This is a genomic window from Streptomyces sp. NPDC045678 (genome assembly GCF_056432085.1).
In genome coordinates, this window is record NZ_JBWKJS010000004.1 from 229035 (window position 1) to 286705 (window position 57671).

A 57671-nucleotide genomic window follows, 5' to 3' on the forward strand; every position below is an offset into this window, starting at 1 on the left:
GCGGCCGCCACGGCTGCGACCAGAGTCCAGCGGGACATCTTCTGCACCCAATTGCCGTTCACTGCGGCCTCCTTGGAGCGTGTGCGTGACGAGCCGTCGGTCGCGGCCCGCTCACCGGATGTAACCCGGACGCGCTCGGGAAGTCACCGATCGTCACCGACGATCATACGAACGGGTTGTCGCCTCCCGTCGCCCGAATGACCCAACCCTCCTAGCCCGTGAGGCTGTTGCATGTTCCGTCACGCCCTGGCTCTCGCCCTCGTCGCCCTCGCCGCTGCCGCGGGACCAGCTCCGGCGGCCACCGCCCCGGCGAATCCCGGCCCGCTGCCCCTGCCGCTTCCCGTCGCCGACACCCTCATCAACGAAGGGGTCTCGGTCGAGGGGCCGCTGATCAACAACGTCGGCCTGCCGACCGTGTTGTGACAGGGGCTCAAGGACAGGACCTCAGTCGCGGAGCTCCGGCGGGAAGCCGGTCCAGCGCAGGTCCTCGGGCAGGTGCCGCATGTCGTTGTAGAGCACCAGCGCGGCGGGGCGGCCCGGGGTGTAACGGATGACCGTCAGGGCCGCGTTGCCGTGGTTCAGACCGAGCCAGCGTGCGGGCGGGGCGTCGAGTGCGGCGCGGACCAGCCAGGCGGTCAGGAAGTTGTGCGTGACGACGAGTTCGTGGCGCGGTGTGTCGCCGGGGACGGGGCCGGTGAAGCGGGCCAGCGCCTCGGCGGCGAGTGCGGGGCCGTTCTCGCGTTCCGCCGCGGGGAACCCGGCCAGGCGCTCCAGTGTCGCGTCGGCCGTCTCGGGAGGCAGTTCCTCCTTGCGCGGGACGTAGGGGATGTAGTCGCCCGCCGGGGCCGAGCGGACCAGCGGGGCGTCGCCGTCGAGGCCGTCGGATATCAGGACCGCGGTCTGTTCGGCCCGGGGGAGCGGCCCGTGGTGGATCGCCGCGAACGGGATGCCGCGGAGTCGCTCGCCGAGCAGGGCGGCCTGTCTGCGGCCTTTCGGCGTCAGCCCGCTCTCGTCGGGCGTGGCCTCGCCGTGCCGGGTGAGGTAGAGGTGGCGGGCGGACGTCACGTCGGCCGCACCGGGCGTGGGAGTGATCATGGGGGCAGGGACGCCCCCGTGTCCCGCGCCGGTTCCGCCCACCCCGTACAGACCCCAGGAAAGCCGTACGTAAGGTGGCGGGACACCACAGAAGAGGAGCGTGACATGTCCGCCGCCGAACGGAATTCCTCCGCCCTGCTGGGCCTCGACGCCATCAAGGGTGACCTCGCCGCTCTCTACCGCGATCTGCACGCCCACCCCGAACTGTCCTTCGCCGAGCACCGCACCGCCGCCGAAGTCGCCCGCCACGCGTCGTCGTACGGGTACGAGGTCACGACCGGTGTCGGCCGCACCGGCGTGGTCGCCGTCCTGGAGAACGGTGCGGGCCCGACCGTCCTGCTGCGTGCCGACTTCGACGGGCTGCCCGTGACCGAGCGCACCGGACTGCCGTACGCGTCCGTGAACGACGGTGTGATGCACGCGTGCGGGCACGACATGCACGTCACCTGCCTGCTGGGCGCGCTGAAGCTGCTCGCGGACGCCCGCGCCGGCTGGTCGGGCCGGATCGTCGGTGTCTTCCAGCCCGCGGAGGAGGTCGCGAAGGGCGCGCAGGCGATGGTCCGGGACGATTTCTACGCGCGGTTCGGCGTGCCGGACGTCGTGCTCGGGCAGCATGTCGGGCCGCTGCCCGCCGGGATGGTCGGCGCGCACCCCGGGCCCGCCTTCGCCGCGACCGACTCCCTGCGCGTGCGGATGTTCGGCAAGGGCGCGCACGGTTCGCGGCCCGAGGCGTCGATCGACCCCGTGGTGATGGCCGCCGCGACCGTGATGCGGCTGCAGACGGTCGTGTCCCGGGAGATCTCCGGCGCCGAGACGGCCGTGGTGACCGTCGGCTCGCTCCAGGCGGGCACGAAGGACAACATCATTCCCGACGAGGCCGAGCTGAAGATCAACATCCGGTCGTACACGCCCGAGGTCCGCGCGAAGGTGCTCGCCGCCGTCGAGCGCATCGTCAAGGGCGAGGCGGCCACGGCGGGCGCGGAGCGGGAGCCCGAGATCACGGAGATCGACACGTTCCCCGTGCTCGACAACGACGCCGACGCCGTGGCGAAGACGATGGCCGCCGTCGGCGCGGTGCTCGGGGAGGACCGTGTCTTCGATCCCGGGCCGGTCACCGGCAGCGAGGACGTCGGATACTTCGCGACCTCCGCCGACCGCGAAGTGCCGCTCTGCTACTGGCTGTTCGGCGGCGTCGACCCGGCGGAGGTCGCCGCGGCCCAGAAGGCGGGCACCTTCGAGCGGGACATCCCCTCCAACCACTCACCGTTCTTCGCGCCGCTGATCGAGCCGACCCTCACCACCGGGGTCACCGCGCTGACCGTGGGCGCGCTGGCATGGCTGGGCGGCCGGCCGTCGCAGTGACGGCCGGCCGCGACAGGCCGACGGGGGGCCGGTGGTGACGGGGCCTCAGCCCTCGTCGCCGCCGTCCTCCAGGTTGCCCTCGGTCTCCAGGTACGCCTGCCGCAGCGCCTCGAGCACCGCGGGGTCGGGCTTCGCCCACATGCCGCGCGACTCCGCCTCCAGGAGACGCTCCGCGATGCCGTGCAGGGCCCAGGGGTTGTTCTCCTGGAGGAACTGACGGTTCGTCGGATCCAGGACGTACGTCTCGGTGAGCTTGTCGTACATCCAGTCGGCGACGACGCCCGTCGTGGCGTCGTACCCGAACAAGTAGTCCACCGTGGCGGCGAGTTCGAAGGCGCCCTTGTACCCGTGGCGGCGCATCGCCTCGATCCACTTCGGGTTGACCACGCGGGCGCGGAAGACGCGGCTTGTCTCCTCGACCAGCGTGCGCGTGCGGACCGTCTCCGGGCGGGTCGAGTCGCCGATGTACGCCTCCGGGGCGGTGCCCCGCAGCGCACGCACGGTCGCCACCATGCCGCCGTGGTACTGGAAGTAGTCGTCCGAGTCCGCGATGTCGTGCTCGCGGGTGTCCGTGTTCTTCGCGGCCACCGCGATGCGCTTGTACGCGGTCTCCATCTCGGCGCGGGCCGGGCGTCCTTCGAGCCCGCGGCCGTAGGCGTAACCGCCCCACACCGTGTAGACCTCGGCGAGGTCCGCGTCGGTGCGCCAGTCGCGGGAGTCGATGAGCTGGAGGAGACCCGCGCCGTACGTGCCCGGACGCGACCCGAAGATGCGGGTGGTCGCCCGGCGCTCGTCGCCGTGCTCGGCGAGGTCCGCCTGGGCGTGGGCGCGGACGTAGTTGCGGTCGGCGGGCTCGTCCAGGGAGGCGGCGAGCCGCACCGCGTCGTCGAGCAGACCGATCGTGTGCGGGAACGCGTCGCGGAAGAAGCCCGAGATGCGCAGCGTCACGTCGATGCGTGGGCGGCCCAACTCCTCGTACGGGACGGCTTCCAGGCCCGTCACGCGGCGCGACGCGTCGTCCCAGACCGGGCGGACGCCGAGCAGCGCCATCGCCTCGGCGACGTCGTCGCCCGCGGTGCGCATCGCGCTCGTGCCCCACAGGGACAGGCCCACGGAGGTGGGGTACGCGCCGTCGTTGTCCTGCTTGTACCGCTCCACCAGCGAGTCGCCCAGCGCCTGGCCCGTCTCCCACGCGAGGCGGGAGGGGACGGCCTTCGGGTCGACCGAGTAGAAGTTGCGGCCGGTCGGCAGGACGTTGACCAGACCGCGCAGCGGCGATCCTGACGGGCCCGCCGGGACGAAACCGCCGTTCAGGGCGTGCACGGCGTGGTCGAGCTCGGCGGTGGTCGCCGCGAGGCGCGGTACGACCTCGCGGGCCGCGAACTCCAGGATGGCGGCGACCTGTTCGCCGTGGTCCGCGGCCACGGAGGCCGCGGCAGCCGGGTCCCAGTCCGCGTCGTCCATCGCCTGGACCAGCGCGCGCGCCTTGTCCTCGGCCTCGTCGGCCGTCACGCGCGTCGCCGCCGACTCGTCGAGGCCCAGCGCCTCGCGCAGACCCGGCAGCGCGGTCGTGCCGCCCCAGATCTGGCGGGCGCGCAGCACCGCGAGGACGAGGTTGACGCGGTCGGCGCCGGCCGGCGGATTGCCGAGGACGTGCAGACCGTCACGGATCTGCATGTCCTTGATCTCGCAGAGCCAGCCGTCGACGTGGAGCAGGAAGTCGTCGAAGCCGTCGTCGTCCGGGCGCTGCTCCAGGCCCAGGTCGTGGTCGAGCTTCGCGGCCTGGATGAGGGTCCAGATCTGCGCGCGGATCGCCGGAAGCTTCGCCGGGTCCATGGAGCTGATCTGCGCGTACTCGTCGAGGAGCTGCTCCAGGCGTGCGATGTCGCCGTAGGAGTCGGCGCGCGCCATCGGCGGCACCAGGTGGTCGATGAGCGTGGCGTGCACGCGGCGCTTGGCCTGCGTGCCCTCGCCCGGGTCGTTGACCAGGAAGGGGTAGATCAGCGGCAGGTCGCCGAGCGCGGCGTCGGGGCCGCAGGCCGCGGAGAGGCCCGCGTTCTTGCCGGGCAGCCACTCCAGGTTGCCGTGCTTGCCGAGGTGGATCATCGCGTCCGCGCCGAAGCCGTTGTCGGCGGCGGGCGCCGCGATCCACCGGTACGCCGCCAAGTAGTGGTGGGACGGCGGCAGATCGGGGTCGTGGTAGATCGCGATGGGGTTCTCGCCGAAGCCGCGCGGCGGCTGGATGAGGATGAGCAGGTTCTCGCGGCGCAGCGCGGCGAGCACGATGTCGCCCTCCGGGTCGCCGCCCTGACCCACCCTGGAGCGGTCGAGGAACATCTCGCCGGGCGGCGGGCCCCAGTGCTCCTCGACGGAGTCGCGCAGCTCCCGCGGCAGCGTCGCGTACCACCGCTTGTAGTCGGCGGCCGGGATGCGCACCGGGTTGGCGGCGAGCTGCTCCTCGGTGAGCCAGTCCTGGTCGTGGCCGCCCGCGTCGATGAGCGCGCGGATCAGCTCGTCGCCGTCACCGGAGACCAGGCCGGGAATGTCGGCCTCGGGGCCGAAGTCGTACCCCTCGGCGCGCAGCCTGCGCAGCAGCTCCACGGCGGACGCCGGGGTGTCGAGGCCGACCGCGTTGCCGATGCGGGAGTGCTTCGTCGGGTACGCGGAAAGCACCAGGGCGAGGCGCTTGTCGGCGGCCGGGATGTGCTTGAGGCGCGCGTGGCGTACGGCGATTCCGGCGACGCGGGCCGCGCGCTCGGCGTCGGCGACGTACGCGGGAAGGCCGTCCTCGTCGATCTCCTTGAAGGAGAAGGGGACGGTGATGAGGCGGCCGTCGAACTCCGGCACCGCGATCTGGCTCGCGGCGTCCAGCGGAGAGACGCCCTCGTCGTTCTCCTCCCAGGCCGAGCGCGACCCGGTCAGGCAGAGCGCCTGGAGGATCGGCACGTCGAGGCCGGTCAGGGCGCCCGCGTCCCACGACTCGTCGTCGCCGCCCGCGGAGGCCTCGGCGGGCTTGGTGCCACCGGCGGCGAGGACGGTGGTCACGATGGTGTCGGCGGCGCGCAGCGCGTCGATCAGCTCCGGCTCGGGGGCGCGCAGTGAGGCCACGTACAGCGGCAGCGCCCGGGCGCCCGCGTCCTCGATCGCGCCGCACAGCGCGTCCACGAACGCGGTGTTGCCGCTCATGTGGTGGGCGCGGTAGTAGAGCACCGCGACGGTCGGGCCCTCGACGCCGGCGCGGGCGGTGCGCTCCAGCGGGCCCCACGACGGGGCGGGCGCGGGCGGCTCGAAACCGTGGCCGGTGAGCAGCACGGTGTCGGAGAGGAAGCGGGCCAGCTGCTCCAGGTTCGCGGGGCCGCCGTGCGCCAGGTAGGCGTGCGCCTCGGCGGCGATGCCGACGGGCACGGTCGAGGAGGCCATGAGCTGGGCGTCGGGTGCCTGTTCACCGGTGAGCACGACCACGGGGAGGCCGGTGGCGAGGAGCTGGTCCAGGCCGTCCTGCCAGGCGCGGACGCCGCCGAGGAGACGTACGACGACGAGGTCGACGCCGTCGAGGAGCGGGGGCAGCTCCGCGAGGTCGAGGCGGGACGGGTTGGCGAACCGGTAGTCGACCGGGCCTCCCGCCGCGCGGGCGCTGAGCAGGTCGGTGTCGGAGGTCGACAACAGCAGAAGCATGCGGGCGCAGGCCTTCCTCGGGGTGTCCGCGCCCCGGGTGGTCGTATGGACGGCAGGAGTTCCTGGCTCGCCCCACGCGGGTGGGGCTCACAGTGGCGGGACCGCGCCGGATTCGCACCGGGCTTCCTCCTTCGGGTCCTGGTGGACCCACGCCGTCGCTGGCGTCGACGGACTTGGTAGCCCGCCGCCTGCATAGTAAGTCCTGCCCGGGGTGCGCGGTGCGGCCACCTGCCCCGGCGGTCCGGCTCGGGAGGCGACCGGCCTGATCCGCGTGGGTATGCTCGCCGCCATGCCGCCCACCTCAGCATCCTCCCCAGACCAGGGCGAATCCCCCATACGTGACCGGGGCGACGCCTGCCCCGGAGCCCTGCGCCTGCACCGCGCCGACGACGGCCTTCTGGCCCGACTCCGGCTGCCCGGCGGGCTTTTGACGGGACGTCAGGCCGAGGTTCTCGCCCTCGCCGCGGAGCGGCTGGCCGACGGCAACCTCAGCATCACCTCGCGCGGCAACGTCGAGCTGCGCGGGCTCGGCGAGGCGTGCGGCGGCGAACTCTCCGCGCTGCTCGCGGACGCGGGTCTGCTCCCCTCGGAGCGGCACGAACGCGTCCGGAACGTGGTGGCGTCCCCGCTCGCGGGAACCGACGGAGTCGGCCACGCCGACGTCCAGTTGTGGGCCCGTGAGCTGGACGGACTCCTCTGTGCCGAGGAGTGGACGACGGAGCTTTCCGGCCGCTTCCTCTTCGTCCTCGACGACGGGCGGGGGGACGTGGCCGGGCTCGGCGGCGATGTGACCTTGATCGCAGAATCGGGCGGGACGGCGGTGGTCGCGCTGGGAGGCCTCGCCTTCCGGGTCCCCGGAACCGACGCCCCACGCGCCGCGCTCGCCGCCGCGGAGGCTTTCCACGCGGCCGCGGATGCCGCGGGCAACGGGGCCTGGCGGGTGACCGAACTGCCCGCGGGCCACTTTGTCGACCTGGCCGGGGCGCTGGAGCGGGCGGGCGTGGAGGGTGAGCGGATTTGGCCGGGGGGCGAGGCCGGGGGCGGTCTGCCGTGGTCCGGTGCCGAGGGCGAGCGGGCTGGGTCGGGTGCCGTGGGCCGGGGCGGGTCGGATGCCGTGGGCCGGGGTGGCCTGGCGTCCGGTGTCGAGGGCGAGTGGAGCGGGTCGGAGGGCGTGGGCCGGGGTGGTGTGCTGCTGCCGCCCGGGGGTGAGGGTGTGCGGACTCGGTCGGGGGGCGTGGGGCGAGAGGGGGCGCCGGTGACTGGTGTCATGGGTCGTGCCGTGTGCGTTCGCGCTCCGCTCGGGCGCGTCAGCGTCGGGCAGTGGCGGGCCCTCCTGCCGCTTCCCGCGGACGAGCTCCGGGTCACCCCGTGGCGCGGCTTCGTGATTCCCGGCTTCGCCGACGAGGCGGCGGCACGGGATCGGCTGGCCGTGCTGGACGGCGCCGGGCTCCTCACCGACCCCCACTCGCCCTGGCTGGGCGTCAGCGCCTGTACCGGCCGCCCCGGATGCGCCAAGTCCCTCGCCGACGTCCGCGCGGACGCGGTGCCGGGCCACGGCACGCTGCCCGTCCACTGGTCCGGCTGCGAACGGCGGTGCGGGCACCCGCACGGCGACTGGGTCGACGCCCTCGCCACCGGGGACGGCGGCTACGAAGTGACGCTGCACACCGGAGGCTCCACCGTCCCCGTCACGGGCGGCACCCTGACCGAGACGGTCACCACGGCACGTACCACCACGAAACCAACGGCCACGAGATGAGCGAGAGCACAGTGTTCGACTACGAGAAGGATGGCGCGGCGATCTACCGCGAGTCCTTTGCCACCATCCGCGCGGAGGCGGACCTCCAAGGCCTGCCCGCCGACGTCAGCCAGGTCGCGGTCCGGATGATCCACGCCTGCGGGATGGTCGACCTCGTGCGCGACCTCTCGTACAGCCCGCGCGTGATCGCCGACGCCCGCAAGGCGCTGCGCGACGGCGCACCGATCCTCTGCGACGCAAACATGGTCGCGAGCGGCGTCACGCGCAAGCGGCTGCCCGCCGACAACGACGTGGTCTGCACCCTCGCCGACCCGTCCGTCCCGGACCTCGCCGCGCGGCTCGGCACCACCCGCAGCGCCGCCGCCCTCGAACTCTGGCGCGACCGCCTCGAAGGCTCCGTCGTCGCCATCGGCAACGCGCCCACCGCCCTCTTCCGCCTCCTGGAGATGATCGAGGAGGGCGCGCCCCGCCCGGCCGCCGTCCTCGGCATCCCGGTCGGCTTCGTCGGCGCGGCCGAGTCCAAGGACGCGCTCGCCGAGCACTCCTCCGGCCTGGAGTACCTGGTCGTACGGGGACGTCGCGGCGGCAGCGCGATGGCCGCGGCGGCGATCAACGCGATTGCGAGCGAAGCGGAATGAGCGGCGTGCCCATGCCCACCGAACAGAGCCCGAAGGGGCAGCTCTACGGCGTCGGACTGGGTCCCGGCGACCCCTCCCTGATGACCGTGCGGGCCGTCGAGGTGATCGCCTCCGCCGACGTGGTCGCGTACCACTCCGCACGGCACGGCCGCTCCATCGCCCGCTCGATCGCGGCCGCGCACCTCCGCGCCGACCACATCGAGGAAGCGCTGGTCTACCCCGTCACCACGGAGAGCACCGATCACCCCGGCGGCTACCGCGGCGCCCTCGACGACTTCTACGAAGAAGCCGCCGCCCGCCTCGCCGCCCACCTCGACGCGGGCCGCACCGTCGCCGTCCTCGCCGAGGGCGACCCGCTCTTCTACGGCTCCTACCAGCACATGCACAAGCGCCTCGCGCACCGCTACCCGACCGAGGTGATCCCCGGCGTCACCTCGGTGAGCGCCGCCGCCGCCCGGCTCGGCGAGCCGCTCGTCGAGGCCGAGGAGGTACTGACGATCCTGCCCGGCACGCTCCCCGAGGAGGAGCTCGCGGCGCGCCTCGCGGCGACGGACTCGGCGGTCGTCATGAAGCTCGGCCGTACGTTCGGGAAGGTGCGCGGCGCCCTGGAGCGCGCCGGCCGGCTCGACGAGGCGCGGTACGTCGAGCGGGCCACCATGAAGGGCGAGCGCACCGGCAGCCTCGCCGAGGTGGACCCGGAATCGGTGCCGTACTTCTCCGTGGCCGTGCTGCCGAGCCGGGTCGCGCCGCTGACCGGAGGTCCCGCGCCCCGGCCCGCCGAGCAGACCCCGGAGCGCGGCGAGGTCGTCGTGGTCGGCACGGGCCCCGCGGGCCCGCTCTGGCTGACCCCCGAGACGCGCGGCGCGCTCGCCGCCGCCGACGACCTGGTCGGCTACACCACGTACGTCGATCGCGTGCCGCACCGCCCCGGGCAGCGGCGGCACGGCTCCGACAACCGCGTGGAGTCCGAGCGCGCCGAGTTCGCCCTCGAGCTCGCACGGCGCGGGCGGCGCGTCGCGGTCGTGTCGGGCGGCGACCCCGGCGTCTTCGCGATGGCCACGGCCGTCCTGGAGGCCGCCTCGCAGGACGACTTCGCCGACGTCCCGGTCCGCGTGCTCCCCGGGGTGACCGCCGCCAACGCCGCGGCCGCCCGCGCGGGCGCGCCGCTCGGCCACGACTACGCCACGATCTCCCTGTCGGACCGCCTCAAGCCGTGGGAGGTCATCGCGGAGCGGCTGGCCGCCGCGGCCTCGGCGGACCTGGTCCTCGCGCTCTACAACCCGGGCTCGCGCAGCCGCACGTGGCAGGTGGGCAAGGCGAGGGAGCTGCTCCTGGAGCATCGGGCCCCCGATACCCCGGTCGTGCTCGGCCGTGATGTCGGCGGCCCCGAGGAAAGCGTCCGGATCGTGCGTCTCGGGGACCTCGACCCCGACGAGGTCGACATGCGGACGTTGTTGATCGTGGGGTCTTCGCAGAGCCGGTGGGTACGGAGGCGCGGCGGCGAGGAGCAGATCGTCTGGACGCCGCGGAGGTACCCCGAGGGGTGACCTTCTTGTGCGTCGCCTGCGGGTGCGTGGTGGCTGAGCGCGCAGTTCCCCGCGCCCCTACAGGCACACCTCACCACGCACCCAGGCAACCGTCTCCTCCGGCGTGGCGACGCCGGTGACCCCCTCCGGACCGGCGGGCCGCCGGACCACCACCACCGGCACCCCCGCCTCGCGCGCGGCGGCCAGTTTCGGCGCGGTCGCCACGCCCCCGCTGTCCTTCGTCACCAGGACGTCGATCCGGTGGGCACGGAGCAGCTCGCGCTCCCCGTCCAGCGTGAACGGGCCCCGGTCGAGGAGCACCTCCATGCGCGCCGGGAACGGCGGCTCGGGCGCGTCGACGGAACGTACGAGGAACCAGTGAGCGCCCAGCTCGGGGCCCGCGAAGGCGGCGAGGCCCATCCGGCCCGTGGTGAGGAACACCCGCTCGCCGAGGGCCGGAAGCACCCGCGCCGCCTGCTCCAGGGAGTCGACCGGATGCCAGTCGTCCCCCTCCGACGCGACCCAACCGGGCCTGCGCAGGGCGAGCAGGGGAACATGGGCGAGCGCGGCGGCCGTCGCCGCGTTGAACGAGATCGTCCCGGCGAAAGGATGGGTGGCGTCGATGAGCGCGTCCACGTGGTGCTGCCGCAGCCACGCAGCAAGGCCCTCGGCCCCGCCGAAGCCGCCGACGCGCACCTCGCCCGGCGGCAGCCGGGGCGCCGCGACCCGCCCCGCCAGGGAACTGGTCACCCGCACCCCCGCCTCGGCCGCGAGGAGCTCCGCCAGACGGCGGCCCTCGGTCGTTCCCCCCAGAATCAGTACGTGCACGGAGTTCGGTTTCCTTCATGAGTGAGGCAGCTAAGGCCAAGGGCGGGCGCAGCGCCCAACTCAAGCACACCGGTCTGCGGCCCGGCTGGACGACCGGCGCCTGTGCGACCGCCGCCACGACGGCCGCGTACACGGCGCTGCTCACCGGCGACTTCCCCGACCCGGTGACCATCACGCTGCCCAAGGGACAGACGCCCGCCTTCGCGCTCGCCGCCGAGGAGCTCGGCGCCTCGCACGCCATGGCGGGCATCGTGAAGGACGCGGGCGACGACCCGGACGTCACCCACGGCGCCCTCGTGCGGTCCACGGTGCGGCGGCTGCCCGCCGGAGCGGGCGTCGTCTTCAAGGCGGGCCCCGGCGTCGGCACGGTCACCCGCCCCGGGCTGCCCCTTGACGTCGGCGAGCCCGCGGTCAACCCCGTACCGCGGCAGATGATGCGGGACCACGTGGCGGACGTCGCGGCCCGCGCCGGAACCACGGCCGACGTGGAGATCACCCTCTCCGTCGACCACGGCGAGGAGATCGCCCGCTCCACCTGGAACCCGCGCCTCGGCATCCTCGGCGGCCTGTCCATCCTCGGGACGACCGGCATCGTCGTCCCCTACTCCTGCTCGGCGTGGATCGACTCGATCCGGCGGGGCGTGGACGTGGCGCGGGCGGCGGGGCGCACGCACCTCGCCGGGTGCACGGGGTCGACGTCGGAGAAGACGGTCGTCGCCGAGTACGGGCTGCCTGAGGACGCGCTGCTCGACATGGGGGACTTCGCGGGCGCGGTCCTCAAGTACGTACGCCGGCACCCCGTCGACCGCCTCACCGTCTGCGGCGGCTTCGCCAAACTCTCCAAGCTGGCCGCGGGCCACCTCGACCTGCACTCGGCCCGCTCCCAGGTCGACAAGGGCTTCCTGGCCCGCCTCGCCCGCCGCGGCGGCGCCTCCGAGGAGCTCGCCGCGCAGGTCGCGGACGCCAACACGGGCCTGGCCGCACTCCAGTTGTGCGCGGCGGCCGGGGTACCGCTCGGCGACCTCGTGGCGGAGACGGCGCGCGACGAGGCGCTCGGGGTGCTGCGGGGCGCCCCGGTCATGGTCGACGTCATCTGCATCGACCGGGCGGGAACGGTGGTGGGCCGCAGCGCCCTCAGGTGAGAGCCTGTGTCATGACCCCGGCGGCACGGAGCCGTCAGCAGACGTGCCGGTCCCGGTCCGCCGAGTACAGGTGACTGTCGCGGAACTGCGAGGCCCCCAGCGTCCGCCCCACCATGATGACGGCGGTCCGCACGATGCCCGCCTCCTTCACCTGCCCGGCGATCGACTCCAGCGTGCCCCGCAGGATCACCTCGTCGGGGCGGCTGGCGAGGGCGACCACGGCGGCGGGGCAGTCGGCGCCGTAGTGCGGCAGCAGTTCCTCCACCACGCGGTCGACGTATCCGGCGGCCAGGTGGAGGACGAGCAGGGCGCCGCTGCGGCCGAGCGTGGCAAGGTCCTCGCCCTCGGGCATGGCCGTCGCGCGCTGGGCGACGCGCGTGAGGATGACGGTCTGGCCGACGGTCGGGACGGTCAGCTCCCGCTTCAGCGCGGCCGCCGCCGCGGCGAACGCGGGGACGCCCGGCACCACTTCGTACGGCACCCCGGCCGCGTCGAGCCGCCGCATCTGCTCGGCGACCGCGCTGAACACTGACGGGTCGCCCGAGTGCAGCCGCGCCACGTCGAGGCCCTGCTCGTGCGCGCGCACCAGTTCGGCGGTGATCTCGTCGAGGTTGAGCTGCGCGGTGTCCACGAGCTGCGCGCCGTCCGGGCATTCCGCCAGCAGTTCGCGCGGCACGAGGCTGCCCGCGTACAGGCAGACCTGGCAGGCGGCGATCCGCCGCGCGCCGCGGACCGTGATCAGGTCGGCGGCGCCGGGTCCCGCGCCGATGAAGTACACGGTCATCTCTCGTCAACTCCTGCTGTTCTGTGCCTGGGCGGGGGCCGTGGTGGGCGCTGCCGCGGTGGGGGCCGCGGAGAGCGGCTTGGTGACGGACCACTGGGTGACCGGCATGGCCTGCCGCCAGCCGGTGAAGCCGCCCACGGGGACGGCCTGCGCGACCGCGAGCCGCACCAGCTCGCCGCCGTGGCGCCGGTACCACTCGGTGAGGAGCGCCTCCGACTCCAGCGTGACGGTGTTGGCGACGAGGCGGCCGCCGGGCGGCAGCGCGTCCCACCCGGCGTCGAGGAGGCCCGGCGCGGTGAGGCCGCCGCCGATGAACACGGCGTCGGGCGTGGGGAGTCCGGCGAGGGCGGCGGGCGCGGCGCCGGTGACGACGTGCAGGCCCGGCACGCCGAGCCGGTCGGCGTTGCGGGTGATCCGCTCCGCGCGCACGGGGTTCTTCTCGATGGTGACGGCACGGCACGACGGGTGCGCCCGCAGCCACTCCACGGCGATGGAGCCGGAGCCGCCGCCGATGTCCCAGAGCAGCTCACCGGGTGCGGGCGCGAGCGCGGCGAGGGTGGCGGCGCGTACGTACCGCTTGGTGAGCTGCCCGTCGCTGTCGTACGCGGCGTCGGGCAGGCCCGGCACGACGCCGAGCCGCAGCGCGTCGGGGGAGCGGCGGCACTCGACCGCGACGACGTTCAGCGCGTCGCCGGGCGCGTGCGACCAGGTGTCGGCGACCCCTTCGTACGAGGACTCGGCCTCGGCGCCGAGCTGTTCGAGGACGCGCAGCCGGCTCGGGCCGAAACCGCGGTCGCGCAGCAGGGCGGCGACCTCGGCGGGCGTGTCCGCGTCCGCGCTGAGCACGAGGACGCGGCGTCCGTCGTGCAGCGCGGCGGCGAGCCGCGCGGCCGGGCGCCCGACGAGCGTGACGACCTCGGTGTCCTCGACGGGCCAGCCGAGGCGCGCACAGGCGAGGGAGACGGAGGAGGGGTGCGGGAGCACGTGCAGCGCGGCGGCGCCGAGCTCCTCGGTGAGGGCGCGTCCGATGCCGTAGAACATGGGGTCGCCGCTGGCGAGGACGGCGACGCGGCGCCCGGCGTGGGCGGCGAGCAGGCCGGGGACGGCGGGCCGGAGCGGGGAGGGCCAGGGCACACGCTCGCCGGGGCACAGCGCGGTGGGCAACAGCTCCAGCTGGCGGGGGCCGCCGATGACGACGTCGGCTTCCGCGAGGGCGGCGCGTGACGCGGCGGGAAGCCCGTCCCAGCCGTCGGCCCCGATCCCGACGACGGCGACGGCCGGTATGCCTGTGGGGGGTGCGGGGGTCACTGCTGGTACCTGACCTCGGGGTTTGGGAAGGGACTGCGCAGCCGCACTCTACTGGGGACCCGGCGCCGCGCCCCTATCGCCGGTTGTTCGCGGCGCTCCGAGCCGACCACCACCCGCGACCCGTTGGTTAGCTTAGGCTAAGCTAACCAACTTATGGATCTTGTCAGAGAACCCGGGGCGAAAGGGGCGGCGGCGGGCACGCGCACCGAACCGGCCGCCGACCTCGGCGCGCACAGCCCCACCCTCCGAGCCCTGGCCCGCCGCGTCTCCGCCACCGGCGAGGACGGGCTCCCCGCTCTCCTCGACGCGTTCTGGCGGGACATCGAGGCGCACGGCGGCACCCCACTGGTCGAGCCCGTCGAGGGCGACCCCCGGCACCGAGCCGTCACGTTCCTGTGGCGCGGGCACCGGGCCACCCGCCAGGTCCTGCTGCTCGCCAACCGGCTCGTCGACCGCGAGCACCTCGCCGACGCCCTGCTGACCCCGCTGCCCGGCACGGACGTCTGGTACCGCACCCTCCGCCTGCGCGCCGACCACCGCGCCTCGTACCGCCTGGCCGCCGACCTCACCCCCGGCGACCTCCCCGCCGACCCCGGGACCCGTCAGTTGCGGCTCCGCGACCTGGTCCCGCACGCGGCCCACGACCCCCTCAACCCGCGCCGCGTCGGCGACCGCTGGGGGCAGCCGGACAGCTCCGTCTTCGCCCTGCCCGACGCCCCCGCGCAGCCGTGGACCGAGCGGCGCGACGGCATCCCGCGAGGCCGCGTGGAACGCCACAGGCTGCCCGCGGGCGCGCTCGGCGCCGAACGCGACGTCTGGACCTACCTGCCGCCGGGCGGCCCGAAGCCCGACAGTCCCGTCGTCGTCCTGTGCGACGGCGACATGTGGTTCGGACGGCTGGCCCTCGAAGACACCCTGGACGCCCTCGCCGCCGACCGCGCCGTACCGCCACCCGTCGTCCTCGCCCCCGACGCCGACGACCGCCTCACCCGCTGGCACGACCTCACCGCACGCGACGACTACGTCACGTTCCTCGCCGACGAGGTACTGACCCGGGCGGCCGGACGCCTGGCCCTGACGCTCCACCCGGCCCGCACCGCCGTCGCGGGACAGAGCCTCGGCGGACTCACCTCCCTGTACGCGGCACTGCGCAGGCCCGACCGGTTCGGCGCCGTCCTCGCCCAGTCCCCCTCGCTGTGGTGGCGGCCCGGCCTGCCGCACGGCGTACCCAAACTGGCGCCCGCCGACGAAACGCCCTGGCTCGCCGAGCGCTTCGCCGCCGACACGCCGCGCCCACTCCTCCGCGTCCACCTCGACGTCGGACTGCACGAGGGCTCGATGGTTGATCACAGCCGGTGCATGTACGAGACGTTGGCCGCCCGAGGACACCTCGTCTCCCTCAGGGAGTACAACGGCGGCCACGACTACGCCTGTTGGCGCGGCGGCATCGCGGAAGGGCTGGTCAACCTGCTCGGCCGCGCGGGCACGGACCGCCCCCTCGCCTAGCCCCGCGGAGCCGGAACAGGGGGAGCCATCCGTGTCGCTGTTGGGCTGAACGGGTGACTTGGCGTAAGAATTGGCCGGTGCAGAGAACAAGTGCGAGCCAGGACGGGGTGGACAAGTGAGCAGCAGTCAGCGCCACGACGTCACCGATGAACAGTGGGAAGGGCTCGCCCAGGTCGTACCGCTGCGCAGCCGCAACGAATGGCCCTCCTGGCCAGGGCACCGCGCGCTGCCCGACGCGGAGACCGAGACGCGCCGCCGCTTCGTGGTGATGCGCGTCAACGTCTTCTCGGACGCCCGCGAGGTCGCCGAGACCGTGATGGCGCAGATCCCGGTCCTGCTGGACCTGACCGGCGCCGAGACGGACGTCGCCAAGCGCGTCCTGGACTTCAGCAGCGGCGTCGTCCTCGGGCTGAACTGCGGGATGCACCGGGTCGACAAGAACGTCTTCCTCCTCGCGCCGCCGGGTACCGAGGTCCAGGGCCTGGTGGAGGCGGTCTCACAGCCGTGAGAGCCGGGTACGGCCGGGCGGAGCAGTAGCCGCTCGGTGGACCACGTGGGGACTCTTCCAGGGGAATCCCCCGATCGTAGGAAGGTCGGTCGGGCGTAACGGTTCGCCGTGCGCACGGCCGCCTACCTTCCGGTCATGACGGTGCATTCCCGAAAGTCGGCCGCGGAGCCATCGACGGTCCAGGACCGGCCACAGGTCACCCAACTGCGGCTGTCCGCCTTCGCGGGACACCGCGCCGCGGTGCTCCCGCTGGGCCCGATGACACTGCTCACGGGCCCGAGCGGCAGCGGAAAGACCAGCGCCCTGGGTGCGTACGAGGCGCTGGCTCGGCTCTGCGCCGGGGCGGAACTGCCCGACGTCTTCACGGACCCCGTGGCGTGCGTGCCCGAACGGGCCCGCGCCGACGGGCAGCGACGGCGCGGGTTCCGCATCGGCTGCACGGTCGACGGGCCCGCCGGATCCGTCCGGCTCGACCTCGCCGTGCAGGCCGAGCCCGAACTGCGCGTCGTGGGCGAGCGGCTGACCTGCGGCGACCTCGTACTCCTGGAGACCGCGCTGCGCGACCCCGGCCGGCGCGTGGTGCAGGCCGCCTGGCACACCGCGGGAGCGACCCCCGTGACGCGCGCCCCCATGCCGGACGACCGACTCGGCACGGCGCTCGTGCCCCTGCGCGTCGCGGGCAAGACCGACGGGCAGCGTCTCGTGCTCGCGGCGGCGGAACAGGTCGTCGTCGCGCTGCGCTCGGCGTACGTGTGCGACCCGCGGCCCAGCCGCATGCGCGCCCCCGTCCCCGCCGGACTCATCGGCTCCGGCCGCCTCCTCGGCGGCTGCGACAACCTCGCGGAAGTCCTGTGGCGCACCCGCGCCGAGTGCGCGGTGCGCCACGCGATGCTGGTCTCGGCCGTGCGGTCCGGGTGCGCGGGGCCGGTCGCGGACGTCGTCGCCGAAGAGGTGGAGGACGGCGCGGTGCACGCCTACATCGACCGGGGCGACGGGGTGCGCACGCCGCTCGGGCGGCTCGGCGACGGCGAGTTGCGGTATCTGGCGCTGGCGCTGGTCCTGCTGACCGGGTCCGGCGTGCTCGCCGTCGACCCGGTGGCGGAGGTGCCGCAGGCGTACCAGAGCCTGACGATCCTCGCCGACGGGCTCGACCGGCGCCTGGACGCACGGCAGGCGCGGACCCTCGGGGAACTGGCGGCGCGCACCTGCGGGCGCGGGCACATCCGGCTGGTGGGGGCGGTGGGGGACGCGTCCTGGGCGGCGGATGCCGGGGCCTCGGTGGTAGACCTGGAGCCGTGACGGAACGACTTGACGTGGTGGTACTGCAGCGCAGGCTGGCCGAGTTCGCGGCGGCGCGCGACTGGGAGCAGTACCACACCCCTAAGAACCTGGCCGCGGCGCTCAGCGTGGAGGCCTCCGAACTGGTGGAGATCTTCCAGTGGTTGACCCCCGAGGAGTCGGCCGGGGTGATGCGGGACCCGGACACGGCGCCCCGCGTGACGGACGAGGTGGCCGACGTCCTCGCGTATCTGCTGCAGTTCTGCGAAGTCCTGGGCATCGACGCGCTGGCGGCGCTCGCGGCGAAGATCGAGCGGAACGAGGAGCGCTTTCCGGTGCCTGAAGGTCCCTGAATCTCACCGGTGGCCGCCCCTGCGCCTCCCCGGTTCGGCATTTTCGTCACTCTCCGGAGTGGATGGCTTGTCCAAACTCGACTGTGTGTCCACAGATTTCCGTCCTGCCCTGGCTTTTCGCCCGGATGGGCCTCACTCTGGGTAGTGGTCAGGGGAGTTCGGGCAAGCGTGCGGTGAGTGCGCGCGGGATGGAGGGGCCGGGATGAACGCGATGCGGCTCATCGAGGCGAACCGCCGCGCTCTGGCGCGCAGTCAGGATCCCGCGGACATCGTCGTGGAGGTCTGGCAGTCGCAGGCGCTCGCGCAGGCGATCGGCAACCACCTCGCGGTGGCGGGTCCTCCCGAGTTACGGGGCGAGGCGCTGGGCCTGAGCGAAGTCGGCGGCAGAGCCTGCGGGGTGCTCGACGCCCCACGCCTCGGCGTCGAGGACATACGGGCGGCCCGGCTGACGGGAACAGGCGACGCGCACGAGGTCCTGCTCGGGCTCGGCAGGCTCCTCGGGGAGGTCGGCATCGCACTCGTCGGTGTCGCCATGGGGGCCGAGGAGGAGGGGGTGTACTGGCAGTGCATGGAGGCGATCGACGCGGCGGACGAGTCCAGGGACCGCGTGCTGGAGATGCTGCGCAGGCTCGCGGTGCGGGAACAGGGTCTGCCGGAGCCCGACTCGGCGGCGGGCCCGGCATGAGAAGGCCCCCGGCCGACCCCGCCGAGGGGCGGGGCCGCGGAGGGCGCGGGGGAGGCTCGGTGTTCTCAGAAGCGTCCGTGCTCGTCGTCGGCCTGCGGACGGGTGCCCGGGGCAGGGACGCCGGAGGGCTCGGAGGAGGGAACAGACCCGGAGGGTGCCGTCGACTGCTGCAGGTCGGCGTCGAGCTGGGTCAGATCCGCGTTGAGTGCGGCCATCAGCTCCTCCATCTGCTCCAGCAGGCCCTTGGGTGGCTCCTGCTGGGCGGGCACGGACGCGTCCTGCGCGGCCTCTTGAGCGGGCGCGGCCTCCTGGTCGGGCACGGCTTCCTGGGACATGACGGCCTCCTCGGCCCTCGCCCTTCCGAAAGGGACGGGCAGTTGACGCAGGCGACGCCCCGGCAGCGGCCGCCGGCGCGGGTGCCGGGCGGTCCGGCTCCGCCCGAGCCAACGATCACCCGTCGGACGTGGTCACTGGACGCGAGCCCGCGCGGCGACCGTGTTGACGGTTTTTCACCCGACCGGGTCGGTGGGGCAACGGCGGAACCGCCGGGGTTGACGGGCGTTCGAGCGTGCAGGATGGATCCATGGATCTTCGAATCTTCACCGAGCCCCAGCAAGGGGCCACCTACGACACCCTGCTCACCGTCGCCAAGGCCGCAGAGGACCTCGGGTTTGACGCCTTCTTCCGCTCGGACCATTACCTCCGCATGGGTTCCTCCGACGGCCTGCCGGGCCCCACGGACGCATGGATCACGCTCGCCGGGCTCGCCAGGGAGACCAAGCGGATCAGGCTGGGCACGCTGATGACGGCCGGCACGTTCCGGCTGCCCGGTGTGCTCGCGATCCAGGTGGCGCAGGTCGACCAGATGTCGGGCGGCCGGGTCGAACTGGGCCTGGGCGCGGGCTGGTTCGAGGACGAGCACAAGGCGTACGGCATTCCGTTCCCCAAGGAGAAGTTCGCCCGCCTCGAGGAGCAGCTGGCGATCGTCACCGGTCTGTGGGGCACGGAGGTCGGCCAGACCTTCAGCCACGACGGCAAGCATTACCAACTCACCGACTCCCCGGCCCTGCCCAAGCCCGCGCAGGCCAAGGTGCCGGTCCTGATCGGCGGCCACGGCGCGACCCGCACCCCGCGCCTCGCCGCGCAGTATGCCGACGAGTTCAACATCCCCTTCGCCTCGATCGAGGACAGCGAGCGGCAGTTCGGCCGGGTCCGCGCGGCCGCCGAGCAGGCCGGGCGCAAGGGCAGCGATCTGGTGTACTCCAGCGCGCTGGTGGTGTGCGTCGGCAAGGACGACGCGGAGGTCGCGCGGCGTGCGGCGGCGATCGGCCGTGACGTGGACGAACTCAAGGCGAACGGCCTCGCGGGTTCGCCCGCCGAGGTCGTCGACAAGATCGGGCGGTACGAGGCGATCGGCGCGAGCCGCATCTACCTCCAGTGCCTGGACCTGGCCGACCTGGACCACCTGGAGATCATCTCCTCGCAGGTGCAGTCGCAGCTGTCGTAGGCGACGGGCCGGCCCTCTGGACGTGGCCGCCGGGCTCACCCCTCCGGTGCCCGGCGGCCACTTCGCGTGGTCAGGACAGGCGGAAGAGCGGATTCGTCCGGGCGTGCGAGGTCTGTGCACCGTCGGGAGACGGAATAAACCTTCAGGGCGGCAAGATCGCTGCATCGGGGTAACTGCGCGGCATATCCCGGCGAGTTGGGCGAACCGGCAGTTAGCGTTCCCAACGGATCCGGGCGCTTCCCGGACTCGCCCACGTTTCTCCGCATGCCCCGGCATGCCTTCGCATGTCTCCGCATGTCTCCTCACGTCGTAAAGGAGAGCTCCCCCCGATGACCGTTGAGACCAGCCCGGAAGAGCGGCTGGAGCCTGCTTCGCGGACCAGCCTGAGCACCGAGGCCGCCCGCAACCTCGCCACCACGACCAAGTCCGCCCCCCAGATGCAGGAGATCACCTCACGGTGGCTGCTGCGGATGCTGCCGTGGGTGGAGACCAAGGGCGGCACCTACCGGGTGAACCGGCGGCTGACCTACACCGTCGGCGACGGGTGCATCGAGTTCCTGCAGGACGGTGCCGACGTCCGGGTGGTGCCACGGGAGCTGGGCGAGCTGGCCCTGCTGCGCGGCTTCGACGACGTCGACGTGCTGTCGGCGATCGCCGACCGGTTCGTGCAGCGCGACTTCCGCGCGGGCGAGGTGCTGGTCGAACGCGGCGCCCCCGCCGAGCACATCCACCTGATCGCCCACGGCCGGATCAACCAGACCTCCGTCGGCAAGTACGGCGACGAGGTGGCCGTCGCCGTACTTGCGGACGGAGGCCGGTTCGGCGAGGACGCGCTGCTGGACAACGGCGCGCGATGGGGCTTCACCGCCACGGCCGCGACCTCCGGCACCCTGCTGACCCTGTCCCGCTCCGACTTCAACGCCCTCACGTCGTCCGCGCCGAGCCTCCGCGCACACCTCGCGGAGTTCGCCTCGCGGTCCGTGCCGCGCCAGACGCGGCACGGCGAGGCCGAGATCGCGATGTCGTCGGGACACGTCGGCGAGGCGAAGCTGCCGGGCGCCTTCGTCGACTACGAAGCGCACCCGAGGGAGTACGAACTCTCCGTCGCGCAGACCGTTCTGCGGGTCCACACGAGGGTCGCCGACCTCTACAACGGCCCGATGAACCAGACCGAGGAACAGCTCAGGCTCACCGTCGAGGCGCTGCGCGAGCGCCAGGAGCACGAGCTGATCAACAACCGTGAGTTCGGTCTGCTCCACAACGCGGCCTTCAAGCAGCGGATCCAGCCCCACTCCGGCGCGCCCACGCCGGACGACCTCGACGATCTGCTCTGCCGCCGGCGCGGCACCAAGTTCTTCCTGGCCCACCCCAGGACCATCGCGGCCATCGGCTGGGGCTTCAACGCCTGCGGGGTCTACCCGGACAACGTCGACCTCGGCGGCCAGCAGGTCCCCGCCTGGCGCGGCGTACCGATTCTGCCCTGCAACAAGATCCCCATCACCGAGGACAACACCAGCTCGATCCTCGCGATGCGTACGGGCGAGGACAACCAGGGTGTGATCGGGCTGCACCAGACCGGGCTGCCGGAGGAGTACGAGCCGGGCCTCTCGGTGCGCTTCATGGGCATGAGCGAGCAGGCGATCATCTCGTACCTGGTCACGGCGTACTACTCGGCGGCCGTCCTGCTGCCCGACGCGCTCGGCGTGCTGGAGAACGTGCAGATCGGCCGCAGGCGCGACTAGAGCCGCCCGCCCGGCGGATCCCGCGAACGACGGATCTCCCGATCTCCCGTCACCCAGTTAAGGAGCTACGGATGCCCGATTCCGGGCTGCCCACCCTGCACCCGAACCCCGCCCTCGAAAGGATTCTGCGCGGCCCGAGCGGCCTGGGTACGGCGGGGCTGTACCCGGGCGAGGAACCGGTCACGGCCACGAGCCCGGTGGAACCGGCGGAACTCGCCGAACGGGCCGCACCGGCCACCCCGGCCGAACCGGTCGAGGGGACGCCGATCCCCGGGCTCTACCACCACGCCGTGCCGGAGCCCGACCCCGCGCGGGTGGCCGAGGTCAGCCGACGGATCAAGGCGTGGGCGGTGGACGAGGTCCAGGCGTTCCCGCCGGAGTGGGAGGACCAGTTCGACGGTTTCTCCGTCGGCCGCTACATGGTCGCCTGCCACCCGGACGCCCCCTCCGTCGACCACCTGATGATCGCCACCCGGCTGATGGTCGCCGAGAACGCGGTCGACGACTGCTACTGCGAGGACCACGGCGGCTCGCCCGTCGGCCTCGGCAGCCGTCTGCTGCTGGCCCACACGGCCCTCGACGACCTGCACACGACGGAGGAGTACGAACCGGCGTGGCGGGAGTCGCTCAAGGCGGACGCGCCGCGCCGCGCCTACCGCTCCGCCATGGCGTACTTCCTCCAGCACGCCTCGCCCTCCCAGGCCGACCGCTACCGGCACGACATGGCCCGCCTGCACCTGGGCTATCTCGCCGAGGCCGCGTGGTCCGAGACGGACCATGTGCCCGAGGTGTGGGAGTACCTGGCGATGCGCCAGTTCAACAACTTCCGCCCCTGTCCCACCATCACCGACACCGTCGGTGGCTACGAACTGCCGGCCGACCTCCACGCCCTGGCGGCCATGCAGCGGGTCATCGCCCTCGCGGGGAACGCCACCACCGTGGTGAACGACCTGTACTCGTACACCAAGGAACTCGACAGCCCCGGCCGTCACCTGAACCTGCCCGTAGTGATCGCCGAACGGGAGGGCGTCTCCGACCGGGACGCCTACCTGAAGGGGGTCGAGGTCCACAACGACCTGATGCACGCCTTCGAGGCGGAAGCGGCCGCCCTGGCGGCGGCCTGCCCCGTCCCGAGCGTGCTGCGCTTCCTGCGGGGAGTGGCCGTGTGGGTCGACGGCAATCACCACTGGCACCAGACCAACACCTACCGATACAGCCTGCCCGACTTCTGGTAAGAGGAGCCGACACCACTGTGACCAGCACCGAACTCGCCAACGGCACGTCCCTGTCCATCCCCGCTCCGGCGTCCCCCTACCAAGGGGACATCGCCCGCTACTGGGACGGGGAGGCCAGGCCGGTGAACCTGCGCCTCGGCGACGTCGACGGGCTCTACCACCACCACTACGGCGTCGGGGACATCGACCAGGACGCGCTGGGGGACGCCGCCGACAGCGGGTACGAGAAGAGGCTGATCGCCGAGCTCCACCGGCTTGAGTCGGCACAGACCGACGTGCTCCTCGACCAGCTCGGGCCCGTCGGCCGTGACGACACGGTCGTGGACGCGGGGTGCGGGCGCGGCGGCTCGTTGGTCATGGCCCACCAGCGGTTCGGCTGCCGGGCCGAGGGGGTCACGCTCTCGGCCAAGCAGGCCGACTTCGCCAACCGGCGCGCCCGTGAACTCGGCGTGGAGGACTACGTCAGGGCCCGCGTGTGCAACATGCTCGACACGCCGTTCGAGACGGGCCAGGCCAAGGCCTCGTGGAACAACGAGTCCAGCATGTACGTCGACCTGGACGACCTCTTCGCCGAGCACTCCCGCATCCTCGCGCCCGGCGGCCGCTATGTGACCATCACCGGCTGCTGGAACCCGCGGTACGGCCAGCCCTCGAAGTGGGTCTCTCAGATCAACGCGCACTTCGAGTGCAACATCCACTCCCGCAGGGAGTACCTGAAGGCCATGGCCGACAACCGCCTCGTACCGCAGGCCATCGTCGACCTGACCGACGCGACGCTGCCCTACTGGGAGCTGCGGGCGACGTCTTCGCTGGTCACCGGCATCGAGGAAGCCTTCATCAACTCGTACAGGGACGGCTCGTTCCAGTACGTGCTGATCGCCGCCGACCGGGTCTGACCCCAGGGAGAGCGAGGTCCGGGGCCGTCAAGGACGACCCCGGGCCTTCTACTGTCCTCCCGTGGAGCGGCCGAAGAACTCCAGCTCGGCGATGGCCACCTGGCGCTTCTTGCCGGTGCCGTACGCGGAACGCAGGATCAGCCGTGCGTTCACCGCGTCCCGTACGCGTACGTCGAGCTTCTGCACGCCGCCGTCGTTGATGCGGCGGTGCATCACGTGCTCCTTGCCCGCGGAGTCGTTGACCACGATGTCGAACTCCATGGGCCGCGCCTGCTCGGCGGCCTGCGCGCTGCGCGACGAAGTGCCGGGCGTGATCAGGAGGTTGAGCAGGTCGGTGGGCTGGCCGAAGTCGGCCTGCAGCCACTGGCCCGCCGAGTCGCCCGAGTAGCCGGTGCCCCACCAGGTGTTGCTGTAGCCGTCGAAGGCGAGCTTTGCGGCCTGCTTGGGGGCGGCGTGCGAGGCGCTGTAGTCGGTGGGGTGGACGGGGACCCGCTTGGCGAAGTGGTCCTGCACGGCCCGCGCCGTCGGCGGCCCGCCGAAGATGCCGCCCACCACCAGGCCGACGACCACCGCGATGCCCACGGCCCGGGCTATCCAGCGGGTGCGGTCACGGTGGAGCCGCGGGCGCTGGCCCGCGTACGGGCCCTCGGCGGCCGGGGCGGCGTGGTCCTTGAGCGGGTTGGCGCAGCTGCGGCAGAAGTGGCGGCGGGGGGCGTTGGGCGTCCCGCAGCTCGGGCACGGCGCGCCCGACTCGGGTGCGGCGGGCACGGCGGGCTGCCGTACGCGCGGCCGCGCCGCCTCGGGCCGGCCCGGCAGCACACTGCCCGGCGTCTCGGGCGCCACCGGCTCGGAGCCCTCGGGCACGGGCACGAGCAGGGACCGGATGGCGGTGTCGGAGGGCCGGGGCGGTCCGGCCTGCGGCTCCGCGGGGCCGGTGGAGGGGAGCGGGACGGTGGTGTCGGTCGACCCGGCACCGGCGCCGGCACCGGCGCCCGCGCCGGCCTCGGTACGGGGAGCGACCCGGGGATCGACGCGGGGGTCGGCCGGGGCCTGCGGCGCGGGGGAGCCGTCCGCGGCCGGAACGGTGCCCGGGCGGGCGGGTCCAGGGGTGCCGGCCGGGGTGTCCCAGCGGAGGAAGGCCCCGCACGAGTCGCAGAAGGACTGGCCGTGCTGGCGGGCCGGGGTGCCGCACTCGGGGCACGGCGTCGTGTTGGCGGGGGAGTTCTGCATGTCGTCCGTCTCGGGCTGGTCGGGCATCTCTAGGTCCCTTCAGGGAAAGGCGTGGCTGTCACCTCGGCCGTGAAGGGGAGGTGGGCGGGGCGGGCCGCCGCGACGACGGCCCGCAGGCGGTGCGTGTCCACGGACGCGGGATCGTGGACGCGCAAGGTGACGTGCAGGGCGGGGCGCGGAGTGCCGGGGAAGGCGCCCAGCGGACGTGCGGACCAGGCCGCTCCGCCGCTCTCGGCGATCTCCGGACGTACCCCGAAGGCGAGTTCGACGGCGGCGGACAGGCCACGGCGGGTGCCGCGGACGCGGTGCAGGTCGACGGCGGAGGCGACGGCGTGGCGACGCGTGGCCAGCGGCTCGGTGCCGTCGAGCTCCGTACCGACCCAGTCCGTCAGCCAGTCGAGGAAGTCCGCGGGCGTCAGGGACGGCGTGAAGTACGCCTCCAGGCTGTCCAGGACGGCGAAGACGGGGGCGAGGACGACGTCCAGGCCGGAGACGAAGCGCAGGATGAAGTCGTCGTCGGCGAAGACGGCGGGCAGCTGGTCCCCGATGGGGTGCGCGGAGCCGAGCCCCGGCAGGGAGCCCCGCCTGGACTCGTAGCCGTCATCGTTCCCGCTCCTGCCGTCACTCCCGTCCCCGCCGTTCCCACCGTCACCGGGTCCGGGGCGGTCACCGCCGTCTCCGGCCCCGTCGGCCGCTCCCGGCGCGTGCCCCGCCTGAGAGGCAGGAGCGCCGGTGACCCCGGACTTCACCCAGGAGGCACGCGCGCCGCCCGAGGTGACGGAGGCCCCCGGAGCGCTCTTCGCCGCGGGCCCGGTACGTCCGGTACCGCGCTTCGCGGGCTTCTCGGCGGCGGGTTCCTCTTCGGGGGCGGGGCTCGGGGTGGCGTACGGGTTTGCCTCGGAGGTGTGGCTCGGAGTGGTGGCGTACGGGTTCGGCTCGGAGGCGTGACTCGGGGCGGCGTACGGGTTCGGGGCGGCAGCGTGGCCCGGATCGGAGTACGGGTTCGCCCCGGAGGGGTGCGGAACGGCGGTCGCCGGGCCGAAGCCTGGCGTGGGGGCGGCTCCGGGATCGCCCTCGGACCCCGGGGCCCGCTCCGCCTCCGCGGGGTGCTCCGGGGTGTCGCTCGCGTGGTTCTCCTCGTTCGTCATCGTGCCTCGATGACGCGGACGCGGTGGTCGAAGGGGAACAGGAGGGCCGAGGGCGCCAGTTCGATGCGGTCCGTGGCGTCGCCCCTGCGGCCCGACAGGGGGTCGGCGGGGTGGAGGAGTACCTCGTCGACGAGTTCCACGCCCGGCACCCGCTGCAGCGCGGCGAAGATCTCGCCGGCACGCAGCGGGCGGCCGAACGGCCAGCCCTCGCGGTGGGCGCCGCCGGTCAGCGGGTCGAGGTAGGCGTAGAGGGCGTCGAGCGCCTCGGCGCGGACGCGTTCGGCGTGGGCCGCACGGAAGGAGTGGAGCGTGGCGACCACGGTGACGCCCTGGTAGTAGGGCGGGCCGACCGAGAGGCGCGTGCCGAGAGGACGGCGGTCGTCGAGGAACGAGGTGACGCGGGAGAGGAGTTCCTCACCGGGCACCAGCTGCTCGAAGCGGAGCCGCCCGCCCCGGTCGGGCACCGCCTGGGGCACGACGAGGACCCGGACCGCGTTCTCCCCGGCCTCGGCGGAGTCCGCCGCCAGGCAGTGGATACGCGCCGTCTCGGGCGCGGCCCGCCGGGCCAGCTCCTCGTAGTCGCGCGCCGTCACCGCCCGCTCCTGCGCGCGCAGCGCGATCGGCGCGCGGACCTTCGCCTCCTCGACCGTCTCGCCGTCCACTCCGCCGCGCGCCGCCTCGCGGTTCTCCACGCGGGCGACGTACGGGATGGAGCTGCGCAGGACCTGGATGGCGCCGCGCGCCACGTTGCCGGTGCGGCCGCCGCCCGTGCGGTAGCGGGTGGCGCGGATCGCCGCGCCCTTCTGCGGGACGGCGCCGAACTGCCGCAGGGAGCCGTCCGGTTCGCGTACCGCGGGACCGAACGCGATCTCGCCGGTCGCCGCGTCCAGCGTGACGTGCGGGTCGTACGGTCCCGAGGAGGCGAAGTCGTCGACGACCTGCCACTCGGCCCAGCCCGCCCCCTCGCCGTCGGAGACCTCGAGGACCAGCGGCGGCCGGTCGGCGACGACGGGCGCCTGGGCGAGCCGGACGCGCTGTCCGGGCACGCCCGTGGAGTCACCGAGGAGTTCGTCGCGTACGACGTCCGCGTGCGCGACACCGGTCGTGCCGCCGATGGTGAACGCGGCGGCGGACCGCACGGTCGGCGACGCGCTGTAGAACGGCTGGCCCTTCGCCGCCTCGGTGACCCGGCAGCGCAGCCAGCCCGCGTCCTGCCGCCCGATGCGCGAGACGATGTGCCCGGCCGGAATGTGCAGCACGACGTCGCCCGGCCGGTTGAGGCCACCGGTGGAGTCCTCGTCCACCTCGCACTCGGTCCAGCCGTCCGCGGTCCACGCCTCCCACACCAGCGGCGGCTGCCGCGGGTCGACGCCCACGCCGTCCACCCGGCTGTCGAGCTGCAGCACCGCCGCGCACCGCGGCACCGCCGCGCTGAGTCCAAAGAGCAGCGTGTCGCCCGGCCGCGGCGATTCCGCGAAGACCGCCACGTCACGGCCGCCGAAGATGTCCTGCCCGCAGTCCTGCGGCGTGCTGCCGTCCTCCTGGCGCAGCACGGCCGACAGCTCGCAGGGCACCACGGTCAGATCCGCCTCGGTGGCGAAGGCCACCGCTTCCTCGGTCTCGGTGCGGCTGGTCGCCACCTCCGTACCGGCGGGCAGGACCACCGGTTCGGCCTGCGGTGCCGACAGCCAGAACGTGACGTCCGCGCGGGCCGCGGAGGGCGGGAAGAGAGTGACGCCGAGCAGGTCGAGGAAGGCCAGGTGGTTCTTCTCCGGCACGCGGTTGAGCCGGTACACGATCTGGTCGGCCATGTGCGCGACGGCCTCGACGAGGGTGACTCCCGGGTCGGAGACGTTGTGATCGGTCCACTCCGGGCAGCGCTGCTGGATGTAGCGCTTGGCGTCGTCGACGAACTGCTGGAAGCGCCGGTCGTCGAGGTGGGGTGCGGGCAGGGCCATCGGACTTCAGACTCCGCTCTCTGATTCCGTGGACGGGATCACATAGAAGGGGAAGACGAGACTGCGCGGATTGTTGGTGCCGCGCACGGTGTAGCTCACGTCGATGAACAGGACGGACGGGTCGTCGGGCGCCGGACTGACCTCGACGTCCAGGACGTCGATGCGCGGCTCCCAGCGGTCGAGCGAGGACCGCACCTCGTACCGGATCCGCCCCGCCGTCGCCTCGTTGACCGGCGCGAACACCATGTCGTGCACGGCGCAGCCGAACTCGGGGCGCATCGGCCGCTCGCCCGGCGCGGTGGCGAGCACGAGACGGATCGACTCCTCGATCTCGCGCTCGCGCCGGGCCAGCGCGATGCCGCCGCCGGCGTTGATGCGCAGTGGAAACGTCCAGCCCGCACCGACGAACTGCTCACTCATGGTCAGTGGCCCCCTCGACCCTAGAACGGAATGCCGTTGCGCAGCACGGCGGGTGCGGTCAGGGCGACGGTCGCCGGAGAGGTGATGGCCGCGGCCGCACCCGCGTTGACGGCCACCGCGCCCGCCGCGGTGACGGAGACCGCGCCGACCGCGTTCACGGCGACCGCGCCCGCCGACTTGAGGCTGACGACGCCCGTCGCGTTGATGTCCGCCATGCCGCCCGCGTTGACGCCGAACTTGGCGCCCGCCTTGATGTCGACCGCGCCGCCCGCGCTCATCGTCAGCGAGCCGCCCGCCGTCAGCGACAGGTTGCCGCCCGCCCTGATGCTGACGTTGCGGGTCCCCGAGATGGACACGGTGCCGTCGCTGCGGATGGTGACGCTGGTCCGCGCCTCGTCCATGTGGACGGTGAGGCGGCCGTTGCCGGTCTGCAACCGGATGCCGCTCTTCATGCGGGACTTGGCGTCCACGAGCTCCATGGTGTGGCCACTGCGCGAGGAGACGGAGCGCCAGTTGACGCGGCCGCTGGTCGGGTCGATCGGCTGCAGCCCGTCCGTGTTGGGCGTCGGCTTGTCCCTGCCGTTGTACAACCCGGCCAGGACATAAGGGTGTTCCAACGACCCCCGGTCGAAGGCGACGAGCACCTCGTCGCCCACCTCGGGCAGCATCAGACCGCCGCCACGGACGCCGCCCAGCTGCGCGATACGGCACCAGTCGCTTTCGTACGTGTCCGAGAGCCACGGAAAACGCAGCTTGACCCGGTTCATCTTCAGCGGGTCCTTCGCATTGCTGACCAGCGCCATCGCGACGCCGGGCATCGGCGGTGCGGCGTCCGCGCCGCCCGACGCGAGGCCGTACAGGGAACGGAACTGGCGCCCCGAGACGGTCAGCCACGTCGTGAACGGCCGCCCGGACTCGAAGAGATGACGCACCCCGGTCGCCGTGTACTTCCCCTCGAAGGGGAACCCCGCCCCCTTCAGCGCCACGGGCCGCCCCGGCCGCAGGTCGGGGTTGCCGGTGACGGCGACCTCCAGCTCGGCGAACGATCCCGCCACGTCGTCCGCGAGCGACCTGGCGGCGTGCGTGACCTGCGCCTGCGTCGTGTACGGCCACCCCGTATCCGTCAGCTCCGCCTTCCCGAACGGCTGCGACAGCTGACCGGGCGTGATGTCGGCGACGATGTCCTTGCTGCGGACCGCGGGGGACTGCGCGGACAGGGCGCGCTTGGCCCGCATGTCCCACCCGCGCACCCCGGCCGTCGCGACCTGACCGGCCGCCGTCACCGCGACCCGGCTGTGCAGCGCGTTGTGCCTGAACTCCAGGACGTACGGGCTCTGCGCGGCCGGTGTCGAGTCGGACGGCGCCCCGGAGGCGGGCGCGAGCTTGGCGAAGCACAGCTTCCCGTCCTCGTCGAAGGACAGGTGGGTGTCGTTCTCCTGCGCGAGCCGGGAGAGGAAGTCCCAGTCGGTGATGTTCGGCTGGGTCGCCAGTTCGTACACCGTCGGCGTCGACTCGATCTTCCCGAGCTTCACCTTGTTGGCGGCGGCGACGCGGCGCACGATGTCGGACGCCGTCATGTTGGGGAAGCCCTCCACGCGGCGGTTGCGGAGCAGCCGGTGCCCCGGGTCGTAGCCGCGCACGACGAGCTGCTTGCCGCCGGCGTCCGAGTCGACCTCCAGGGCGGTGACCTCACCGGTCAGCATCGGCTTGCCGCGCACGCCGTCCGTGAACGGGCACAGGACGGCCTCGGCGCCGACCTTGATCTGCGGGAACTTCTCCAGGATGTCCCCGCCTTCGTCGACGAAGGTCAGCTGGAAGGCGGACGGCACGTTCACACTGGCGTCCACCCAGCCCTCCACGAGCAGCACGGCGAGCTTGTCGGGCAGGACGGACCCGCCGATCTCGGCGTGCAGGACGCTCGTGTACGTCTTCTCACTCATCAGGACTCCACGTGCGAGGGGGCGGTGACGGGGCCGGGCCGGGCCTCGTCGGCGGCGGGCAGCAGCAGCTCGGTGCCGGGCCGCAGCCGCATCGGGTCGTCGATGTCGTTGGCCTCGGCGATCAGCCGCCAGCGGGTGGCGTCCCCGTACTCCCGCCACGCCAGCGACGCCAGCGAGTCACCCGCGACCGTGCGGTGCACACGGCGCGCGGAGAGCGCGCCGGACGTCGGGTTCTGCCCCTTGGTGGGCATCGACACCTCGGTCAGCGCGAGCGAGCACGTGGCGCGGATCGGCTCCCCGGTCGGGTTGAACAGCGTGTACGTGGCGCTGACGTTCGTCACGTACGCCACGAACTGCACAGTGTTGAACGAGCCCCACGAGAACCGCACCCACGGCGGCGAGGGCCGCTTGGAGCTGACGCTCTGCGGAGTCACCTCGCAGCACGACAGGAGCAGCTCGACCTGCTTCTGCACCTTCCCCGAGTTGGGCGTGCCCGACGAGTCGAGGAACACCTCCAGCTGGAGGGTGGCGGGGGCGGCACCGGTGAACTTCGGCGGCGCGCCGCGCGTGTACGCGACCGCGCGCTGCGTACGCCACTCCGCCGACCGCGCCATCTGCAGCTGCGTCGGATTGAACTGGAACTCCACCTCGCCGATCCGCCCGCCCATCGACCCGCCGAGGTCGGTGGGCGGCTGGTGGATGGCGAGGGCGGCGCGCACGAGGCTGGCGCCGGCCTTTCCGCCGGTCGGCGCGGCCATCTCAGGCACCTCCCGCGTCGGTGAACCCGTGGTGCGCGATCTCCAGCGTCTCCGTCGCCACGGCGGGACTGTCCGGACTCAGGCTCGGCCCCTGCCAGCGCACGGGCAGCACCTCGACGAGCCCCCACTGCGCGACGATGGAGCCGTCCGCGCGGAGCGCCGCGATCTGCGCGGTCGGGCGCGAGATCCCGGTCGCGATGGACGAGATCCAGGCGGCCACGCGGGACGTGTCGGCGGTCAGCGGCCGGGTGAGCCGGATGGTGGAGAAGGTCACGCGGGTCGGCAGCTGCCAGACGAACCCGTTGTTGCCGCCCTCCTGCCGCTGCTCCACCTCCACCTCGGAGGAGAGCCCGTCGCACCCGTTGAACAGGCCGAGGTCCTGGCCGTCGATGGTGAGCTTGAAGAAGACGGTGGAACCGGGGTCCTTGGACGAGGGCATGGTTTCTCTTTGCTGTGGAGGTGGCGGAGGGGCGGTCTGAGGGCGGTCGGTCGTCGGCTAGCGGCCGTGGTCGCGGAGCCGGCCCACGCGCTCGCGGTCACTGCGCAACTCCGCACGCAGCAGCCGCGACAGCGGAGCGAGGAGCCGCCGCGCGAGGTCGTCGAGATCGGCGGGGGCGGCGGATTCGGCGGTGGGACCTGCTTCGGGGCCGGAGCCGACGTGCTCGGACGGGGCCGGGGTGGGCGGTTTGGGCTCCGCGGGGGCGGGGCGGGGGGCCGGGGCGGATTGCAGGGGGATGGACACCTGCGGCCGTGGCTGGGGTTGCGGTTCGGGCTGAGAGGGCGCGGCGCGTCGTTGGACGGGAGGCGCCGGGGTCGGCGCGGTACGTACGAGGGGCGGGGTGGTGCTGTGCATGTGACGGGGCGCGGGCGCGCCGGGCTTCGCGAGGGGTACGACGACGGGGGCGGCGCCGTTCCCGGGCGTGTGCGTGGTGCGGGACGCGGGGCTTGCCGACTGTTGCAGGGGCACGGGGGCGGGCGCCGCCTTGGGCTGGGCCCCCGCTGTGGGGGTGTGCGACGTGCTTGTGGTGTGCGGCGTCAGGCCCCGGGCGGGGGAGAGGGGGTACTGCTCGGCGGCGGGCCGGTGACTGCCGGGGGCGACACGGCGGTTGATCGGGACGACGGGGAGCGGCTGGTGTGACTTCGCGGCCGGCGCGGGTGCGGGCGCACCTGTCGTGGACCGGGGCGCCGGGTGGTTCTGGGGGCGTGCGGGTTCGCCGCTCGCCGCCCTCTGGACGGGGGCGACGGGTGTGCCGACGGTGGCGGCGGTGTGGCGGGCTCGGTCCTGGCCGCTTGCGGTGGGGGCTGCGCCGTTGGTCGTCGACGGTCCGCTTGTCGGGCTCGGGTGGTTCTGGGGTGCCGGGGCGGGGGCGGTGGGCGGTGTGGGTGCGGTGTTCGCCGACCGCTGGACGGGGGGCGCTACGGGGGCGCCGATGGCGGTGCGGCGCGGACGGCTCTGGCTGCCGGCTGCGGAAGAGGGTGCGCCGTCGGTCGTCGGCGGTCCGCTTGTCGGGCTCGGGTGGTTCTGGGGTGCCGGTGTGGGCGCGGTGTTCGCCGACTGCTGGACCGGGGGCACGGGGGCGCCGATGGCGGTGCGGCGGGGGCGGGGCTGGCTGCTCGCCGTGGGGGTGGGAGTGATGGGCGGTGCGGGTACGGCGGCGGCTGACCGCTGCACGGGAGGTACGGGGGCGCCGGTGTTGGTGCCGGTGCTGGTGCTGGTGTGGTGCGGGTGGTTCTGGGTGCCGGGCGTGGCCGTGGGCATGGGGCCGTCGGTCGTCGGCGTGGGGGCGGGAGCGGTGGGTGGTGCGGGTGTGGCGTTCGCTGACCGCTGGACGGGGGGCACGACGGGGGCGCCGACGGCGGTGCGGCGCGGGCGATGCCGGCCGCTTGCCGTGGGTGCGGGTGCGGGTGCGGGGCCGGCGGTCGTCGGCTTGTGGGTGGGTGCCGCCGGGGTGGGGCCGGATGCCGCTGGGGTGGACGTGGGCGTCGGCCTCGGGGCGGGGCCGGTGTTCGTCTGCCTTTGGGCAGGTGCCGTCGGTCCGTTGGCCGGGGCGGGGCCGGGGTGGCTCTGACCCGGTGCCGTGGGCGTGGGTGCGGCGTTCGTCGGCTTCTGGGGCGCGGGCGTCGGCGCGTCCGTCGCCGAGGTGGGGCGGGGACGCCTCTGGACGGGTGCCGTGGGTGTGGGCTCCGCGGTCGTCGGCTTCTGGGCAGGGGGCGTTGGGCCCTGGGCCGGGGAGGGGCCCGGGCTCGTCGACCTCTGGGCAGGGGCGACCGGTCCGCTGACCGGACCGCGGTTGCTCGCCGTGGAGGCGGGCGTGGTCTTGGGTGCGGGGCCGTTGTGCGCCGTCCGCTGCACGGGGGCCTCGCGCGGGGCGCTCCGCGGTGCGGGCGCGTTGGCCGTGGACTGGTGCGGAGGGCTCTTCGGGGCCGGGCCGCTCGCTGCGGGGCCGGGCGTGGAGGTGGACGTGGGCGCCGGGCTGTTGGGCGCCGTCCGCTGTCCGGGGCCCTCGGGCGGACGGCTCTTCGAGGCAGGGCTGCCAGGCGCGGCTGCGGACTTGGGTGCGGGACCGCTGTTCGCCGACCGCTGGACAGGGGTCTCGGGCAGGCGGCCCTTCGGCACAGGGCTGCCGGCCTCGGGGGCGGTCGTGCGCTCCGGGCCGCTGTCGGCTGTCCGCTGGACGGGGGCTCGGTGCGTGGCGCTCTGCGGTGCGGGCGCGTCCGTCGCGGCATCCTGCGTACGGCTGTTCGGCGTCGGGTCGCTCGCTTCGGGAGCGGACGCCGGCATGGGCGCGCGGTCGGCCGTCCGCTGGACGGGGGCCTGCTGCGCGGCGCTCTGCGGTGCGGGCGTGTCCGACACCGCCTCGTGCGGGCGGCTCTTCGGGGTCGGGGCGCTCGCCTTGGGCGCGGGCGTCGGCGCGGGCGCGTTGTCGGCCGTCCGCCGGCCGGGGGTCCCGTGCGGGGTGGTCCGCGACGCGGGCGCGTCCGTCGCGGCATCCCGCGCACGGCCGTTCGGCGTCGGGTCGCTCGCCGCGGGGGCGGGCGTGGGACTGGGCGCGGGGCCCTTGTTCGTCGCCCGCTGGACAGGGGCCCGGTGGGGAGCGCCCTGCGGTGCGGGCGCTCCCGGCGCGGCCGCCGCGGTCTCGGCCGGGCGGCTCTTCGGCGCAGGGCCGCTCGCCGTAGGAGCGGGTGCGGGCGCAGGCGCGGGCTTGGGTGCCGCGCTGTTGGGCGCCGTCCGCTGGACAGGCGCCTCGGGCGGGGTGCTCCGCGGCGCCTCCGGCGCGGGGGCACCGGCCGGCGTACCGGTACCGGCCTGCGCGCGCTGGACCCGGCGTATGCGAGGCCGTCGCTGTACGGGCTCAACGGGGGATTTCGCCCGTACAGCGACGGGGTCCGTGGCCGCGGGTGCGGCGTGGGACCCCGGACCGGCAGGGGGTACCGGCCCGGGGACATCGGTGGGCAGGGCGTCAGGAGCGACACCCGGCGTGGCGGGGTTCGGCGCCGTACGCGCCGCCCCCACAGGGAACAACTGCCGCTGAGGCACCACGCCCGGCGCCGCCGACACGAGCGGGGAGCGCCGGGTGGCACGCGACGGTTGTACGACAGGTACGGCAGGTACGGCGGGGCTGCCCGGCGAGCCGCTCGCCGGAGCAGGCAGCGCCCGTGCGGCGGCGGACCGCTGCACCGGCGCCTTGGCGGAGGGAGCCGCGGCCCCGCCGCCACCGGCCCCGGAGGACGTGGCCTGCTCATCCGTACCGGCCTCGCCCGTCCCTCGTACCGGCAGATGGAGCGAGGGCAGGTCGAGGTCGCCCGGCCGGCCCGCCACCGGCGTCAGGACGTCGTGCAGCACGCCTCCGGGCGCGGAGGCACGTACCGCATGCCCCAACTCCCCGCCGAAGGACGGGTTCTGGTGCGTGGCGAGCATCGCGCCGAAGCCCTGCTCGGCGACCGTCCGCGGCGCAGCGAGCACACGCTGGACCGGCGGCACGGCGGCCCACCCGCCACCACTGCCGCCGACACCGGAGCCGACACCGGTATCGGCACCCGGGGCGACCTCGGCAGAGGCGGCACCGGAGCCGTCCGGCGCAGCCGGAACGGCCGCGTCCGGCGCACCCGCGCCCGACGCCTCCGTCCCGCCCCGCGACCCCCGCCGCCACTTGAACAAGCCCATCACTTACCTCGACTCACCGACCGGTCGCCTTCGCCTCCGCCTGCTCCACCAATGTGGCGGTCCGCGCCACGTACGCGCGCCGGTCCGCGTGTTCGAGGTCGAGGATGTCGTCCATGCCCCAGTGGAAGTGGTAGGCGAGGTACGCGACTTCCTCCTCGATGCGGTCGGCCGCGTACGTCACGATTCCCCCAGGCGGCTCCCGGCCAGCTCCACCTCGAAGGACTCCGAGCAGTGCGGGCAGGCCACCGCCGCGCGGGTGTGGCCCTCCGCGTTGATCTGCCGATAGAAGTCCTGGAGGAAGGCCAGGTCGGAGGCGAACATGTTCTCCACCGTGCCGTCGTGGACGGAGCCGAGCGTGCCGAGCCGGGTGATGACCCGGCCCAGCAGCACGACGGACAGGTAGGCGGGGTTCTCGCGCACCCGTACGTCCCGCAGCGGCACCAGTTCGTCACGTGCCGTCGCGAGCCGCATCGCACCGTTGCGGTGCACGGTGCCGGACTCGTCCACGAAGCCGCGCGGCAACTCGAACTCGAATTCCGTGCGCAGCGGTTCGCGGACGCCCGTCACCGCGCCGGGCACCGTGCCCGGCCCCGCGGCCGTCCCCGCCGGACCCTCGCGCCGCATTATTCGATGACCAGCTCTTCGAAGACGATGGTGACCTGCTCGGTCAGAGCGGCGGCGTCGCCCGCCTTGACCCCGCTGGTCTCCACCTTGCTGCACCAGGCGTTGCGCAGGTTGTAACGCTTCACCGGGTTGTTCTGGTAGTCCATCATCATGATCGTCGCGTTCTTGCGCGCCGAACCCATGTCACCCGCGATGGACTTGTTGATCCACTCGCTGAAGACGGGGCTCTGCGTCATGCCGCGGGTGACCGTGCACTCGCCGGCCTTCTTCACGCCGGGCATCTTCTTCACGACGGGCTTTCCGTCGGCCGACACCTGCTGGTACTCGATGACGTCCTGCTCCATCGAGAGGCCGCTGACCTCCTGCAGGTACTCGACCATGACGCCGTCGATCTGCAGGCCGAAATTGTGGGTGGTGAGGGCATCACCGGGCTGAAGGGACAAGGGGGTTCACTCCTGGATCGATCGTTCTTGTGGTGGTGTCGGGTACTGCTCGGGCTCGGACTACTCCTCCAGCTCGCCGCCCCCGCCGGAGAACTGCGCGAGCCGGAACACCACGAACTCGGCGGGCTTGACCGGCGCGATGCCGATCTCGCAGACGACCCGGCCGAGGTCGACCGACTCCGGAGGGTTGGTCTCCTCGTCGCACTTCACGTAGAAGGCGTCCTCGGGACGCGCGCCGAACAGGGCGCCCGAACGCCACTCGTTGACCAGGAAGGCCGAGACGTTGCGCCGGATGCGCGCCCACAGGGCGTGGTCGTTCGGCTCGAACACCACCCACTGGGTGCCGATGAGGATCGACTCTTCGAGGTAGTTGAAGTAGCGGCGCACGTTCAGGTAGCGCCAGGCCGGGTCGGACGCCATCGTGCGCGCGCCCCACACGCGGATGCCGCGGCCCGGGAAGGCGCGGATGCAGTTCACGCCGATCGGGTTGAGCAGGTCCTGCTCGCCGCGGGTGATCTGCAGGTCCAGGTCGACCGCGCCGCGCACGATCTCGTTGGCGGGAGCCTTGTGCACACCGCGCTCGGCGTCGTTGCGCGCCCAGATGCCCGCCATGTGGCCGGACGGCGGCACGACCACCGACTGGCCGGAGGCCGGGTCGAAGGACTTGATCCAGGGGTAGTAGAGGGCGGCGTAGCGCGAGTCGTAGCCGGCCAGTTCCTGACGCCACTGCCGGACCTGGCGGGCGTTCAGCGACGGCGGCGGGTCGATGATGGCCATCCGGTCGCCCATCAGCTCGCAGTGCGAGATGAGGCCGAGCTGGACCGCCTTGACCTGCTCCTCGTCGATGATGCCCTGCTGGTACGCGGCCATCAGGTCGGGCACCGCGACCATGTTGATCTCGTCGAGGGCCTCCAGGCCGCCGAAGCCGGTGCGGTCCGAGGAGTCGCCGATGAACTGGGCGGTCTCGATGCGCGACACGTGGCCGTTCGAGGCGGGCACGGCGGGGGTGGCGGGGGCCGGCGGCGCCAGGGTCACGGTCTGCGCGTCGGGCTTGGCCAGCTGCCCGCCCGCCGTGGAGGCCTCCTCCAGGGCGATCGTCTTGGACCGCTGCCTGACCTGCGTCACCACGTAGTTGCGGGCGGTCTTCTTCGCGCTGACGTCGAAGTTCTCGACGACCTTGTCGCCGTCCTTGACGATCAGCTTGAAGCGGTCGGCCGCGCCCTCGCCCTCGCCGTCCTGCACCTCGACGGTCAGCGCGCCGCCGTCCGTGGTGCCTGCGGTGATCGCCGACACCGTGAACGCGCCGAGTGCCACGGGCTCGCCCGCGGTGAGCTCCTTGGGGGCCTGCGCCTGCGTCTGCTGCGCGGGGGCCTGCTGCTGCGGCTCGGCCGCGTCGGTGCCGCCGACGCGCACGACGTACGCGGCGCTGCCGCCGTTGTTGAAGAACCCGTACACGGAGTGCGCCAGGTAGTACCCGTCCGTGAACTCGCCGAACGCGGCCACGTACTGCGACCAGTTGGTCACCAGCGTCGGCTCGTTGAGCGGTCCCCGCGGCGCAAGGCCGACGAAGGCCGCGACGGAGGTGCCGACGCCTTCGATGGGGCGCGAACCGCTGGCGACTTCCTCGATGTAGACGCCGGGGGACAGGTAGTTGGGCATGCTGCTGTGCTCCAAGGCTCGAGGGGTGGCGAGGGTGTGGCGGGCGGACCGGCGATGCGCCGGTGCGGCTGCCGCTCGTTCCCCCTGTGTGCCGGCCGTGTGCCGGTCCCCGCTGGTTCGTACCTTGTCGACGATGTCTCACGCGCGGGCCGGTGCGTAGAGACGGAAGGACGTCAGTGAGGGCAGATGCCGCTGCCCGTTCAGCCGCCGGGCGGACGCCGCCGACCTGTGTGTTCGCGGTGACGGCCGGGCGTACCCGGTCGGCGCGGGGCACGTTGCCCGTCCGGTCACGGGACCGGGGGCGGAGGGCAGGTCGGGGGTGGGGCGGCGGGGAGGAGCGGGGTCGTGCTGTGCGGACCGCGGCCGAATGTGAAGGGTCGGTGGCGCATATGCCATGCCCCGGGTGCCCCGCACGTCAACACCTGGTCAACATGGTGGCGCAAGTGACCCGCACGAGTCGGGGGACCGGTGGGGCTGACGTAACGTTTGGTGCGTACGGTCATGTGTGGCGCGTACGAACGGGCACTTCGCGGTGCGTCACAGGGCAAGGAGTGCGGGCTGACAATGCGGGGCGACGCGGGCGGCCGCACGGGCCGGGACGGCGGGAGCGGGGCCGACCGGGCCGACCGGGGCGACCTGGGCGACCTGGGCGGGCCGTTGTGGTTCCAGGTCCTCGGGCCGGTGCGGGCCTGGCGCGACGGGCAGGCCCTGACGCTCGGACCGCCGCAGCAGCGTGCGACGCTGGCCGCGCTGCTGCTGCGCGGTGGCCGGCCGGTGTCGGCGGCGGAGCTGGTGGACGCGCTGTGGGACGAGTCGCCGCCGCCGCGCGCGGTCGGCACGCTGCGTACGTACGTCTCCCGGCTGCGCACTCTCCTCGAACCGGACCGGCGTGCCCGCGAACCCGCGCGGCTGCTGGTGTCGGCGGGTGACGGCTACGCGCTGCGCGTTCCGCGCGGCGCGCTCGACGCGAGCGAGCTGGAGGACCGGGTCTCGGCGGCGCGCACCCTACGTGGCGCTGGTGAACTCCCTGGCGCCTACGCCGAGTTGACGGCCGCGCTCGCCCTCTCCGACGGCGCTCCGCTGGCCGGGCTGCCCGGCCCGTACGCGCGGCGTCAGCGGGACCGGCTCACCGAACTCTCCGTCACCGCGCAGGAGGAGTTCTTCGCCTGCGCCCTCGAACTGGGCAGCCACGGCGAGACGATCGCCCCCCTCACCGCCTTCGCGGCCGAACACCCGCTGCGCGAGCGCGCACAGGCCTTGCTCATGCTCGCCCTGCACCGGGTCGGCCGCCGTGCGGACGCGCTCGCGGCGTACGAGACGACGCGCCGCACGCTCGCGACGGAACTGGGCGTGGACCCGGGCAAGGACCTCACGACGCTGCACACCGCCCTGCTGAAGGGCACCCCTCTGCCCCCCACGGTCCTCCCGTGGCCCGGCCCCGGCCCCTCCGCGCACACGACGCGGTCCGGTGCGGCCACCGCCACCGTGCCCGATGGGGGGACCGGCGGGATCCCGGGCACGGCAGCCGGCCCGGCAACCGGTGCGATGCCCCGCACCGATCCCGGTGCGGAACCCTCCGCCCCCGTCGAACCCCTCGCCCTCATACCCGCCACCACGCCCGCGCCCCCGCCCCGCACCGCCCCCGCAGACCTGGCCGCCCGCCCCCTCCCCCTCAGCGCGCCGACCTCCCCGCACGGAGCCGCCCCCAGCCCCGTCCGTACCTCCGCCGTTCCCCTCACCCCCGCCCAGCTCCTTCCCGACGTGCCCGACTTCGCGGGGCGGGAGGCCGAGGTGCGGGTGCTGACCGAGACGTTGCGGGCCTCCGTTTCCGGGAGTGCGATGGCCGTGGCCACGCTCACCGGGCTCGGCGGCGTCGGCAAGACCGCGCTCGCCGTGCACGTCGCCCACGCCTTACGGCACGAGTTCCCCGACGGGCAGCTGTACGTGGACCTGCGGGGCGCCGACGCCGCCCCCGGCGTGGACAGCGGCAGCGCGCTCACCGGGTTCCTGCGCGCGCTCGGCATCCCCGAGAGCGCCGTGCCCGACGGACTCGACCAGCAGACCGCCCTCTACCGTTCGCTCCTCGCCGGACGGCGCGTCCTCGTGTTCCTCGACAACGCGCGCGACACCGCGCAGGTGCGGCCACTGCTGCCCGGCGCGCCCGGCTGCGCGGTCCTGGTGACCAGCCGCTCGCGGACCATCACCCTGCCCGGCGCGCGCCTCGTCGACGTCGAGACGATGGACGAGCGGCAGGCGCTCGGCCTGCTCAACGCCATGCTCGGCGCCGAGCGCGTGGCCGCCGAGCGGGACGCCGCACGCGAACTCGTCGCCGTCTGCGGCGGGCTGCCCCTCGCCGTCCGCATCGCCGCCGCCCGCCTGGCCGCACGGCCGGGCCGCCCCATGACCGACCTGGTGGCACGGCTGCGCGACGAGCGCCGCAGGCTGGACGAGCTGCGGGTGGACGACCTGGGCGTCGAAGCCACCTTCCGGCTCGGATACGAGGCCCTGGAACCGGGCCTCGCCCGCGCCTTCCGCATGGTCTCGCTCTGCTACATGCCGTCCTTCTGCCGCGGCGCCGCGGGCGCCCTGCTGGGCGTCGACGAAGAGGAGGCCGAGGAGGCGGTGGAACGGCTGGTCGACGCCGGACTCATGGAGCTGCACGGCGAAGACCGCTACCGCTTCCACGACCTGGTACGGCTCTTCGCGCGCCGCCAGTGCGAACTGCGCGAGAGCGCGGCCGAGCGCGCCGCCGCGCGGCTGCGCTTCCTCGACTACGTCCTGGCCACCGTCATCACCGCCATCCGCCGCACGAAGCCGCACAGCGTGCTCCCCGAGCTGCTGCACCGGCCCGCGTCCGCCGGCAAGGCGCTGCCCGACGAGGCCGCCGCGCACGACTGGCTGGTCGTCGCGCACTCCCGGCTGTGCGACGCGGCGGAGAACGCGCTGCGACACGTACCGGACGAGGACGAGGACGAAGGCGAGAACGAGGTGGGTGAAGACGTCGAGCGGGGCGCCGCGGACGCTCCGACCCCGCCCGGCCTCCGCCCCGTCGTCGACCTCCTCACCGCCTGGTCCCACCTCGTCGCGGGCACCGCCCGCCACCGCGATCTGGAGCCCCTCGCCGAACTGGCGCTGCGCACCGCCCGCCGGCACGGCGACGACCGGTCGGCCGCCCGAGCGCTGCGGCTGCTCGGCGCCCCGCACTACGGCACCGAGACCTACGGCCGCGCCGAACAGGCGCTCCGCGAGAGTCTGCACCTCGCCGCGGGCTGCGGCGACCTTCTCGTCGGCGCCGAGGGCAGCCACGAGCTGGCCATCGTCCTCATGGGCACGGGACGGTTCGCGACGGCCCTGGAGCAACTGCGTCTCGCGTACGCCAGGTTCGGCGCGCTCGGCGGGCACGACGACCGGATCCGCATCCTGTCGCACATGGCCCGCGCGTACGTCGCACTCGGCCGACGCCCGGCGGCGGACACCGCGATCGACGAGGCGGTGCGGCAGGCCCGGCGCTCGGGCAGCACGCACACGCTCGCGCACGTCCTCTACCAGGCGGGCTGCGCGCTGCTCGCGGACGGCAGGGCGGTCGCGGCGGCGGAGCAGTTGCGCGAGGCGCAGCGGCTGCACGGCAAGGCCCGCAACCCGCGCTGGGAGGCGCTGTGCTGGGCCCGTCTCGCCTACTGCGAGCTGGAGCGGGGCAGCCCCGGCGAGGCCATGCGCTGCGCGGACGCGGCGCTCGCCGTCGAGGGCGAACTGGGCGACGCGTTCTGCCACGCGCTGGCGATGGCCGCACGCGGACGGGCGCTGCTCGCCCTCGGCGACCTCGAACGGGCCAGGGCCGCCCTGCGGATCGCCCACCGCGTCATGGAGCGGCGCGGCGCCCTGGAGGCCGACGACATCGCCGGCCTCCTCGCCACGTGGCGCCCGCGCGCGGCGGTGCACGGTCCGGTGCTGTCCGCGTACGGCTGAGAGGCTGACGCCTCACAGAGGCCGTCCACAAGGGCAGTGGGGCCTGCCCTTGACGTCGCCCTTTCGTACAAGGAGGGACCCGGAGGTGCGCTCTACCGTGCCCGTATGACGTGGTGGAACTCCCTTGACCCGGCCGCGGTGACCGTTGACCCCGGTGGCCGGGCGACCGTGCGGCTTCGCGTACGCAACACGGGAGACACCGTCGAGGAGTACCGCCTCGGAGTCGTCGGCGCGGCGGCCGGATGGTCCCGCGTCGAGCCCGACGTGCTGCGGCTCTACCCCGGCAGCGAGGGCACCGCCGAGATCTCCTTCGCGCCGCCCCGCTCGCCCGACGCCGCGGCGGGACCCACGCCGTTCGGCATCCGCGTCGAGCCCCGGGAGAACCCCGAGGCCCGGGACGTGGTCGAGGGACAGGTCACGGTCGCGCCGTTCTCGGAGATCCGCGCCGAACTCCTGCCGCCCACCATTGTCGGACGCTTCCGCGGCAGGGCGTCGGTCGCCGTGGACAACCTCGGCAACACCCCGCTGACGGCGGCCCTCACCCTCCGCGACGACGCCGGCCGCCTCGCCTTCGAGGTCGACCCCACGGCCGTCCAAGTGGCGCCGGGCCGCGCCGCGTTCGCGAACCTGACCATCCGCCCGCAGCAGGTGCTGTGGACGGGGTCGGGACAGACACACCCGCTCACCGTCTCCGTGCGCCGCTCCGGCGACGAGCGGGGCCACGAGCTGCCGGGCAGCTTCGACCAGCGGCCGGTCCTGCCCCGCAGACTGCTCGCCGTCGGCGGTGTGCTCGCGGCGCTCGCCGTCGCGTCCGTCGTGGCGTGGCTGACCTACGCGCCGGACTTTGACGGTTCGGCGCGCGAGAACCAGGCGGCCGCCGCACCCGCCGCCGTCCCGCAGGGCGGCGAGAAGAACGAGCTCGACGACGCTCCGCCGCCTCCGAAGGGGAAGGCGGACGGCGGCGGCCGGGGCGGCACGGACTCGGGTCCGGGCGGCACCGGCGGAGGCGGAGCGAGCGGGGGCGGCTCCGGCGACGGCGGCTCGTCGGGCGGCGGCACCGACCGGGCCGGAGGCGGCGGCACCGGCGGTGGCAGTGGCGAGAAGACGGCGTCGGACGGCGGTGGCGGCAAGGCGCGCACCGGCCCGCCCTGGCGCCGCGGCTACGCGCCGGACGTCGTCGTCGAGTACGCCCAGCAGCGCCTCGCCGCCCTCGGTTCGAAGAATCCCTGCACGCTGACCGGCCACTGGACGCCAGGCGTCATCGACTCCAACACAGAGGCAAAACTCATCTGTTACCAGAAGGCCGTGGTCCGCACCGGCCAGAACTCCGGGAACAACACCGCTCAGATCTTCGAGACGGACGACATGGGCACGCTGGGCCGTGCCACCCTCACCTCGCTGTGGGCGCAGGGCATCCGGCCCGACGCCGTGCGCTCCGGCGCCGACAGCTGGGAGGTCGTACAGCTCCAGGCCGCGTTCTGGTGGGCCTCGCAGGCCGGCATCAGCGACAAGGACCTCGACCGCGACCGCGCGTACGCCGAGCACGGCGTCGCCTACTTCAAGAACGGCCGTAGCGCACCCACCACGGCCAGGTACAACAACAACACGGCGGCTCACATCAAGGAATACCAGGCCTCCGTCGGCCTCCCGGCGACCGGCACAGCCGACAGCGCGACCCTGCGGGCCCTCGTCGGCGGCAGCGTCCACCACCCCGGCGTGACGGGGCGGTGAGCGGCATGTGGACCTCTCTCGAACCGACGGCGACGACCGTCGAGCCCGGCTCGACCGCGAGCGTGCGGCTGCGGGTGCGCAACACCGGTGACACGGTCGAGGAGTACCGCCTCCAGGTGGTCGGCGCGACGGCGGGCTGGGCCCGCGTGCAGCCCGACGTCCTGCGGCTGTACCCGGGGGCCGAGGGCACCGCCCAGGTGGAGTTCGCCCCACCCCGCACCTCGGACGCGCAGGCGGGCCCGACCCCGTTCGGCGTCCGCGTGCAGCCCCGCGAGACCCCGCACACCGTGGACGTCGCGGAGGGCCAGGTCACGGTCGGCCCGTTCGCCGAACTCCGCACGGAGCTGCTCCCGTTGGTCGTACGCGGCCGACTGCGCGCCAAGGCGTCCGTGGCCGTCGACAACCTCGGCAACCAGCAGCTCACCGCGTCCTTCTCGGGCCGGGAGAACGGCGACGAGCTCGAGGTCGAGTCGGAGCCCGGCTCGGTGCAGGTCGCGCCGGGACGCGCCGCCTTCGCCGACCTCAGCATCAAGCCCGGCGCGGTGAGCTGGGTCGGCGGCACCACCAAGCACCCGTTCACGGTGTCCGTGCTGCGGGCCGGGGTGCCGGAGCCGGTCGAGCTGCGCGGCACGTACGTCCAGCCGTCGGTGATCCCGCGCTGGGCGATGGCCGTGTTCTCGGTGCTGTTCGCGCTGGGCCTCGCGTTCGCCGTGATGTGGTTCCAGCACAAGCCGTCCATGTCGACGCAGGCCAGGGAGAAGGCGGGCGAGCAGCGCGAGCTGCCGCAGAGCGACGGCATGAAGCAGGCGCCGAGCCCGTCACCGAGCCCCTCCAAGGAGAAGGAGGAGCCCAAGGAGCCCGCGAACGAGCCCAAGCCGCCGGAGTCCGGCGGTGGCGGCGGCGGTGGCGGCGGCGGCCCGAAGGACGACAAGCCGAAGGGCCCCAAGCTGCGCACGATCCGCAGCGCGGAGGGCAGCGGCTGGTACCTGGAAACCAAGCGGGGCGCGAAAGCGGACGGCACGTACGTCGGCCAGAACCCGGAGCTGACGGACGAGTTCGGCAAGAACCAGAACTGGATCCTGCACCACTACCCGGAGTCCGACACGTACGCCATCGAGGCGGCGAACGCCCCCGGCGCCATCATGGACCTGAAGGTCGGCACGAACATCGTGCAGATCTTCCACGCGCCCCCGGAGAACATCAAGAGCGGCCGGCTCCCCGACAACCAGAAGTGGAAGCTGGAGAGCCAGCCCAACGGCCTGACCCACATCGTCGCGGTCGGCAATGGCGAATGCGTGGTCGACATGCAGAACGACACGAGCGCGGTCACCTGGAAGTGCGACGACCGCAAGAGCATGGGCTGGACGATCTCCGACTGGCCCGAGTAGCCGGGCCGGTCGGAGACCGTCATCGGTCAGCGTTGCCAGGGCAGGGACGTACCCGGTTCCAGGCGCCCCATCTTGCGGTACTCGCGGCGGGCGCCGGCCCGGACGTCCGCGCCGGACACCGGGCCGCCGTGGCCCGCCGCCTGATACGCGGCGGTCACGGCGGCCGACCGGATGGCGCCGCCCGACAGCTCGAACTCCTTGGCGCAGGCCGCGAGTTCCTCGTCCAGGTCCGAGGTGCAGGGCGTCCCCGTCAGACACGTACGCCACAGGGCGAGCCGCTGCTCGACGTCCGGGAACGGGAAGTCGACCACCAGGTCGAGGCGGCGGGTGAACGCGTCGTCGATGTTGGCCCGCAGGTTCGTGGTCAGCACCGCGATCCCGTCGAACGCCTCGAGGCGCTGCAGCAGGTACGCGCTCTCCAGGTTGGCGTACCGGTCGTGCGAGCTCTTGACCTCCGAGCGCTTGCCGAAGACCGCGTCGGCCTCGTCGAAGAGCAGCACCGCGTCCGTGCGGTCGGCCTCCACGAAGATCCGCTCCAGGTTCTTCTCCGTCTCGCCGATGTACTTGTCGACGACCGCCGACAGGTCCACCACGTAGAGGTCAAGGCCGAGTTCCCCGGCCACGACCTCCGCCGACAGCGTCTTGCCCGTGCCGGAGTCCCCGGCGAACAGCGCGATGACACCGCGCCCGCGCCCGCCGCCCGTGCGCAGCCGCCACTCGCCGAGCACCTTGTCGCGGTGCCGGGCGCGCAGCGTCAGCTCGTTGAGCAGGGCGAGGGGCTCGTCCGGGAGCACGAGGTCCGCGAAGCCGACCTCGGGCCTGATGCGCCGGGCATGCTTGTCGAGCAGCGGCGCCGACTGGAGCCGGGCGCTGCGCTGCAGGTGCGCCACGGTCGGTGCGGTCCCGTCGAACGCGGCCAGTTCGGCGGCGTCCCGGGCCGCGCGCCGGATCTGCGTCCCGCTGAGCCGGTACGGCGCGACGGCCTCGCCGAGGTCGAAGTCCGGCTCGTACGCGGGGGAGTGCCGGGCGAGTTCGGTGTGCCACGTACGGGCCGTGTCGACGGAGTCCTGCGGCGCGTCGAGCACGAGCAGCCCGGCGTCGGGTGCCCATCCCGGGTCGTACGGCTCGCTGCCGAAGAACACGACCGGCACGTCGCCGGTGGTCAGGGACCGCATCAGGGGCCCGGGTCCGTCGGGCAGCGGCCCCACGACGAGCGCGGCGCGCCGCAGCCGCGCCTCGCGGACCAGCGCGACCGCCGCGGCGTCGGCCGTCTGACCCGAAGCGCCCGACGGCCGGTACCGGAGCACCGGCAGCCCGGCCGCCCGCAGCGCGTCCGCCACCGGCCCGGCGGCGGTGCCCTCCCTGCGCTCGCGCAGATGTACGCGGAGCGGCCGCTCGGCGGCGAGGGCGGCGACACGGATAGCGAGCGGATGCGCGGAGCCCGCGTCCCCGACGTCCTCGGCGTCCCCGGCCTCCGACAACTCGACGTCGCAGTCGACGAGTTCGGGGTCGAGGGCGTCGTCCCCGAGCAGCTGCGCCACCACCCGCTCCGGTACGCGCAGGGCCCGCCCCGGCAGCGGCCGGTCCTCCTCCTCCTCCACGACGAGGAGGCCCCCGGCACGCAGGGGTGACCGGGGGTGGAAGCGGCGTCGGGCGAGTGGATCGTGCGGTCCTGTGCCCGAGAGGTCGAGCGCCAGTGTGACGGTGGCGCGGCGGCGCCCCACGTCGTCGTTGAGGTAGCCGTACAGCGGCTCGAAGCGGCGGTCGACGTCGGGGGCGAGGGCGGCGAGCAGGATGTGCTGGTCGAGGACGCTGAGCCCGAACTCCCTGGCCAGCGAGTCGAGCGCGTCGGGACCCTCGTCGAAAGTCCCGTCATCCACACCGTCACCACCCGTCACACCGGCGCCGGCCGCGGCAGCCGTCGTGGTCGTCGCGGCGGGCAGGGGAGTGGTGGCCAGCCGGAAGGCCGTCTCGGGCGTCACGTACATGCCGCGGAGCGGATCCGCGGCCGTCGGGTCGTCGGCGGCGCGCAGCTCGACCAGCTCGGCGACGCGCCCGCGCAGCGCTTCGAGCCGCTCGACCATGAGGTTCTCCGCGCTCAACGGTCCGCCCCCGCCCCGTTGTCGTCGCGCCGCTTCCGCATCATCCGGGGCCGGGAGTCCGCCGGTTCCCCGTCGAGGCCGCGGACGCCCACGACCGCGCCCTGGGTGACCGGCGGTGCCACGTCGTACGTGGGCGAGACCGGGAACGGCACGGTGATCACGACGTCGAGGGACGGCTTGAGCTCACCGCCGAGCGCCGACCAGATGTCGGCGATGGACCGCGCCTCGGGCGGCGGCACGGCGACGGACAGCGGCAGCGTGGCTCCCAGCCAGGCGAGCGCGTCCGGCAGCCGGTCGGGCGGCAGCAGCTCGTGGGCGAGGAGCGTGCCGAGGGCCGCGGACAGCAGCCGGTGCTCGTCCTCGGGGCGGTTGGTCCAGGCGGTGAGCAGGTAGGAGAGCCGGAACCAGCGGGGCGGCTGCCGCCTGCGCAGCACGATGCCGTCCGGCCCCCGTTCCGCGTAGGCGCCGCGCTCGCGGCGGGCGACGTCCTCGCGGATGTCGTACAGGTACGAGTTGAGCGTGGGCGCGTTGCGCCGCGCCGCCCAGTCGCGGGTCGGTGCCTCGAAGACGACCTCGCCGGTCCCCTCCGGAAGCGCCTCCCGCAGCAGCGCGCGCAGCGCCTCGTCGACTTCGTGGATCACGCCCGTGCTCCCCGTATGGAGGTGAGGAACCGGTTCGGTCGCCGCATCGGCTGTCGCCGCATTAGATGTACCCCTCCCGCAGCGCGTACGCGACGGCATGCGCGCGGTTCTGCAGCTGCAGGCGCGTCATCAGCGCGTGCAGAACGTTCTTGACGGTGCGTTCGGAGTAGGCGAGTTTCTCCGATATCTGCTTGGTGTCGAGCCCCTCCGCGATCAGCCGTACCACGTCCACCTCGCGGGGCGCCATGCCCAGCGTCGGCACGAGGGCGCCCGCGGCGGACGGTGTGCCGTCGAGCGCGGAGAGCCGGAGGCGGCCCAGCTGCGTCATGAGCCGGTTGATGAGGTCGGGCGGCAGCTCGCCCTCGCCGCGCGCCGCGCTGTGCACGGCCCGCAGCAGTTTCTGCGGCGTGGCCTGGTGGCGCCAGAGGATGGCCCGCACGCCGTACTCGACGACCGCGAGCAGTTCGGGCTCGCGCAGCTCGGTGGCGATGAGGACGACGCGCTGTTCCGTGGACCGGGCGAGGCGGCGCAGCTCGCTGCCCGCCGGGTCGTCGAGCCGGTCGACGAGCATGACCGCGACGCGTTCCTGCGTCGGGGCCGTCGACGTACCGGGCGGTGCGGGGGTGGAGCCGTCACCGGCCCGGTCCACCAGCTCCACGGTGGGCTGGTGCCGTAGGTGGCTGATGACCCCGGCCCTGCTGAGGGGGTCGGTGGCGTGCACGGCCACCGAGATACGTGTATCCGACACTGAAATTCCCTGTCTTCCCCCGAATAGCGACGGACACAGGGTGGTCGGAAGCAATCAACAAATGATTGCCATCGAATCAACGGGGTTGTTTACGAGCACGTGAGTGAACGCTGCGCGACTGGGGACTTGGTGTTCAGGGCCGGTACAGCGGCGATCCCCCGGGGGGCTGTGCAGGTCCAGGTTTCCCTGGTTCGGCCATGAGCCGGGGAGACCGCGCCCCATTCCGCACGTCGAAGACCGGCACAAACTCCGTGGCCGCCGAGCCGTCGCGCGACGATACTCGGTGGTGTGTTCTTGACGATCTCCACCACCGGCACCGCGCGGAACCCCGCCACCGACCTCGGCTTCCTGCTGCACAAGCACCCCGACAACCGGCATACGCGCAGCGTGTCCTACGGGACCGCGCACGTCCTCTACCCCGAGGCGACCCCGGAGCGCTGCACCGCCGCGCTGCTTCTCGAGGTCGACCCCGTCGCGCTCGTGCGGCGCGGGAAGGGCAAGGGGCGGGGCGGGGCGCCGGACGCGGCGCTGGCCCAGTATGTGAACGATCGTCCGTACGCCGCATCGTCGTTGCTGGCCGTGGCGCTCAGCGCGGTGTTCTCCAGTGCCATGCGCGGCGTGTGTGCCGCGCGTCCCGAGCGGGCCGCGCAGCCGTTGCCGCTCCGCGTCGAGGTGCCGGCCCTGCCCGCCCGTGGCGGTGCCGAACTGGTGCGGGCGCTGTTCGAGCCGCTCGGGTGGGCCGTGACGGTGACGCCCGTGCCGCTGGACGTGCGGTTTCCCCAGTGGGGGGACTCGCGGTACGTACACCTCGTACTGGAAGCGCCCGACGGGACGCTGACGCTGAGCGAGGCGCTGCGGCACCTGTACGTGCTGCTGCCCGTCCTCGACGACGCCAAGCACTACTGGGTCTCGCCGGACGAGGTCGACAAGCTGCTGCGGGCCGGTGAAGGGTGGCTCGCAGGCCATCCGGAGCAGGACGTCATCACCAGTCGTTACCTGGCGCGGCGCTGGTCCCTGACCCGGGAGGCCAAGGAGCGGCTCGAACTGGTGCGGCTCGCCGACGCGGACGACACGGACGTCGACGAGATCGACAACGCCGTCGACGAAGGCACCGACACCGAGGAGGAGCCGGTGCCGCTCGCCGTGCGGCGCCGGGAGGCCGTCCTCGCGGAGCTCGTCGACGCCGGAGCCGGGCGCGTCCTCGATCTCGGCTGCGGGCAGGGGCAGTTGGTGCAGGCCCTGCTCAAGGACGTCCGGTTCACCGAGGTCGTCGGGGTCGACGTCTCCATGCGCGCGCTGACCGTCGCCTCCCGGCGGCTGAAGCTCGACCGCCTGGGCGAGCGCCAGGCCGGACGCGTCCAGCTCGTGCAGGGCTCGCTCGCGTACACCGACAAGCGGCTCAAGGGGTACGACGCGGCCGTGCTCAGCGAGGTCATCGAGCACCTCGACGAGGCGCGCCTGCCCGCCCTGGAGTACGCCGTGTTCGGCTCCGCGCGTCCCCGTACCGTCCTCGTGACGACGCCGAACGTCGAGTACAACGTCCGCTGGGAGTCGCTCCCCGCCGGCCACGTCCGCCACGGCGACCACCGCTTCGAGTGGACGCGGGAGGAGTTCGGGGCATGGGCCCACCGCGTCGGCGAACGGCACGGCTACGACGTCCGGTTCGTGCCCGTCGGCGACGACGACCCCGAGGTGGGGCCGCCCACGCAGATGGCCGTATTCACCCAGGCAGCCAAGACGGCCAAGACGGCCAAGACGGCCGAAGCGGCCGACGCGGCCGAGACAGTCGAGAAGGATCAGGTCGCATGACGCACGACATCGGCAACAGCAGTGACACCCGCACCACCGACGCCGCACGCGTCCTCCCCGTCACCGACCTCTCCCTCGTCGTCCTGATCGGCGCCACCGGCTCCGGCAAGTCCACCTTCGCGCGCACGCACTTCAAGGAAACCGAGGTCATATCCAGCGACTTCTGCCGCGGGCTCGTCGCCGACGACGAGAACGACCAGAGCGCGAGCCGCGACGCCTTCGACGTGCTGCACTACATCGCGGGCAAGCGCCTGGCCGCGGGCCGCCGCACCGTCATCGACGCGACCAGCGTGCAGAGCGACAGCCGCAAGCAGCTGATCGAGCTGGCCAGACAGTACGACGTGCTGCCCATCGCCATCGTGCTCGACGTGCCCGAGGACGTCTGCGCCGCGCGCAACGCCACCCGCGCCGACCGGGCGGACCTGCCGCGCCGCGTCATCCAGCGCCACCAGCGCGAACTGCGGCGCTCCCTGCGCCACCTGGAGCGCGAGGGCTTCCGGAAGGTGCACGTCCTGCGCGGGACGGCGGAGATCGAGGCCGCCGCCGTCGTCACGGAGAAGCGGTACAACGACCTCACCCACCTCACCGGGCCCTTCGACATCGTCGGCGACATCCACGGCTGCGCCGCCGAGCTGGAGACCCTGCTCGGCAAGCTCGGATACGTGGACGGCGTGCACCCCGAGGGCCGTACCGCCGTGTTCGTCGGCGACCTCGTCGACCGCGGCCCGGACACCCCGGGCGTGCTGCGGCGCGTCATGTCGATGGTCGAGGCGGGCACCGCCCTCTGCGTACCCGGCAACCACGAGAACAAGCTCGGCCGCCACCTCAAGGGCCGCGGCGTCCAGCACACCCACGGGCTCGCCGAGACCGTCGAGCAGCTGTCCGCCGAGAGCGAGGAGTTCCGCACGCGGGTGCGGGAGTTCATCGACGGCCTCGTCTCGCACTACGTCCTGGACGGCGGGCGGCTCGTCGTCTGCCACGCCGGTCTGCCCGAGAAGTACCACGGCCGCACCTCCGGCCGGGTCCGCTCCCACGCCCTGTACGGCGACACGACCGGCGAGACCGACGAGTTCGGCCTGCCGGTGCGCTACCCGTGGGCGGAGGAGTACCGGGGCAAGGCCGCGGTCGTCTACGGCCACACCCCCGTACCCACCGCGACCTGGCTCAACAACACCATCTGCCTGGACACCGGCGCCGTCTTCGGCGGCAAACTGACCGCGCTGCGCTGGCCGGAACGCGAACTCGTCGACGTACCGGCGGAGCGGGTCTGGTACGAGCCCGCCAAGCCGCTGCGCACCGAGGCACCCGGCGGCCACGACGGACGGCCGCTCGACCTGAACGACGTGCACGGCCGACGCGTGGTGGAGACACGGCACGTGGGCCGCGTCGCCGTGCGCGAGGAGAACGCCGCCGCTGCCCTGGAGGTCATGAGCCGCTTCGCCGTCGACCCGCGCCTGCTCCCGTACCTGCCGCCGACGATGGCACCGACGGCCACGTCCCGCCGCGAGGGCTACCTGGAACACCCGGAGGAGGCCTTCGCCGCGTACGCGGACGACGGCGTCGCCCGCGTCGTGTGCGAGGAGAAGCACATGGGGTCGCGCGCGGTGGTCCTGGTCTGCCGCGACGCGGACACGGCCCGCGAGCGGTTCGGGGCCGACGGCCCCACCGGCTCCCTCTGCACCCGCACGGGACGCCCCTTCTTCGACGACCCCGCCGTCACCGAGGAGATCCTCGGCCGCGTGCGCGACGCCGTCACCGAGGCCGGTCTGTGGGAGGAGCTGGCGACGGACTGGCTGCTGCTCGACGCCGAGCTGATGCCGTGGTCGCTGAAGGCGTCGGGGCTGCTCCGCACGCAGTACGCCGCCGTGGGCGCCGCCTCCGGAGCCGTCTTCCCCGGCGCGATCGCCGCCCTCGAAGCGGCGACGGCACGCGGCGTCGACGCGGGCGAACTCCTGGCACGCCAGCGGGAACGCGCCGCGGACGCCGCCGCGTTCACCGACGCCTACCGCCGCTACTGCTGGCCGACCGAGGGCCTGGAGGGCGTGCGCCTCGCGCCGTTCCAGATCCTGGCCGTCCAGGGCCGCAGCCTCGCCGGGCTCCCGCACGACGAACAGCTGGCCCTGATCGACCGCATGGTGGAGCACGACAGCAGCCAGGGCTCCGACCTGCTGCAGACCACCCGCCGCCTGTACGTCGACACGGGCGACCCGGAGTCGGTGCGGGCGGGCGTCGACTGGTGGCTGGAGATGACCAGCCGCGGTGGCGAGGGCATGGTCGTCAAGCCGGTAGAGGCGCTGGCCAGGAACGCGCAGGGCCGGCTCGTCCAGCCCGGCATCAAGTGCCGCGGCCGCGAGTACCTGCGGATCGTCTACGGCCCGGAGTACACGCGTCCGGAGAACCTGGTGAAGCTGCGCGACCGCTTCCTCGGCCACAAGCGGTCGCTGGCGGTCCGCGAGTACGCGCTCGGCCTGGAGGCGCTGGACCGGCTGGCGGACGGCGAGCCGCTGTGGCGGGTGCACGAGGCGGTGTTCGCGGTCCTCGCCCTGGAGTCGGAACCGGTGGACCCCCGGCTCTGACCGATCGCCCACCCGCCTGACCGCACGCTCGGCTTCGGCCAAGGATGCGCGTCGGCCGTCCGGCCGGGGAAAGATGGACCCCATGGGATTCCATGTCGACTCCGAGGCCGGGCGGCTGCGCCGCGTCATACTGCACCGCCCCGATCTGGAGCTCAAGCGGCTGACTCCGAGCAACAAGGACGCCCTGCTCTTCGATGACGTCCTGTGGGTGCGCAGGGCCCGTCAGGAGCACGACGGGTTCGCGGACGTGCTGCGCGACCGGGGGGTGGCGGTCCATCTCTTCGGCGACCTGCTGACCGAGACCCTGGACGTGCCCGCGGCCCGCCTCCTCGTCCTGGACCGCGTCTTCGACGAGAAGGAGTACGGTCCGCTCGCCACCGACCACTTGCGGGCGGCGTTCGAGACCCTGCCCTCGACCGAGCTCGCCGAGGCGCTGGTCGGCGGGATGACGAAGCGGGAGTTCCTGGAGCGCCACGCCGAGCCGACGTCCGTGCGCTTCCACTGCATGGACCTGGACGACTTCCTCCTCGGCCCGCTGCCCAACCACCTCTTCACCCGCGACACCTCCGCCTGGATCTACGACGGCGTCTCCATCAACGCGATGCGCCTGCCCGCGCGGCAGCGCGAGACCGTGCACTTCGAGGCGATCTACCGGCACCACCCGCTGTTCCGCGGCGAGGACTTCAACGTCTGGTCGCGCGGCCAGGCGGACTACCCCTCGACCATCGAGGGCGGCGACGTCCTGGTCATCGGCAAGGGGGCGGTGCTCATCGGCATGAGCGAGCGCACCACTCCGCAGGCCGTCGAGATGCTCGCGCACAAGCTGTTCGCGGCGGGCTCGGCGCAGACCATCGTGGCCCTCGACATGCCGAAGCGGCGTGCGTTCATGCACCTCGACACGGTGATGACGATGGTCGACGGCGACACGTTCACGCAGTACGCGGGGCTCGGCATGCTCCGCTCGTACACGATCGAGCCGGGTGTGGGGGAACGGGAGCTGAAGGTCACCGACCATCCGCCGGAGCACATGCACCGCGCCATCGCCGCCGCGCTCGGGCTCGACGGCATCCGGGTCCTCACGGCCACGCAGGACGTGCACGCGGCGGAGCGCGAGCAGTGGGACGACGGCTGCAACGTCCTGGCGGTGGAGCCGGGCGTCGTCGTCGCGTACGAGAGGAACTCGACGACCAACACGCACCTGCGCAAGCAGGGCATCGAGGTGATCGAGATCCTGGGGAGCGAGCTGGGGCGCGGCAGGGGCGGGCCGCGGTGCATGAGCTGTCCGGTGCAGCGGGATCCGGTACCGGGGCTGTAGCCGGGCCCCGTGTCCAGCCCGGGCCCTGTGTCCAGCAGGGCCCGCCCGGGGCCCTGTATATAAATGTGGAGCGTCGTATATAGTTTCAAAGGTCACCGTCTTTCGTACGCCCATCCGCATTCCTGGAGCGCCTCATGGCCACAGACCTCACCGGCCGCCACTTCCTCAAGGAGCTGGACTTCACCGCCGACGAGTTCCGCGGCCTGATCGAGCTGGCCGCGGAGCTGAAGGCGGCCAAGAAGGCCGGGGCCGAGACGCAGCGGCTGCGGGGCAGGAACATCGCGCTGATCTTCGAGAAGAACTCGACGCGGACGCGCTGCGCCTTCGAGGTGGCCGCCGCCGACCAGGGCGCCTCGACGGTGTACATCGATCCGGCAGGCTCGCACATCGGCAAGAAGGAGTCCTCCAAGGACACCGCCCGGGTGCTCGGCCGGATGTTCGACGCCATCGAGTTCCGCGGGGAAGCGCAGGACACGGTCGAGACGCTCGCCGCCCACGCGGGCGTGCCCGTCTACAACGGCCTGACCGACGACTGGCACCCCACCCAGATGCTGGCCGACGTGCTCACGATGACCGAGCACAGCGCCAAGCCCCTCACCGGCATCGCCTTCGCCTACCTCGGCGACGCCCGCTTCAACATGGGCAACTCGTACCTGATCACCGGCGCCCTGCTCGGCATGGACGTGCGCATCGTCGCCCCCGAGGCGTACTGGCCGGCCCCGGAGATCCGCGCGCGGGCCCAGGAGCTCGCCGCGGCCAGCGGGGCGCGCCTGACGCTCACCGAGGACGTCGTGGAGGGCGTCCGGGGCGCGGACTTCGTCGGCACCGACGTCTGGGTGTCGATGGGGGAGCCGCAGGAGGTGTGGGCGGAGCGCATAGCGGCCCTCGTGCCCTACGCGGTGACGATGGACGTCCTGCGCGCCACGGGCAACCCGGACGTAAAGTTCCTGCACTGCCTGCCCGCCTTCCACGACCTCGGCACGAAGGTCGGACGCGAGGTCCACGAGACGTACGGTCTCGAGTCCCTCGAGGTCACGGACGAGGTCTTCGAGTCGGAGCACTCCGTGGTCTTCGACGAGGCGGAGAACCGTATGCACACGATCAAGGCGGTGCTGGTGGCGACGCTCGCCTGAGCCCTCACGTCACGTACGACTCGGATTACGCACCACCGCACCACCGCACGGCGCACCACGCACCACCAGAATCGAGAACCACCCCATGAGCCCCACACGCACCAACGGGCTTCGCATCAAGTCCCCCGATCAGCTTGTCGCCGAATCCGGCGCGGACCTCGAGGGCCACGGCCTGCGGCGCACCATGGGGCTCTTCCAGCTCGTGTGCTTCGGGGTCGGCGCGATCGTCGGCACCGGCATCTTCGTCGGCCTCTCCGACTCCGTCGCCGAGGCGGGCCCCGCCGTCGCGATCTCCTACGTCCTCGCGGCCGTGACCTGCATCTTCACCGCGTTCTCGTTCGCCGAGCTGGGTGGCGCGATCCCCGTGTCGGGCAGCTCGTACTCCTTCGCGTACGCCTCCCTGGGCGAGCGCACCGCGTTCCTCGTGGGCTGGTGCCTGCTGCTCGAGTACGGCGTGTCGGTCTCCGCCGTCGCGGTCGGCTGGAGCCAGTACCTGAACGAGCTGCTGCACAGCCTCACCGGCTGGGAGCTGCCCACCGCGCTGTCCGCCGGGCCCGGCGAGGGCGGCGTGGTGAACCTGCCCGCCGTCGTCGTCATCCTGCTCGCCGCCGTGCTCCTGGTGCGCGGCATCCGCGAGAGCGCGGGCGCCACGGCCGCGATGGCGGTGCTGAAGATCGGCATCCTGCTGCTCTTCCTGGTGATCGCGTTCACCGCGTTCGAGGACGGCAATCTGACGCCCTTCGCGGGCGCGGGCGCCTCCGGCATCACCGCGGGCGCCTCGCTCGCCTTCTTCTCCTTCATCGGCTTCGACGCGGTCACGACGGCCGGCGAGGAGGTGAAGAACCCGCGGCGCAACATTCCGCTCGCCATCCTGATCTGCATCGGCGTCGTCACCCTGCTCTACGTCGCCGTGGCGCTCGCGGCGATCGGCGCGCTCGGGTCGGACGCCGTCGCCGACAAGCCCGCCGCGCTCTCGCTCATCGTCAACCGGGTCACCGACTCGGCCCTCGGCGGCGGCGTCATCGCCTTCGGCGCGGTCGTCGCCATCGCCTCCGTGGTGCTCGCCGTGATGTACGGCCAGACCCGCGTCCTGATGTCGATGTCCCGCGACGGCCTCATGCCGCGCGTCTTCGAACGCGTCTCGCCGCGGACCGGGACCCCCGTCGCCAACACGTGGATCGTCGCGGCGGTCGTCGCCGTGCCCGCCGCGTTCTCCTCGCTCGACGTCGTCGTCAACCTGACCACCATCGGCACGCTCGCGATCATGGTCGTGGTGAACGTCGCGGTGATCGCGCTGCGCCGCTCCGCCCCGGACCTGCGGCGCACCTTCCGGGTGCCGTTCCACCCGGTGAGTCCGCTCCTCGGTGTCGGCTTCTGCCTCTATCTGATCTGGGGCACGGGCTGGACGACGTGGGTGCAGTTCGCCGTGTTCGTGGCGGTGGGCGCGGTGGTCTACGCACTGTACGGGCGGAGGCACTCGCGCCTCGGCCGGGGCGAGGTGCCGTCCGTCAGCACGAGTGCGGGGGCCTCGTGGGGAGCGTGAACCAGACCGCCTTGCCCGACGCGGTGGGGCGGTGGCCGCAGGACGAGCTGAGGGTGCGGATCAGGAGCAGCCCGCGCCCGTGCTCCTGCCAGGGGTCCGGCTCGATGTGCGGGCCCGGGTCGGTGAGGTCGCCGGGCGGCAGCGGGTTGGAGTCGTGCACCTCGACCTGACAGCCCGTCGGCAGCAACTCGATCACCAGCTCTATGGGGTCCTGCCCGCCGGTGTGCTCCACGGCGTTGGCGACCAGCTCCGCGGTGAGGAGCTCGGCGGTGTCGGTGTCCGGGGACGACTCGATGTCGGTGAGCGCCGTGCGGACCAGGGCACGCGCGACCGGCACGGCTGCCGTGGTGTGCGGCAGGGCGATGCGCCAGGAGGCGGGGGAGGAGGGCTCGTGCAAGGCGGGTCCGTTCAGGGCAGCAGGTGGTGGTCCTGCTTTCAACCGTACGAATCTTAAGCGCTATGTCGACAGGGGCGACCGTCGGGCATTCACGGGACGTCCGACCCTGTGGAGTATCGGGTGACAAGACGCGCATTTCGGTACTTCCGT

46 protein-coding genes and 1 riboswitch (1 of these 47 only partly in view) are annotated in these 57671 nt (G+C 73.3%); of the genes, 23 read left to right on the forward strand and 23 right to left on the reverse strand.

The window, feature by feature from the left end:
* A protein-coding gene (locus AC07DO_RS15715) for a hypothetical protein (protein WP_268775848.1) crosses the window boundary here: on the reverse strand, positions 1–38 show its start. 166 nt of this gene lie to the left of the window's left edge; the window shows 38 of its 204 coding nt (coding positions 1–38); its start codon is at positions 36–38; the stop codon falls past the left edge of the window.
* A 193-nt stretch (positions 39–231) separates the two neighbouring features.
* On the opposite strand from AC07DO_RS15715, the gene AC07DO_RS15720 reads away from it, so the two are divergent.
* A complete protein-coding gene (locus AC07DO_RS15720) occupies positions 232–423 on the forward strand; it encodes a hypothetical protein (RefSeq protein ID WP_479059991.1) in 192 nt (63 codons plus the stop codon).
* Positions 424–444: 21 nt separating this feature from the next.
* Here AC07DO_RS15720 and AC07DO_RS15725 read toward each other — a convergent pair whose 3' ends face one another.
* Positions 445–1095 carry a histidine phosphatase family protein gene (locus AC07DO_RS15725; RefSeq protein ID WP_479059993.1) on the reverse strand — a complete coding sequence of 217 codons (651 nt, stop codon included), beginning with the start codon at positions 1093–1095 and terminating at the stop codon, positions 445–447.
* 105 nt (positions 1096–1200) lie between these two features.
* Between AC07DO_RS15725 and AC07DO_RS15730 the strand changes: the two genes are divergently transcribed.
* Positions 1201–2457, forward strand: coding sequence for an amidohydrolase (locus tag AC07DO_RS15730; RefSeq protein ID WP_479059995.1), 1257 nt, complete (start codon positions 1201–1203; stop codon positions 2455–2457).
* A gap of 45 nt (positions 2458–2502) precedes the next feature.
* Here AC07DO_RS15730 and cobN read toward each other — a convergent pair whose 3' ends face one another.
* The gene (cobN, locus tag AC07DO_RS15735) at positions 2503–6132 is read right to left on the reverse strand and encodes a cobaltochelatase subunit CobN (RefSeq protein WP_479059996.1); all 3630 of its coding nucleotides are present in this window, start codon (positions 6130–6132) and stop codon (positions 2503–2505) included.
* Between the two features lie 37 nt (positions 6133–6169).
* Positions 6170–6301: riboswitch (cobalamin riboswitch) on the reverse strand.
* A gap of 120 nt (positions 6302–6421) precedes the next feature.
* On the opposite strand from cobN, the gene AC07DO_RS15740 reads away from it, so the two are divergent.
* The 3 genes from AC07DO_RS15740 to AC07DO_RS15750 are packed head-to-tail and all read left to right on the forward strand — an operon-like array spanning position 6422 to position 10076.
* Positions 6422–7891, forward strand: a complete 1470-nt coding sequence (locus AC07DO_RS15740; RefSeq protein WP_479059998.1) for a cobalamin biosynthesis protein CobG — start codon at positions 6422–6424, stop codon at positions 7889–7891.
* Entirely contained in the window at positions 7888–8529 is a 642-nt protein-coding gene (locus AC07DO_RS15745) for a precorrin-8X methylmutase (RefSeq protein WP_479060000.1), read from the forward strand. Before AC07DO_RS15740 ends, AC07DO_RS15745 begins: the two co-directional genes overlap by 4 nt.
* Before the next feature lie 11 nt (positions 8530–8540).
* The gene (locus AC07DO_RS15750; protein WP_479060002.1) at positions 8541–10076 is read left to right on the forward strand and encodes a precorrin-2 C(20)-methyltransferase; all 1536 of its coding nucleotides are present in this window, start codon (positions 8541–8543) and stop codon (positions 10074–10076) included.
* Between the two features lie 57 nt (positions 10077–10133).
* Here AC07DO_RS15750 and AC07DO_RS15755 read toward each other — a convergent pair whose 3' ends face one another.
* Positions 10134–10883, reverse strand: a complete 750-nt coding sequence (locus AC07DO_RS15755) for a cobalt-precorrin-6A reductase (RefSeq protein WP_479060004.1) — start codon at positions 10881–10883, stop codon at positions 10134–10136.
* A gap of 17 nt (positions 10884–10900) precedes the next feature.
* Between AC07DO_RS15755 and AC07DO_RS15760 the strand changes: the two genes are divergently transcribed.
* On the forward strand, positions 10901–12025 hold the full coding sequence (locus tag AC07DO_RS15760) for a cobalt-precorrin-5B (C(1))-methyltransferase (RefSeq protein ID WP_479060006.1): 1125 nt from the start codon (positions 10901–10903) through the stop codon (positions 12023–12025).
* A gap of 34 nt (positions 12026–12059) precedes the next feature.
* Here AC07DO_RS15760 and cobM read toward each other — a convergent pair whose 3' ends face one another.
* The gene (gene cobM, locus AC07DO_RS15765; RefSeq protein ID WP_479060007.1) at positions 12060–12809 is read right to left on the reverse strand and encodes a precorrin-4 C(11)-methyltransferase; all 750 of its coding nucleotides are present in this window, start codon (positions 12807–12809) and stop codon (positions 12060–12062) included.
* A 6-nt stretch (positions 12810–12815) separates the two neighbouring features.
* Complete coding sequence (gene cbiE / locus AC07DO_RS15770) at positions 12816–14117, reverse strand: precorrin-6y C5,15-methyltransferase (decarboxylating) subunit CbiE (RefSeq protein WP_479060009.1); 1302 nt, start codon at positions 14115–14117, stop codon at positions 12816–12818.
* 153 nt (positions 14118–14270) lie between these two features.
* Between cbiE and fes the strand changes: the two genes are divergently transcribed.
* From fes to AC07DO_RS15795, 5 genes are all read left to right on the forward strand, one after another.
* Positions 14271–15623: an enterochelin esterase gene (gene fes / locus AC07DO_RS15775; protein WP_479060011.1), complete on the forward strand. Its 1353-nt coding sequence runs from the start codon at positions 14271–14273 to the stop codon at positions 15621–15623.
* A gap of 115 nt (positions 15624–15738) precedes the next feature.
* Entirely contained in the window at positions 15739–16131 is a 393-nt protein-coding gene (locus AC07DO_RS15780) for a cell division protein SepF (protein ID WP_479060013.1), read from the forward strand.
* Positions 16132–16266: 135 nt separating this feature from the next.
* Positions 16267–17430: an AAA family ATPase gene (locus AC07DO_RS15785; RefSeq protein WP_479060015.1), complete on the forward strand. Its 1164-nt coding sequence runs from the start codon at positions 16267–16269 to the stop codon at positions 17428–17430.
* Positions 17427–17762 carry a nucleotide pyrophosphohydrolase gene (locus AC07DO_RS15790; protein WP_479060017.1) on the forward strand — a complete coding sequence of 112 codons (336 nt, stop codon included), beginning with the start codon at positions 17427–17429 and terminating at the stop codon, positions 17760–17762. The genes AC07DO_RS15785 and AC07DO_RS15790 overlap by 4 nt, the downstream gene beginning before the upstream one ends.
* Before the next feature lie 202 nt (positions 17763–17964).
* Positions 17965–18447, forward strand: coding sequence for a DUF6099 family protein (locus tag AC07DO_RS15795; protein ID WP_479060019.1), 483 nt, complete (start codon positions 17965–17967; stop codon positions 18445–18447).
* 65 nt (positions 18448–18512) lie between these two features.
* Here the strand turns inward: AC07DO_RS15795 and AC07DO_RS15800 are convergent, their stop codons facing one another.
* Entirely contained in the window at positions 18513–18782 is a 270-nt protein-coding gene (locus AC07DO_RS15800; RefSeq protein ID WP_479060021.1) for a hypothetical protein, read from the reverse strand.
* 248 nt (positions 18783–19030) lie between these two features.
* Between AC07DO_RS15800 and AC07DO_RS15805 the strand changes: the two genes are divergently transcribed.
* From AC07DO_RS15805 to AC07DO_RS15820, 4 genes are all read left to right on the forward strand, one after another.
* Positions 19031–19954: an LLM class F420-dependent oxidoreductase gene (locus tag AC07DO_RS15805; protein WP_479060022.1), complete on the forward strand. Its 924-nt coding sequence runs from the start codon at positions 19031–19033 to the stop codon at positions 19952–19954.
* A gap of 329 nt (positions 19955–20283) precedes the next feature.
* Entirely contained in the window at positions 20284–21696 is a 1413-nt protein-coding gene (locus AC07DO_RS15810) for a family 2B encapsulin nanocompartment shell protein (protein ID WP_479060024.1), read from the forward strand.
* Between the two features lie 17 nt (positions 21697–21713).
* Positions 21714–22931: a family 2 encapsulin nanocompartment cargo protein terpene cyclase gene (locus AC07DO_RS15815; protein WP_479060703.1), complete on the forward strand. Its 1218-nt coding sequence runs from the start codon at positions 21714–21716 to the stop codon at positions 22929–22931.
* Positions 22932–22948: 17 nt separating this feature from the next.
* The gene (locus AC07DO_RS15820; RefSeq protein ID WP_479060025.1) at positions 22949–23827 is read left to right on the forward strand and encodes a geranyl diphosphate 2-C-methyltransferase; all 879 of its coding nucleotides are present in this window, start codon (positions 22949–22951) and stop codon (positions 23825–23827) included.
* 48 nt (positions 23828–23875) lie between these two features.
* Here the strand turns inward: AC07DO_RS15820 and AC07DO_RS15825 are convergent, their stop codons facing one another.
* The 12 genes from AC07DO_RS15825 to AC07DO_RS15880 all read right to left on the reverse strand — a co-directional run bounded on the left by AC07DO_RS15825 (position 23876) and on the right by AC07DO_RS15880 (position 38172).
* Positions 23876–25084, reverse strand: a complete 1209-nt coding sequence (locus AC07DO_RS15825; RefSeq protein ID WP_479060027.1) for a discoidin domain-containing protein — start codon at positions 25082–25084, stop codon at positions 23876–23878.
* Between the two features lie 2 nt (positions 25085–25086).
* Positions 25087–25632: a phage tail protein gene (locus tag AC07DO_RS15830; RefSeq protein WP_479060704.1), complete on the reverse strand. Its 546-nt coding sequence runs from the start codon at positions 25630–25632 to the stop codon at positions 25087–25089.
* A 569-nt stretch (positions 25633–26201) separates the two neighbouring features.
* Positions 26202–28163, reverse strand: a complete 1962-nt coding sequence (locus AC07DO_RS15835; protein ID WP_479060028.1) for a putative baseplate assembly protein — start codon at positions 28161–28163, stop codon at positions 26202–26204.
* Between the two features lie 6 nt (positions 28164–28169).
* Positions 28170–28583 (reverse strand): GPW/gp25 family protein, encoded by a 414-nt coding sequence (locus AC07DO_RS15840; protein WP_150173253.1) that lies wholly within the window; start codon positions 28581–28583, stop codon positions 28170–28172.
* 20 nt (positions 28584–28603) lie between these two features.
* On the reverse strand, positions 28604–30523 hold the full coding sequence (locus AC07DO_RS15845) for a VgrG-related protein (protein WP_479060029.1): 1920 nt from the start codon (positions 30521–30523) through the stop codon (positions 28604–28606).
* Complete coding sequence (locus AC07DO_RS15850) at positions 30523–31281, reverse strand: CIS tube protein (protein WP_150215654.1); 759 nt, start codon at positions 31279–31281, stop codon at positions 30523–30525. The genes AC07DO_RS15845 and AC07DO_RS15850 overlap by 1 nt, the downstream gene beginning before the upstream one ends.
* Before the next feature lies 1 nt (position 31282).
* Complete coding sequence (locus AC07DO_RS15855; RefSeq protein ID WP_385940666.1) at positions 31283–31720, reverse strand: phage tail protein; 438 nt, start codon at positions 31718–31720, stop codon at positions 31283–31285.
* 57 nt (positions 31721–31777) lie between these two features.
* A complete protein-coding gene (locus tag AC07DO_RS15860; RefSeq protein ID WP_479060031.1) occupies positions 31778–35446 on the reverse strand; it encodes a hypothetical protein in 3669 nt (1222 codons plus the stop codon).
* A 13-nt stretch (positions 35447–35459) separates the two neighbouring features.
* A complete protein-coding gene (locus AC07DO_RS15865) occupies positions 35460–35627 on the reverse strand; it encodes a DUF6760 family protein (protein ID WP_165283553.1) in 168 nt (55 codons plus the stop codon).
* Positions 35624–36070, reverse strand: coding sequence for a hypothetical protein (locus AC07DO_RS15870; RefSeq protein WP_479060032.1), 447 nt, complete (start codon positions 36068–36070; stop codon positions 35624–35626). Before AC07DO_RS15870 ends, AC07DO_RS15865 begins: the two co-directional genes overlap by 4 nt.
* Entirely contained in the window at positions 36070–36513 is a 444-nt protein-coding gene (locus tag AC07DO_RS15875) for a phage tail protein (protein WP_125515614.1), read from the reverse strand. Before AC07DO_RS15875 ends, AC07DO_RS15870 begins: the two co-directional genes overlap by 1 nt.
* 60 nt (positions 36514–36573) lie before the next feature.
* Positions 36574–38172, reverse strand: a complete 1599-nt coding sequence (locus AC07DO_RS15880; protein ID WP_479060033.1) for a phage tail sheath family protein — start codon at positions 38170–38172, stop codon at positions 36574–36576.
* Between the two features lie 564 nt (positions 38173–38736).
* Between AC07DO_RS15880 and AC07DO_RS15885 the strand changes: the two genes are divergently transcribed.
* From AC07DO_RS15885 to AC07DO_RS15895, 3 genes are all read left to right on the forward strand, one after another.
* Positions 38737–42138: an AfsR/SARP family transcriptional regulator gene (locus AC07DO_RS15885; RefSeq protein ID WP_479060035.1), complete on the forward strand. Its 3402-nt coding sequence runs from the start codon at positions 38737–38739 to the stop codon at positions 42136–42138.
* A 105-nt stretch (positions 42139–42243) separates the two neighbouring features.
* A complete protein-coding gene (locus tag AC07DO_RS15890; protein ID WP_479060037.1) occupies positions 42244–43869 on the forward strand; it encodes a peptidoglycan-binding protein in 1626 nt (541 codons plus the stop codon).
* A gap of 5 nt (positions 43870–43874) precedes the next feature.
* Positions 43875–45257, forward strand: coding sequence for an RICIN domain-containing protein (locus AC07DO_RS15895; RefSeq protein ID WP_479060038.1), 1383 nt, complete (start codon positions 43875–43877; stop codon positions 45255–45257).
* Between the two features lie 26 nt (positions 45258–45283).
* Here AC07DO_RS15895 and AC07DO_RS15900 read toward each other — a convergent pair whose 3' ends face one another.
* From AC07DO_RS15900 to AC07DO_RS15910, 3 genes are all read right to left on the reverse strand, one after another.
* Positions 45284–47341 carry an AAA family ATPase gene (locus AC07DO_RS15900; RefSeq protein WP_479060706.1) on the reverse strand — a complete coding sequence of 686 codons (2058 nt, stop codon included), beginning with the start codon at positions 47339–47341 and terminating at the stop codon, positions 45284–45286.
* A 14-nt stretch (positions 47342–47355) separates the two neighbouring features.
* Positions 47356–48000, reverse strand: a complete 645-nt coding sequence (locus AC07DO_RS15905; RefSeq protein WP_479060039.1) for a Pvc16 family protein — start codon at positions 47998–48000, stop codon at positions 47356–47358.
* A gap of 61 nt (positions 48001–48061) precedes the next feature.
* Positions 48062–48748, reverse strand: coding sequence for a response regulator transcription factor (locus tag AC07DO_RS15910; protein WP_479060041.1), 687 nt, complete (start codon positions 48746–48748; stop codon positions 48062–48064).
* Positions 48749–49036: 288 nt separating this feature from the next.
* Between AC07DO_RS15910 and AC07DO_RS15915 the strand changes: the two genes are divergently transcribed.
* The 5 genes from AC07DO_RS15915 to AC07DO_RS15935 all read left to right on the forward strand — a co-directional run bounded on the left by AC07DO_RS15915 (position 49037) and on the right by AC07DO_RS15935 (position 57124).
* Entirely contained in the window at positions 49037–50557 is a 1521-nt protein-coding gene (locus AC07DO_RS15915; protein ID WP_479060042.1) for a 3' terminal RNA ribose 2'-O-methyltransferase Hen1, read from the forward strand.
* Positions 50554–53133 (forward strand): polynucleotide kinase-phosphatase, encoded by a 2580-nt coding sequence (locus AC07DO_RS15920; protein ID WP_479060044.1) that lies wholly within the window; start codon positions 50554–50556, stop codon positions 53131–53133. Before AC07DO_RS15915 ends, AC07DO_RS15920 begins: the two co-directional genes overlap by 4 nt.
* Positions 53134–53215: 82 nt before the next feature.
* Positions 53216–54448, forward strand: a complete 1233-nt coding sequence (locus AC07DO_RS15925; protein ID WP_479060046.1) for an arginine deiminase — start codon at positions 53216–53218, stop codon at positions 54446–54448.
* 134 nt (positions 54449–54582) lie between these two features.
* Positions 54583–55581 carry an ornithine carbamoyltransferase gene (argF, locus tag AC07DO_RS15930; protein WP_479060047.1) on the forward strand — a complete coding sequence of 333 codons (999 nt, stop codon included), beginning with the start codon at positions 54583–54585 and terminating at the stop codon, positions 55579–55581.
* Between the two features lie 85 nt (positions 55582–55666).
* The gene (locus tag AC07DO_RS15935; RefSeq protein WP_479060048.1) at positions 55667–57124 is read left to right on the forward strand and encodes an amino acid permease; all 1458 of its coding nucleotides are present in this window, start codon (positions 55667–55669) and stop codon (positions 57122–57124) included.
* Here AC07DO_RS15935 and AC07DO_RS15940 read toward each other — a convergent pair.
* Positions 57090–57536: an ATP-binding protein gene (locus AC07DO_RS15940; protein ID WP_479060708.1), complete on the reverse strand. Its 447-nt coding sequence runs from the start codon at positions 57534–57536 to the stop codon at positions 57090–57092. The genes AC07DO_RS15935 and AC07DO_RS15940 overlap by 35 nt on opposite strands.
* Positions 57537–57671: the final 135 nt, after the last annotated feature.

Bases quoted from the DNA above. Each gene is read 5' to 3' on its own strand.
- argF (WP_479060047.1), top strand. From the start codon at position 54,583: ATGGCCACAGACCTCACCGGCCGCCACTTCCTCAAGGAGCTGGACTTC.
- AC07DO_RS15725 (WP_479059993.1), bottom strand. From the start codon at position 1,095: ATGATCACTCCCACGCCCGGTGCGGCCGACGTGACGTCCGCCCGCCAC.
- AC07DO_RS15935 (WP_479060048.1), top strand. From the start codon at position 55,667: ATGAGCCCCACACGCACCAACGGGCTTCGCATCAAGTCCCCCGATCAG.
- fes (WP_479060011.1), top strand. From the start codon at position 14,271: ATGGATCTTGTCAGAGAACCCGGGGCGAAAGGGGCGGCGGCGGGCACG.
- AC07DO_RS15745 (WP_479060000.1), top strand. From the start codon at position 7,888: ATGAGCGAGAGCACAGTGTTCGACTACGAGAAGGATGGCGCGGCGATC.
- AC07DO_RS15925 (WP_479060046.1), top strand. From the start codon at position 53,216: ATGGGATTCCATGTCGACTCCGAGGCCGGGCGGCTGCGCCGCGTCATA.
- AC07DO_RS15855 (WP_385940666.1), bottom strand. From the start codon at position 31,720: ATGCCCTCGTCCAAGGACCCCGGTTCCACCGTCTTCTTCAAGCTCACC.
- AC07DO_RS15890 (WP_479060037.1), top strand. From the start codon at position 42,244: ATGACGTGGTGGAACTCCCTTGACCCGGCCGCGGTGACCGTTGACCCC.
- AC07DO_RS15870 (WP_479060032.1), bottom strand. From the start codon at position 36,070: ATGCGGCGCGAGGGTCCGGCGGGGACGGCCGCGGGGCCGGGCACGGTG.
- AC07DO_RS15800 (WP_479060021.1), bottom strand. From the start codon at position 18,782: ATGTCCCAGGAAGCCGTGCCCGACCAGGAGGCCGCGCCCGCTCAAGAG.
- AC07DO_RS15845 (WP_479060029.1), bottom strand. From the start codon at position 30,523: ATGAGTGAGAAGACGTACACGAGCGTCCTGCACGCCGAGATCGGCGGG.
- cobN (WP_479059996.1), bottom strand. From the start codon at position 6,132: ATGCTTCTGCTGTTGTCGACCTCCGACACCGACCTGCTCAGCGCCCGC.
- AC07DO_RS15885 (WP_479060035.1), top strand. From the start codon at position 38,737: ATGCGGGGCGACGCGGGCGGCCGCACGGGCCGGGACGGCGGGAGCGGG.
- AC07DO_RS15785 (WP_479060015.1), top strand. From the start codon at position 16,267: ATGACGGTGCATTCCCGAAAGTCGGCCGCGGAGCCATCGACGGTCCAG.
- cobM (WP_479060007.1), bottom strand. From the start codon at position 12,809: ATGACCGTGTACTTCATCGGCGCGGGACCCGGCGCCGCCGACCTGATC.
- AC07DO_RS15810 (WP_479060024.1), top strand. From the start codon at position 20,284: ATGACCGTTGAGACCAGCCCGGAAGAGCGGCTGGAGCCTGCTTCGCGG.
- AC07DO_RS15880 (WP_479060033.1), bottom strand. From the start codon at position 38,172: ATGCCCAACTACCTGTCCCCCGGCGTCTACATCGAGGAAGTCGCCAGC.
- AC07DO_RS15730 (WP_479059995.1), top strand. From the start codon at position 1,201: ATGTCCGCCGCCGAACGGAATTCCTCCGCCCTGCTGGGCCTCGACGCC.
- AC07DO_RS15860 (WP_479060031.1), bottom strand. From the start codon at position 35,446: ATGGGCTTGTTCAAGTGGCGGCGGGGGTCGCGGGGCGGGACGGAGGCG.
- AC07DO_RS15825 (WP_479060027.1), bottom strand. From the start codon at position 25,084: ATGCCCGACCAGCCCGAGACGGACGACATGCAGAACTCCCCCGCCAAC.
- AC07DO_RS15840 (WP_150173253.1), bottom strand. From the start codon at position 28,583: ATGAGTGAGCAGTTCGTCGGTGCGGGCTGGACGTTTCCACTGCGCATC.
- AC07DO_RS15750 (WP_479060002.1), top strand. From the start codon at position 8,541: ATGCCCACCGAACAGAGCCCGAAGGGGCAGCTCTACGGCGTCGGACTG.
- AC07DO_RS15760 (WP_479060006.1), top strand. From the start codon at position 10,901: ATGAGTGAGGCAGCTAAGGCCAAGGGCGGGCGCAGCGCCCAACTCAAG.
- AC07DO_RS15895 (WP_479060038.1), top strand. From the start codon at position 43,875: ATGTGGACCTCTCTCGAACCGACGGCGACGACCGTCGAGCCCGGCTCG.
- AC07DO_RS15900 (WP_479060706.1), bottom strand. From the start codon at position 47,341: ATGGTCGAGCGGCTCGAAGCGCTGCGCGGGCGCGTCGCCGAGCTGGTC.
- AC07DO_RS15920 (WP_479060044.1), top strand. From the start codon at position 50,554: ATGACGCACGACATCGGCAACAGCAGTGACACCCGCACCACCGACGCC.
- AC07DO_RS15720 (WP_479059991.1), top strand. From the start codon at position 232: ATGTTCCGTCACGCCCTGGCTCTCGCCCTCGTCGCCCTCGCCGCTGCC.
- AC07DO_RS15740 (WP_479059998.1), top strand. From the start codon at position 6,422: ATGCCGCCCACCTCAGCATCCTCCCCAGACCAGGGCGAATCCCCCATA.
- AC07DO_RS15835 (WP_479060028.1), bottom strand. From the start codon at position 28,163: ATGGCCCTGCCCGCACCCCACCTCGACGACCGGCGCTTCCAGCAGTTC.
- AC07DO_RS15850 (WP_150215654.1), bottom strand. From the start codon at position 31,281: ATGGCCGCGCCGACCGGCGGAAAGGCCGGCGCCAGCCTCGTGCGCGCC.
- AC07DO_RS15805 (WP_479060022.1), top strand. From the start codon at position 19,031: ATGGATCTTCGAATCTTCACCGAGCCCCAGCAAGGGGCCACCTACGAC.
- AC07DO_RS15795 (WP_479060019.1), top strand. From the start codon at position 17,965: ATGAACGCGATGCGGCTCATCGAGGCGAACCGCCGCGCTCTGGCGCGC.